General features: G+C 55.5%; 52 protein-coding genes, 1 pseudogene and 1 CRISPR repeat array (1 of these 54 running past the window's edge). Of the genes and pseudogenes, 11 read left to right on the top strand and 42 right to left on the bottom strand.

The window, feature by feature from the left end:
• From H7U37_RS02010 to H7U37_RS01990, 5 genes are all read right to left on the bottom strand, one after another.
• Positions 1-968: the 5' portion of a PTS sucrose transporter subunit IIABC gene (locus tag H7U37_RS02010; protein ID WP_204873184.1), read on the bottom strand. The gene continues 931 nt to the left of window position 1, outside the view; only the first 968 of its 1,899 coding nucleotides appear in the window; the start codon lies at positions 966-968; its stop codon lies beyond the left edge, outside the window.
• A 216-nt stretch (positions 969-1,184) separates the two neighbouring features.
• The gene (locus H7U37_RS02005) at positions 1,185-2,021 is read right to left on the bottom strand and encodes an MBL fold metallo-hydrolase (protein WP_204873183.1); all 837 of its coding nucleotides are present in this window, start codon (positions 2,019-2,021) and stop codon (positions 1,185-1,187) included.
• Between the two features lie 37 nt (positions 2,022-2,058).
• Complete coding sequence (locus H7U37_RS02000) at positions 2,059-3,039, bottom strand: LacI family DNA-binding transcriptional regulator (RefSeq protein WP_204873182.1); 981 nt, start codon at positions 3,037-3,039, stop codon at positions 2,059-2,061.
• Between the two features lie 2 nt (positions 3,040-3,041).
• Positions 3,042-4,913, bottom strand: coding sequence for an amylosucrase (locus H7U37_RS01995; RefSeq protein WP_243414199.1), 1,872 nt, complete (start codon positions 4,911-4,913; stop codon positions 3,042-3,044).
• Positions 4,914-4,927: 14 nt separating this feature from the next.
• Complete coding sequence (locus H7U37_RS01990) at positions 4,928-5,872, bottom strand: carbohydrate kinase family protein (protein ID WP_204873181.1); 945 nt, start codon at positions 5,870-5,872, stop codon at positions 4,928-4,930.
• A gap of 34 nt (positions 5,873-5,906) precedes the next feature.
• Between H7U37_RS01990 and H7U37_RS01985 the strand changes: the two genes are divergently transcribed.
• The 5 genes from H7U37_RS01985 to H7U37_RS01965 all read left to right on the top strand — a co-directional run bounded on the left by H7U37_RS01985 (position 5,907) and on the right by H7U37_RS01965 (position 8,736).
• Complete coding sequence (locus tag H7U37_RS01985; RefSeq protein ID WP_204873180.1) at positions 5,907-6,206, top strand: hypothetical protein; 300 nt, start codon at positions 5,907-5,909, stop codon at positions 6,204-6,206.
• A 187-nt stretch (positions 6,207-6,393) separates the two neighbouring features.
• Positions 6,394-6,684 carry a hypothetical protein gene (locus tag H7U37_RS01980; RefSeq protein WP_204873179.1) on the top strand — a complete coding sequence of 97 codons (291 nt, stop codon included), beginning with the start codon at positions 6,394-6,396 and terminating at the stop codon, positions 6,682-6,684.
• 67 nt (positions 6,685-6,751) lie between these two features.
• Complete coding sequence (locus H7U37_RS01975; RefSeq protein WP_204873177.1) at positions 6,752-7,657, top strand: C40 family peptidase; 906 nt, start codon at positions 6,752-6,754, stop codon at positions 7,655-7,657.
• A gap of 163 nt (positions 7,658-7,820) precedes the next feature.
• Positions 7,821-8,099, top strand: a complete 279-nt coding sequence (locus H7U37_RS01970; protein ID WP_204873175.1) for an autorepressor SdpR family transcription factor — start codon at positions 7,821-7,823, stop codon at positions 8,097-8,099.
• Positions 8,089-8,736 carry an SdpI family protein gene (locus H7U37_RS01965; protein ID WP_204873173.1) on the top strand — a complete coding sequence of 216 codons (648 nt, stop codon included), beginning with the start codon at positions 8,089-8,091 and terminating at the stop codon, positions 8,734-8,736. The genes H7U37_RS01970 and H7U37_RS01965 overlap by 11 nt, the downstream gene beginning before the upstream one ends.
• Before the next feature lie 201 nt (positions 8,737-8,937).
• Here the strand turns inward: H7U37_RS01965 and H7U37_RS01960 are convergent, their stop codons facing one another.
• The gene (locus H7U37_RS01960) at positions 8,938-9,309 is read right to left on the bottom strand and encodes a serine proteinase (protein ID WP_204873171.1); all 372 of its coding nucleotides are present in this window, start codon (positions 9,307-9,309) and stop codon (positions 8,938-8,940) included.
• Between the two features lie 18 nt (positions 9,310-9,327).
• Complete coding sequence (locus H7U37_RS01955) at positions 9,328-9,543, bottom strand: hypothetical protein (RefSeq protein WP_204873169.1); 216 nt, start codon at positions 9,541-9,543, stop codon at positions 9,328-9,330.
• Positions 9,544-9,586: 43 nt separating this feature from the next.
• Here H7U37_RS01955 and H7U37_RS01950 point away from each other — a divergent pair, with 43 nt between their 5' ends.
• A complete protein-coding gene (locus tag H7U37_RS01950) occupies positions 9,587-10,942 on the top strand; it encodes an alpha-amylase family glycosyl hydrolase (RefSeq protein WP_204873167.1) in 1,356 nt (451 codons plus the stop codon).
• Between the two features lie 71 nt (positions 10,943-11,013).
• Here the strand turns inward: H7U37_RS01950 and H7U37_RS01945 are convergent, their stop codons facing one another.
• The 5 genes from H7U37_RS01945 to murC form a co-directional block, all read right to left on the bottom strand.
• Positions 11,014-12,870, bottom strand: a complete 1,857-nt coding sequence (locus H7U37_RS01945) for an ABC transporter ATP-binding protein (protein WP_204873165.1) — start codon at positions 12,868-12,870, stop codon at positions 11,014-11,016.
• Positions 12,863-14,599 carry an ABC transporter ATP-binding protein gene (locus H7U37_RS01940; protein ID WP_204873163.1) on the bottom strand — a complete coding sequence of 579 codons (1,737 nt, stop codon included), beginning with the start codon at positions 14,597-14,599 and terminating at the stop codon, positions 12,863-12,865. Before H7U37_RS01940 ends, H7U37_RS01945 begins: the two co-directional genes overlap by 8 nt.
• Positions 14,600-14,615: 16 nt before the next feature.
• Positions 14,616-15,041, bottom strand: a complete 426-nt coding sequence (locus H7U37_RS01935; RefSeq protein ID WP_204873161.1) for a MarR family winged helix-turn-helix transcriptional regulator — start codon at positions 15,039-15,041, stop codon at positions 14,616-14,618.
• A 116-nt stretch (positions 15,042-15,157) separates the two neighbouring features.
• A complete protein-coding gene (locus H7U37_RS01930) occupies positions 15,158-15,484 on the bottom strand; it encodes a hypothetical protein (RefSeq protein WP_204873159.1) in 327 nt (108 codons plus the stop codon).
• A gap of 2 nt (positions 15,485-15,486) precedes the next feature.
• Entirely contained in the window at positions 15,487-16,890 is a 1,404-nt protein-coding gene (gene murC, locus H7U37_RS01925) for a UDP-N-acetylmuramate--L-alanine ligase (RefSeq protein ID WP_204873157.1), read from the bottom strand.
• Positions 16,891-17,076: 186 nt separating this feature from the next.
• Between murC and H7U37_RS01920 the strand changes: the two genes are divergently transcribed.
• Both H7U37_RS01920 and H7U37_RS01915 read left to right on the top strand, forming a co-directional pair.
• Positions 17,077-18,612: a glycosyl hydrolase family 18 protein gene (locus tag H7U37_RS01920; RefSeq protein ID WP_204873155.1), complete on the top strand. Its 1,536-nt coding sequence runs from the start codon at positions 17,077-17,079 to the stop codon at positions 18,610-18,612.
• A 167-nt stretch (positions 18,613-18,779) separates the two neighbouring features.
• Positions 18,780-20,675: a S41 family peptidase gene (locus H7U37_RS01915; RefSeq protein ID WP_204873153.1), complete on the top strand. Its 1,896-nt coding sequence runs from the start codon at positions 18,780-18,782 to the stop codon at positions 20,673-20,675.
• A gap of 69 nt (positions 20,676-20,744) precedes the next feature.
• On the opposite strand, the gene H7U37_RS01910 is transcribed toward H7U37_RS01915, so the two are convergent.
• The 5 genes and pseudogenes from H7U37_RS01910 to H7U37_RS01890 form a co-directional block, all read right to left on the bottom strand.
• A complete protein-coding gene (locus H7U37_RS01910) occupies positions 20,745-21,320 on the bottom strand; it encodes a chromate transporter (RefSeq protein WP_204873151.1) in 576 nt (191 codons plus the stop codon).
• On the bottom strand, positions 21,320-21,910 hold the full coding sequence (locus tag H7U37_RS01905) for a chromate transporter (RefSeq protein ID WP_204873149.1): 591 nt from the start codon (positions 21,908-21,910) through the stop codon (positions 21,320-21,322). The genes H7U37_RS01910 and H7U37_RS01905 overlap by 1 nt, the downstream gene beginning before the upstream one ends.
• Entirely contained in the window at positions 21,907-23,835 is a 1,929-nt protein-coding gene (locus H7U37_RS01900) for an NAD(+) synthase (protein WP_204873148.1), read from the bottom strand. Before H7U37_RS01900 ends, H7U37_RS01905 begins: the two co-directional genes overlap by 4 nt.
• A 710-nt stretch (positions 23,836-24,545) precedes the next feature.
• A complete protein-coding gene (thrS, locus tag H7U37_RS01895) occupies positions 24,546-26,312 on the bottom strand; it encodes a threonine--tRNA ligase (protein ID WP_204873146.1) in 1,767 nt (588 codons plus the stop codon).
• Positions 26,313-26,715: 403 nt separating this feature from the next.
• Positions 26,716-27,046 (bottom strand): annotated as a pseudogene (locus tag H7U37_RS01890) (low molecular weight phosphatase family protein).
• 154 nt (positions 27,047-27,200) lie between these two features.
• Between H7U37_RS01890 and H7U37_RS01885 the strand changes: the two are divergent.
• On the top strand, positions 27,201-27,611 hold the full coding sequence (locus H7U37_RS01885; protein ID WP_204873145.1) for a MarR family winged helix-turn-helix transcriptional regulator: 411 nt from the start codon (positions 27,201-27,203) through the stop codon (positions 27,609-27,611).
• Positions 27,612-27,794: 183 nt separating this feature from the next.
• On the opposite strand, the gene H7U37_RS01880 is transcribed toward H7U37_RS01885, so the two are convergent.
• The 8 genes from H7U37_RS01880 to cas3 all read right to left on the bottom strand — a co-directional run bounded on the left by H7U37_RS01880 (position 27,795) and on the right by cas3 (position 39,904).
• The gene (locus tag H7U37_RS01880; protein WP_204873144.1) at positions 27,795-28,325 is read right to left on the bottom strand and encodes a hypothetical protein; all 531 of its coding nucleotides are present in this window, start codon (positions 28,323-28,325) and stop codon (positions 27,795-27,797) included.
• A 56-nt stretch (positions 28,326-28,381) separates the two neighbouring features.
• Positions 28,382-32,066: direct repeats of the CRISPR family, unit length 33 nt; unit sequence ATTTCAATCCACGCTCCCCTTGCGGGGAGCGAC.
• Between the two features lie 173 nt (positions 32,067-32,239).
• A complete protein-coding gene (gene cas2, locus H7U37_RS01875; RefSeq protein WP_204873143.1) occupies positions 32,240-32,530 on the bottom strand; it encodes a CRISPR-associated endonuclease Cas2 in 291 nt (96 codons plus the stop codon).
• 6 nt (positions 32,531-32,536) lie between these two features.
• Positions 32,537-33,568: a type I-C CRISPR-associated endonuclease Cas1c gene (cas1c, locus tag H7U37_RS01870; RefSeq protein ID WP_204873142.1), complete on the bottom strand. Its 1,032-nt coding sequence runs from the start codon at positions 33,566-33,568 to the stop codon at positions 32,537-32,539.
• Complete coding sequence (gene cas4, locus H7U37_RS01865; protein ID WP_204873141.1) at positions 33,565-34,227, bottom strand: CRISPR-associated protein Cas4; 663 nt, start codon at positions 34,225-34,227, stop codon at positions 33,565-33,567. The genes cas1c and cas4 overlap by 4 nt, the downstream gene beginning before the upstream one ends.
• On the bottom strand, positions 34,224-35,120 hold the full coding sequence (gene cas7c, locus H7U37_RS01860) for a type I-C CRISPR-associated protein Cas7/Csd2 (RefSeq protein WP_204873140.1): 897 nt from the start codon (positions 35,118-35,120) through the stop codon (positions 34,224-34,226). Before cas7c ends, cas4 begins: the two co-directional genes overlap by 4 nt.
• Positions 35,121-36,854 carry a type I-C CRISPR-associated protein Cas8c/Csd1 gene (cas8c, locus tag H7U37_RS01855; RefSeq protein WP_204873139.1) on the bottom strand — a complete coding sequence of 578 codons (1,734 nt, stop codon included), beginning with the start codon at positions 36,852-36,854 and terminating at the stop codon, positions 35,121-35,123.
• Positions 36,851-37,516 (bottom strand): type I-C CRISPR-associated protein Cas5c, encoded by a 666-nt coding sequence (gene cas5c / locus H7U37_RS01850; protein ID WP_204873137.1) that lies wholly within the window; start codon positions 37,514-37,516, stop codon positions 36,851-36,853. Before cas5c ends, cas8c begins: the two co-directional genes overlap by 4 nt.
• Before the next feature lie 246 nt (positions 37,517-37,762).
• Complete coding sequence (cas3, locus tag H7U37_RS01845) at positions 37,763-39,904, bottom strand: CRISPR-associated helicase Cas3' (protein ID WP_204873135.1); 2,142 nt, start codon at positions 39,902-39,904, stop codon at positions 37,763-37,765.
• A 78-nt stretch (positions 39,905-39,982) separates the two neighbouring features.
• Here cas3 and H7U37_RS01840 point away from each other — a divergent pair, with 78 nt between their 5' ends.
• Positions 39,983-40,120, top strand: coding sequence for a hypothetical protein (locus H7U37_RS01840; RefSeq protein WP_243413492.1), 138 nt, complete (start codon positions 39,983-39,985; stop codon positions 40,118-40,120).
• Positions 40,121-40,537: 417 nt separating this feature from the next.
• Here H7U37_RS01840 and H7U37_RS01835 read toward each other — a convergent pair whose 3' ends face one another.
• From H7U37_RS01835 to H7U37_RS01760, 16 genes are all read right to left on the bottom strand, one after another.
• Positions 40,538-41,362, bottom strand: a complete 825-nt coding sequence (locus H7U37_RS01835) for a hypothetical protein (protein WP_243414197.1) — start codon at positions 41,360-41,362, stop codon at positions 40,538-40,540.
• Positions 41,363-41,390: 28 nt separating this feature from the next.
• Positions 41,391-42,116: a M48 family metallopeptidase gene (locus H7U37_RS01830; RefSeq protein WP_204873133.1), complete on the bottom strand. Its 726-nt coding sequence runs from the start codon at positions 42,114-42,116 to the stop codon at positions 41,391-41,393.
• A 5-nt stretch (positions 42,117-42,121) separates the two neighbouring features.
• Entirely contained in the window at positions 42,122-45,211 is a 3,090-nt protein-coding gene (locus H7U37_RS01825; protein WP_204873131.1) for a type I restriction endonuclease subunit R, read from the bottom strand.
• 75 nt (positions 45,212-45,286) lie between these two features.
• Positions 45,287-46,111, bottom strand: a complete 825-nt coding sequence (locus H7U37_RS01820; protein WP_204873129.1) for an HAD family hydrolase — start codon at positions 46,109-46,111, stop codon at positions 45,287-45,289.
• A gap of 10 nt (positions 46,112-46,121) precedes the next feature.
• Positions 46,122-47,369, bottom strand: a complete 1,248-nt coding sequence (locus H7U37_RS01815; protein WP_204873127.1) for a restriction endonuclease subunit S — start codon at positions 47,367-47,369, stop codon at positions 46,122-46,124.
• Positions 47,370-47,380: 11 nt separating this feature from the next.
• Positions 47,381-47,785 carry a hypothetical protein gene (locus tag H7U37_RS01810; protein ID WP_204873126.1) on the bottom strand — a complete coding sequence of 135 codons (405 nt, stop codon included), beginning with the start codon at positions 47,783-47,785 and terminating at the stop codon, positions 47,381-47,383.
• 149 nt (positions 47,786-47,934) lie between these two features.
• Positions 47,935-48,432 carry a hypothetical protein gene (locus H7U37_RS01805; protein ID WP_204873125.1) on the bottom strand — a complete coding sequence of 166 codons (498 nt, stop codon included), beginning with the start codon at positions 48,430-48,432 and terminating at the stop codon, positions 47,935-47,937.
• Complete coding sequence (locus H7U37_RS01800) at positions 48,432-49,274, bottom strand: ComEC/Rec2 family competence protein (RefSeq protein WP_087380780.1); 843 nt, start codon at positions 49,272-49,274, stop codon at positions 48,432-48,434. The genes H7U37_RS01805 and H7U37_RS01800 overlap by 1 nt, the downstream gene beginning before the upstream one ends.
• Positions 49,275-49,289: 15 nt before the next feature.
• Positions 49,290-50,825, bottom strand: coding sequence for a type I restriction-modification system subunit M (locus H7U37_RS01795; RefSeq protein ID WP_338049744.1), 1,536 nt, complete (start codon positions 50,823-50,825; stop codon positions 49,290-49,292).
• Positions 50,822-51,406, bottom strand: coding sequence for a restriction endonuclease subunit S (locus H7U37_RS01790; RefSeq protein ID WP_036629924.1), 585 nt, complete (start codon positions 51,404-51,406; stop codon positions 50,822-50,824). The genes H7U37_RS01795 and H7U37_RS01790 overlap by 4 nt, the downstream gene beginning before the upstream one ends.
• A 145-nt stretch (positions 51,407-51,551) precedes the next feature.
• Positions 51,552-51,797: a DUF6061 family protein gene (locus H7U37_RS01785; RefSeq protein ID WP_204873124.1), complete on the bottom strand. Its 246-nt coding sequence runs from the start codon at positions 51,795-51,797 to the stop codon at positions 51,552-51,554.
• 466 nt (positions 51,798-52,263) lie between these two features.
• Positions 52,264-52,503, bottom strand: coding sequence for a complexin-2 (locus H7U37_RS01780; RefSeq protein ID WP_207751923.1), 240 nt, complete (start codon positions 52,501-52,503; stop codon positions 52,264-52,266).
• A 78-nt stretch (positions 52,504-52,581) separates the two neighbouring features.
• Complete coding sequence (locus H7U37_RS01775) at positions 52,582-53,739, bottom strand: AAA family ATPase (protein WP_204873123.1); 1,158 nt, start codon at positions 53,737-53,739, stop codon at positions 52,582-52,584.
• Positions 53,729-54,064, bottom strand: coding sequence for a plasmid mobilization protein (locus H7U37_RS01770; RefSeq protein WP_204873122.1), 336 nt, complete (start codon positions 54,062-54,064; stop codon positions 53,729-53,731). The genes H7U37_RS01775 and H7U37_RS01770 overlap by 11 nt, the downstream gene beginning before the upstream one ends.
• A 4-nt stretch (positions 54,065-54,068) precedes the next feature.
• Positions 54,069-55,151, bottom strand: a complete 1,083-nt coding sequence (locus tag H7U37_RS01765) for a site-specific integrase (protein ID WP_204873121.1) — start codon at positions 55,149-55,151, stop codon at positions 54,069-54,071.
• 2 nt (positions 55,152-55,153) lie between these two features.
• Complete coding sequence (locus H7U37_RS01760) at positions 55,154-55,357, bottom strand: MerR family transcriptional regulator (RefSeq protein ID WP_087236778.1); 204 nt, start codon at positions 55,355-55,357, stop codon at positions 55,154-55,156.
• A gap of 303 nt (positions 55,358-55,660) precedes the next feature.
• Between H7U37_RS01760 and H7U37_RS01755 the strand changes: the two genes are divergently transcribed.
• Entirely contained in the window at positions 55,661-56,149 is a 489-nt protein-coding gene (locus tag H7U37_RS01755) for a helix-turn-helix domain-containing protein (protein WP_195416649.1), read from the top strand.
• A 459-nt stretch (positions 56,150-56,608) separates the two neighbouring features.
• Here the strand turns inward: H7U37_RS01755 and H7U37_RS01750 are convergent, their stop codons facing one another.
• Positions 56,609-57,550 carry a DUF3825 domain-containing protein gene (locus H7U37_RS01750; protein WP_204873119.1) on the bottom strand — a complete coding sequence of 314 codons (942 nt, stop codon included), beginning with the start codon at positions 57,548-57,550 and terminating at the stop codon, positions 56,609-56,611.
• Positions 57,551-57,671: the final 121 nt, after the last annotated feature.

The following is a 57,671-nucleotide window of genomic DNA, read 5'->3' as shown; positions in this document are numbered from 1 at the left end:
ATTACATTATACATGTGATGGATGCCGCATACCACCGTCAGGGGGTAAACAATGCCCATCAAAGCCGCGCCGATGCCGAAAGGAATGGTGATGAGGACCTGCACGCCGTTGAGCACCCAAGTCTCCAGGGTGGAAAAGATGGGGCCAAAGATGGTGAGGGTCAGGTAGCCGGTGACACACACGGTGGTCAGCGGGGTGACGAAGAGGTCGATCATCTCAGGCACGTGCTTGTGGAGCCATTTTTCAATCTGACACATGAGCCAGACCGCGATGATGACCGGAATCACGTGGCCCTGATAGCCGGTGAGCTGGATATCAAAGAGGCCGAACCACACATCAGCGGTGGGAATGGTCTGGCCGGCCGCGGTCATGGAGGCCACGTTCCAGGCGTTGACCAGATCGCTGTGGATCATAATCATGCCCATGACCGCGCCCAGGAAAATATTCCCGCCAAATACCCGGGCCGCCGATACAGCCACCAAAATGGGAAGAAAGACAAAGGCCGCGTTGGAAAACATGTGGAAAATGGTGTAGGTGCCCGACTCGGTCAGGCCGGGAATGGCGTTGGACAGGCCCTCCAGAATACCCATCAGCAGGCCGGAGGCCACGATGGCCGGCAGGATGGGAACGAACACGTCGCCCAGCGCCTTGACCATCCGCTGCAAGATGTTCTGCTTGGCCGCGGCAGCCGCCTTGACCTCATCCTTGGTGGCCGCCGTCATGCCGGAGATGCTGAGGAATTCATCGTAAACCTTGTTCACCGTGCCGGTGCCGATGATGAGCTGAAGCTGTCCATTGCTCTGAAAGACGCCCTTGACTCCTTCGGTGTCCTCCAGCCCCTTGAGATCAATTTTGCTGTTGTCCACCGTCACCAGCCGGAGCCGGGTGGCGCAGTGCGCCGCGCTGACCAAGTTCTCTCTCCCGCCCAGTTTATCATAGATGTCCTGGGCACATTTGCGGTAATCCATGATCTTTCCCCCTTGTACGAAATCAAGTTTTTGAAATCGTTTTCACTGTGCTTTCATTCTACGTTACATTTTGCCATTTGTCCAGACGGAATCTTTTACAATTTTTTTACAGGCTTTTTGAGCATAACGTCAAAAGGACCCGGCGCTCCGCCGGGTCCTTTCCGTAATATTCACCTCAGCCGTCCCACGACGGCTCCGGCGCGCCTTTCCAGGGACTCAGAAGGCCACTTCCATGCCGTCGTAAGCGGCCAGGATGCCGCGCTCCGCGCCCCAGCGCTCCAGGTCCTCCTGGGTCATGTTGCCGTTGTGGCTGAAATGGTTGATGACCTTGACGGTCTTGTCGTTCACACAGCCCAGCGCCTCCATTTTGGCCAAAAAGGGCTCGATATCCGGCAGACCCATATGGTAGCCCCCGATGGTCTTTTGCCCCATGGTGGCGTCCAGGCTGACCAGGTCGAACCGCTCCGCCGCCAGCAGCGCCCAGGCCGCCTCCGACAGATTGACGCCGGTGTCGTGGCCGTAAAAGACGGTCTTGCCGCCCTTTTTGCAAATATAGACCAGGCTCTCCTCCCGCTTGTCGTGGTCGGCGGGCACCGCGATGATCTCCCAGCCCCCCGCCGCCTGGATGCGGTCGCCGCCGTGGGTGTTGTGGAAATGGACCACGTCGTCAATGGGATGGGGCTTGAAACGGTCGATAAGGATATGCTCATAAAACGCCTTCTCCACCGCGCTGTTGCCATAAACGTCCAGCACCCCCACCGTGCCGCGGCCAAAGTGCTCGTGCCGGTGGATGAGGTCGGTGGGGAACCAGTGGTCCATATGGCTGTGGGTCACCAGCAGCGTCTGGATCTTCCCCAGATCCAGACCGTGGCGCAGAGCATGGCAGTAGGTGTCCGGCGGAAAATCCAGCAGGATCTCCCCGTCCAGCAGGGCCTGGGTACGGGTGCGCAGATTCCGGCCGCCGTTGGCCCGGGCATGGGCGCAGATCGGGCAGGAACAGAACAGGGCAGGCCAGCCTTCCGCGGCAGCAGTGCCCATATACAAGAGCTTCATGACAGTTTTTCTCCTTTTCGCCCAATTGGCGTCATTTTCAAATGGATTCCCGCTCGATCACGGTATAGCCCAGCATGGTCTGATGAATGGGGCCGGGCTCCCCCTTGTTCTCCACGATATCCAGCAGCAGCCGTGCGGCGGTCTCCCCGCTCTTTTCGTAGTAAAAATGGGCGGTGGTCAGATGGGGCGTAATATACTCCCCCGCCCAGCTGTCGCCCACACCGGCCACGCTCACGTCCTCCGGCAGGCTGCGGCCCGCCTGCCGGAGGGTCTCCATGGCGCCAAAGGCGATGAGATCGGTGGCGCAGATGACTCCGTCCACGTCCGGTGTGGTCTCCAGCAGCTTTTTCATGGCGGCGCGTCCGCCCGCCACGTTGAAGGGGCTGTTTACCACCGCCAGGGCCGACGGGTCCAGCCCGTGCTCCTTCATGGCGGCCTGGACGCCCCGCCGGCGGTTGAGACCGGCGGCCACGTCCTGCTCGATGACTCCGATATAGCCCAGTTTTTTTCGTCCGCGGGCAATGATGCGGTTGGTCAGTTCCTGCGCAGCGCCGAAGTCGTCATGGTAGACGCAGGGCACCTGCCGGAACTGCTGCCCCGCCACCACGATGGGAAAGGGGGCGTTTTGCAGCATCTCCTCATGGCGGGGCGTGAGGACGGTGGCCATCAGGATCACGCCCGCCACGGGACGGCTCTGAAAGAGACCCAGATAGGCCAGTTCCTTCTCCGGGTCGTTTTCCGTATTGGCCAAAAGACAGAGATACCCCTTTTCGGAGAGGACACGGGTGGCCCCGGCCGTAACCCGACTCACCGCGTCGGAGCTGATTTTCGGCACGATCAGCCCGATGTGGTCGGTGGTACCGGTGCGCAGCATCTGGGCCACCGTATCCGGCTGATACCCCGTCTCTTCAATGGCGGCCCGGATGCGTTCCCGTTTCTCCTGGCTCAGAGAGCCGCCGTTAAGATAGCGGCTCACCGCTGCGCTGGACACGTTGGCGATCCGTGCCAACTCCTTCATGGTCATTTTGCTTCTTCCTCCCGTCCTTTCTTCAGCCACAGGAAGCCGTAGGGCGGCAGATTTACGGCCCCCAGGTGTACCGGCTGGCCGGTCACCAGGTCCACAAAGCCGTCCTCTTCCCACATCCAGGCGGTGCGGGCCTCCTCGCAGAAGTTGAAGAGGGCCACGAAACGCTCGCCGCCCCACTCACGGCCCACGCCCAGAATCTGATCGCACCAGGTATCCAGGGTATACACCCCCGCGTCCGACCGGAATACCGTCTCGGCGGCCCGGATCTCCTCCAGCTTCCGCAGGGCGGCAAAGAGCCGGCCCTGCCGCGTCTCCGGGTCATCCCGCATCTCGGCCAGGTCCCACTGGAAATTTCCACGGTGGATGTAGCGGCTGTCGTCCCACTTTTCCGGGTTTTCATGATAGGTATAGTCGTTGAGCTGACCCACCTCGTCGCCGCTGTACAGCACGGGAATGCCGCTCTGGGTCAGCATCCAGGCGTGGAGCATCACGTCGCAGGAAATGGAACGGTCCAGCTTGTCCTCGTCCTGCTCGTAGACGGCGGCCTCGGTACCGCACAGAGAGGCGGTGGTACCGCACAGACGGGCGTCGCCCAGGCGGGGATCGTCGTTGTAGAGCTCCCCTCTGGACCAGCTGCCCGGCCATCTGCCGGTAAACCAGTCGTTGAGGTAACGCTTATGGGCCACTTCCTCCATGCCGAACTGCCGCAGCCAGGGATAATCCAGGCCCCAGCCGATGTCGTCGTGGCAGCGCAGATAGTTCAGGAACAGGTAGTCATGGGGCAGGGCGCACACCTGGTCCAGCTGGTGGCGGAGGAGGCGCACATCCCGGGTGGCCACGGTGTGCCAGGTGCTGGCCATGGTGGTGACGTTGTAGAGCATCTGACACTCCGGCTTTTCCACCGTGCCGAAGTAGGGGGCCACCTTGGCCGGCTCCATGACCACCTCGCCCAGCAGCAGCACCGCCGGACAGACGATCTCACAGGCCAGGCGCATCATACGCACCAGGGTGTGGACTTTTGGCAGGTTGCGGCAGTCGGTGCCCAGTTCCTTCCAAATGTAGGGTACGGCGTCCAGACGGATGACGTCAATGCCCCGGTTGGTGAGGTAGAGGAGATTCTCCGTCATGTCGTTGAACACCACGGGATTGGCGTAATTCAGGTCCCACTGGTAGGGATAGAAGGTGGTCATCACGAACTGACGGCAGTCCTCCAGCCAGGTGAAGTTGCCCGGCGCGGTGGTGGGAAACACCTGGGGGACGGTCCGCTCAAACTGGGCGGGAATGGACCAGTCGTCATAGAAGAAATAGCGCTTTTTGCACTCTATATCCCCCATTCTGGCTTTTCTGGCCCACTCATGGTCCTCGCTGGTATGGTTCATGACAAAGTCCAGGCAAAGGCTCATACCCTTCTCCCGGCACTGATCGGCCAGGGCCTCCAGGTCGTCCATGGTGCCCAGCTCCAGCTGGACGGTGCGGAAATTGGACACGGCATAGCCGCCGTCGCTCCGCCCTCTGGGGCTCTCCAGCAGAGGCATCAGGTGCAGGTAGTTGACGCCGCACTCCTCCAGATAGGGCAGCTTTTTCTGTACGCCCTTCAGGTCGCCGGCAAAGGCGGAGACGTAGAGCATCATGCCCAGGATCTGGTTGGAGCGGAACCAGCCGGGCTGATTGAGCCGCCGGCGGTCCAGGGCCTTCAGGTCGGGCTTGCGGGCGTCGTAGCTCCGGCGGAGCATGTCGCAAAAATAGCGGAAGGCGTCCATATCATTGTGGTAAAGCTCACAATACAGCCACTTCAGCTCATCATAGCGGGCCGAAAGACGCTCTTCAAAGGCGGTATCCACCATTTCTCTGGTCTCTTTCTTCATGTCGGTCCTCCCTCTCATTCACCCAGCTCTTCCAGGGTCGGCATGGCGGGGATGGCCCCGCTGCGGGAACAGGTCAGGGACGCGGCCCGGTTGGCAAAGGTGAGGATCTCCTCCATGGCCTTGCCGTTCAGTCCGTCCAGAGGCGCCTCGCCCCGGCGCACCAGGCGGCTGAGCACCGCACCCAGGAAGGTGTCGCCCGCGCCGTTGGTATCGGCCACCTTGGTGGCCACGCCGGGCACCATACCGGTCTCCTCCCCCACCCGGTAGTAAGCGCCTTCGCCGCCCAGGGTCACCAGCACCAGCGTGACCCCCTGCTCCACCAGCCGGTGGGTGCCCTCGGCCAGATCGGCGGTGCCGGTGAGCAGCGGCAGTTCCTCCTCCGACAGCTTCACCACGTCGCACAGCGCCACCGGCTCCTTCATCCAGGTCACGGCGGTGGCCTCGTCGCTCCAGAGATTGGCCCGGTAATTGGGGTCATAGCTCACCAGCGCGCCCATGGACTTGGCCTTTTTGGCGGCGGCCAGAGTCGCCGAGCGGGACGGGTCGGCCGTCAGGCTCACCGAGCCAAAGTGGAGGAATTTGGTCCCCTCGGTGAGGGCATCTTCCGCTTCCGCAGGTGTGAGGAGGATATCCGCGCCGGGAGAGCGGTAAAAGGTAAAGCTCCGGTCGCCGGAGGGGTCCACGCTCACCACCGCCAGCGTGGTGGGCGCCTGGTCGGTGCCATACATGCCGGACACGTCCACGCCGTTGTCCACCAGCACCTGGCGCAGGGTGTCCCCAAAGGCATCCTGCCCCACCTTTCCCACAAAGGCCGTCCGGGCCCCCAGACGGGCCGCCGCTACCGCCACGTTGGCCGGCGCACCGCCGGGATTGGCGGCATACTGACGTACCCCCGCCTCGTTCACACCGGTCTGGGTCAGGTCGATGAGCACCTCTCCCACTGCAATCAAATCTTTCATGAAAGAAATACCTCCCTTGCCTCGTTTCAAATAAATGATGAATTTCTTTGTAATCGAATTCATTAAAAATCATACCATATCCCAAACCGCCCCGCAAGGGGGTTTGGAAAAAAGTCGCATTTATTTGCGCGGCGTCCCTTTCCGCCCCGGCAATCCGTCTCTAAAAATACTTTTCCTCCTGTTTATTGCCTCAAAAACCGGTATATTATATATAAAAACAGAAAAAACGCCTTCTCTTTCCCGGAAAATTCGGACCGTTCCGCCGCCCCTTCCCACTCCCGCGCCGATCCCCGCGCCAAATGCCGTTCCTCTCCCCCGTTTCCCGCAATACTGAAAAATACCTTTCCGTCTTTTTCCCTCTGCCGGACAAAAATCGCCCTCTTTCCCCATGCTTCCTCCTCTTTCTGACAAATACGATTCCAATCCCCCGGATTTTTATGTCTACTTTATGATTGACAGCGCGGAAACAATGTGTTACAATTTGGTTACAAGTTTTTCAGAACGATAACAGGAGGCTGCCCATGGCAAACGAAAACATCCCTCTGACCTACAAGGGCCATCCGCTGCGCCGGAAAGATCATCTCATCTACTACGGCAGCATGGCTGATAAATACATTATCCTCCTCCAGATTATGGACACCAAAAAGGTTCAGGATCTGGACGTGGCCACCCGGGTGGCCATTCAGCTCCAGCTAACCGATCCCGAGCTCAAGAGCCGGGACAAGGTGGTCAAAAAGACCGAGAAGGACAGCCTGTACGCCGCCATTGACGTGGCTTCCGTATGGCTGGACCGGGCGTTGTCCGGCAAGTAATTCTATACCAAAGAACCATCCGGGCCGCCTTTGCCGCCCACCTATTTTGAACGGAGGAACGATACCAATGATACAGCCCGTCAAGGTCCTGCGCACTGTGTTTCTGACCGCTGTGGTCTCTGCCGCCTGCATCGTCAGCGCCGCCGCCGCCAGCGTCGGCGTGGGAACGGTCACCGCCGACGCCCTGCGTCTGCGGGAAAACGCCAGCACCGAGTCCACCATTCTGGCCACCGCCGCCAAGGGCGACAGCGTCATCATCCTGGCCGACGCCGGCAACAACTGGTACAAGGTGGATTACAGATCGGTTCAGGGCTATATGTCCGGCGAATATCTTACCGTCGCTACCACCGCTGACGCCGCCATCGGCTACGGCAAGGTCAGCGCCGGCGGCTCTTCCCTCAATCTGCGCAGCGGCGCGGGCACCTCTTACAGCATCGTCTCCTCCCTGCCCGACGGCACCATCGTGGAGATCGTGGGCATCGACAACGGCTGGTATAAGGTCCAGTACAGCGGCAAGACCGGTTATGTGAGCAGCGACTATATGGTCACCGTCAAGGACTCCGTGGGCTCCCGCAGCACCGCCGAGGCCGCCGCGTCCTCCGCCATCGGCGACCAGATCGTGGCCTACGCCAAGCAGTTCCTGGGCACTCCCTACGTCTACGGCGGCAACGGCCCCAATTCCTTTGACTGCTCCGGCTTTACTAAGTACGTCTATTCCCACTTCGGCGTCACCCTCAACCGTACCGCCACCGATCAGCTGGCCAACGGTACCGCCGTCTCCAAGAGCGAGCTCCAGCCCGGCGACCTGGTCTTTTTCCGGGCCAACACCACCAAGCCCGTCTCTCATGTGGGGATCTACATCGGCAACGGTCAGTTTATCCACGCCTCCACCAATACATATTCCGTCCAGATCGACACCCTGTCCTCCGGCTACTACTCCAGAGTGTACGTCTACGGTCGTCACATCCTGTAAGCTTTTCCCTTCCGTTCAAAATCGGAAGCACGGCGCAGTTTTTGCGCCGTGCTTTTTTTCTTTTATACATTTAGATGTTCTTCTAATTGTCTCTTGACATCCCCTCCGGACTGTGTTACTTTATATTTAGATAAAATTCTAAATGATAGGAGGGAACACAGCCATGGGATTTCAGGATACCTTTAAGGCCCTCAGCGACCCCACCCGGCGGGAGATCCTCCACCTCCTGCGGGACGGCGCCAAGACCGCCGGGGAGATCGGCAGTCACTTCCCCATCACCGGGGCCAGCATCTCCCACCACCTGTCGGTCCTGAAGGACGCCGGGCTGGTGAGCGACGACAAGCGGGGCAAATGGATCTACTACGAGTTGAATCTGTCGGTATTGGACGAGATCACCGGCTGGATCGCCGGTCTGAAAGGTGGGAAACAGGATGAAGCATAAATGGTGTGTGATCCTTCTGTGGGTCTTTGCGCTGGCGCCGCTGCTGGCGCTGGCCCTTCTGTACGGCACTCTGCCCGACCAGGTGCCCCTCCACTGGGGGCTGGACGGGACCGTGGACCGCTACGGCTCCAAGGCAGAGCTGTTTCTCCTGGGCGGCATCGCTCCCATAATGGCGCTGCTGCTCATGGGCCTGCCCAAGCTGGACCCGCGGAAGCAAAACTATGCAAAATTTCAGGGCTATTACGACTCCTTCGCCATTGCCATTGTGATTTTTCTCGGCCTGCTGATGGGACTCACCTTTGTAGAGAGCTTTCATCCGGGCACCTTGTCGGTGGGGCGGTTCGTGCTGGCTTTGATGGGGCTGCTCTTCGTTTTCCTGGGCAATATGCTGGGAAAGATCAAGCCCAACTTTTTCTTCGGCGTCCGCACCCCCTGGACCATCTCCGATCCGGATGTCTGGAACAAAACCCACCGGCTGGCCGGTATGCTGTGGTTTTGGTCGGGCCTCCTGTTTCTGGTGGGCGCGCTGCTCCTGCCGGAGGCGGTGATGTTCGTGCTGCTGATGGTCTGCATCCTGGCCACCAGTCTGATCATGGTGGTCATGAGTTATGTATGGTACCGGAAAAAGAACCCGTAACAACAAAAACCGGACCGATGGCTGTCATCGGTCCGGCTTTTTCTTTGCTTAAAATGCCGCATTGAGCAAGGGTCCGATCCCCACCAGCGCGGCCAGTACCACCGCGGCCACCATGACCGCGACCATGATTTTCCAAGTCATACCCTGTTCTCCCATACGTCACCCTCCTTTGGTGCGGAGGCTTCCGCATCGGGACGGCGCTCAGAACGTCTCGTCCTCCGGCGGGACCTCCGGGTCCACGCCGTCCGCCTGGGACGGCGCTGCCGTTTCCTCCTGCCCGGCGCCCTCTGTGGTTCCTTCGGCGCGGAGCTGGGCAATGCGTTCCTTGTTTTCCTCAATGGTGATGCGCGCGGCGGTGATCTTCTCACACAGGGCGCTGTACGCCGGCTCGGGCGCGTTGCCCCGCTCGGCATAGTAGATGCGTCCCAGTTCCTGATAGGCCTTGCGGATGGTGTCCTCCTCGCCGGCGTTCACCAGGTTCAGTCGGGCGATCTCCGCCAGCTGCTTGGACTTGGCCATACCTACCTGGGCCAGATCCGCCGCCTTTTCCTTGAAATCGTCAAAAAAAGCCATTTGTAAGCCCTCCTTTTCTTACGGCAGACGACCTGCCGTCTGGCTTGCTTCTTCTCTTCCATTGTAATCCATTTTCCCCCGCGGCGCAAGAGAGGGCTTTGTTATTTTAGACAATTTTAATTTTTTCTCTCCCCCTCTTTCCCAATATTTCGCCGACGCAAAATTTTCCTGTCCACCGGGGAAAAATTGTGGTACACTGTTACCAGCGGCGCCGGCAATTCGCGGCGCCGGCATTCTCGGACGCCGTTTTTTCGGCGTTCCGCTGGAGGTTAGAGCAATGAGTTGGATCCAAGACGCTGTATTTTATCACATCTACCCCCTGGGCTTTTGCGGCGCCCCCTTTCATAACGACGCCGCCGAGCCCATCTGCCGGCTGGACAAGCTCCATGCCTGGATTCCCCATCTGAAGGAATTGGGGGTCAACGCCGTTTATCTGGGGCCTGTCTTTCAGTCCTCCACCCACGGCTACGACACCAAGGACTACCGGCAGATCGACTGGCGTCTGGGTGACAACGACTCCTTCCGCGCCCTGTGCGACGCGCTCCATGAAAACGGCATCCGGGTGGTGCTGGACGGCGTGTTCAACCACGTGGGCCGGCAGTTCTGGGCCTTCCGGGACGTGCAGCAGAACGGCCCCTCCTCCCCCTACTGCTCCTGGTTCCAGAACCTGAACTTCGGCGGCGGCAGTCCCATGGGCGACCCCTTCTGGTATGAGAGCTGGCAGGGACACTATGAGCTGGTCAAGCTGAATCTCCGCAACCCCGAGGTGGTGGAGCATCTGTTGGGCGCGGTGACCATGTGGATGGACCAGTTCCACATCGACGGCCTCCGGCTGGACGCCGCCGACTGCATTGACTTCGATTTCTTCCGCACCCTCCGCCGCACCGTCCGGGAGAAGGACCCGGATTTCTGGCTCATGGGCGAGATCATCCACGGCGACTACGCCCGCTGGGCCAATCCCGAGATGCTGGACTCCACCACCAACTACGAGTGCTGGAAGGGCCTCTGGTCCTGCCACAACGACCAGAATTACTTTGAAATCGCCCACTCCCTCAACCGGCAGTTCGGGCCCGGCGGCATTTACCGCAATATCATCACCTACAATTTCGCCGATAACCACGACGTGGACCGGGTGGCCGGCAAGCTCAAGGACAAGGCGGACCTCAAGAACCTCTACACCATCCTTTACACCATGCCCGGCGTGCCCTCCATCTACTACGGCAGCGAGTGGGCCCTGGACGACTGCCGCACCCCCACCTCCGACGTGGCCCTGCGGCCCTGCCTGGAGCTGGAGGAGATGGCCGAAAAGGACCAGTCTCTGTGCGCCTTCCTCAAAAAGCTCTCCGACATCCGTCTGGCCTTCCCCGCCCTGCGGGAGGGTGGCTACGAAAATGTCTCCATCCAGTGCAAGCAGCTGGTTTACCTCCGCTCCACCCCCGCCCAGAAGGTCTATGTGGTCCTGAATCTGGACGACCAGGAGGTCCACGTGGAGTTCCGCCATCAGGAGCCGGTGCTCCAGGACGTGCTCAACGATAACCAGACCTTCAACAACGACGGCGGGCGCTCCTGGCTGCCCGTCCCCGCCAAGGGCGCCCGCATTCTGGTGGGCGCACCGGACAAGTTTGAATTTTAATTTCCCGTTTTCCGCCGAAAAAGCCCCGGACCGTGTAAAAACAGGTCCGGGGCCTTTGGCTGCCCGCCGGGTCAGGACAGCTCGAACATGCCGTGATAGAGCTGGTAATAGACGCCCTTCTGGTCCAGCAGATCCTGGTGGTCGCCCCGCTCTACCACCTGGCCCTGCTCCAGGACCAAAATGGCGTTGGCGTTGCGCACGGTGGACAGCCGGTGGGCAATGACAAAGACCGTCCGCCCCTCCATGAGCGCGTCCATGCCGGTCTCGATGAGGGACTCGGTGCGGGTGTCGATGGAGGAGGTGGCCTCGTCCAGGATGAGGACCGGCGGGTCGGCCACCGCCGCCCGGGCAATGGCCAAAAGCTGCCGCTGGCCCTGGGAGAGGTTGGCCCCGTCTCCGGTGACCATGGTGTCGTAGCCCTGAGGCAGACGGCGGATGAAGGAGTCGGCGTTGGCGATACGGGCCGCCGCCACCACCTCTTCCCGGGTGGCGTCCAGCTTGCCGAAGCGGATGTTCTCCTCGATGGTGCCGGTGAAGAGGTGGGTATCCTGGAGCACGATGCCCAGCGACCGGCGGAGGGCGTCCTTGCGGATCCTGCGCACGTCGATGCCGTCGTAGGTGATGGACCCGCTGGTCACGTCGTAAAACCGGTTGATGAGGTTGGTAATGGTGGTCTTGCCCGCGCCGGTGGAGCCTACAAAGGCGATCTTCTGGCCGGGTTTTGCGTACAGGCTCACATTGCGCAGGATGGTCTGTCCCTTCTCATACCCAAAGACCACATGGTCAAAGCGCACGTCTCCCCGCAGCGGCACCAGCGGCGCGTCTGTCCGGGCGGTGTCCTGCCAGGCCCATTGGCCGGTCTTTTCGGTACAGGGCGTCAGCGTCCCGTCCCCCTCCTTGCGGACGTTGACCAGGGTCACCGTCCCCTCGTCCACCTCCGGCTCCTCCTCCATGGCGGAGAAGATCCGCTCCGCGCCCGCCAGGGCCGCCAGCAGGAAGTTCCCCTGCTGGGTGAACTGGTTGATGGGCATGGCCGCCTGGCGGACGAAAACCAGGTAGCTGGCCAGGCTGCCCACGTCGGTCATGCCCTTCAGGGCCATCAGGCCGCCCAGCACCGCCACAATGGCGTAATTGATGTAGGAAATACTCACCACCGCCGGGATCATGGTGGCGGCGTAGGACTGGGCCGAGGTGCCCGCCTGGCGCAGGCGCTCGTTTTTGGCCTTGAATTCCTCCAGGTTGGCTTTTTCCCGGTTAAAAACCTTGACTACCTTCTGCCCAGCCGCCATCTCCTCGATAAAGCCGTCCAGCGCCCCCAGCTCAATCTGCTGGCGGTTGAAGTAAAACTTGCTCTTTTTGCCGCTGTACCGGATGTAGAGGAACATGACGATGTAACACACCAGGGCGATCATGGAGAGCTGCCAGTTGAGGAGAAAGAGCATGGTGAGGGTGCCCACGATCTGGACAAAGCTCTGGATGACCATGGCAAAGGAGTTATTGAGGGCGTCGGCGATGGTGTCCACATCGTTGGTAAAGAGGCTCATCACGTCGCCCTTCTGCCGGGTGTCAAAATAGCGGAGGGGTAAGGTCTGGATGTGGTCGAAGAGGTCCCGCCGGATGTCAAAAAGCACCTTTTGGGCCGCCTTCACCATGGTCTGGGTATAGCCGAAGGCGGAGAGCGCGCCGGCGGCGTAAATGAGGGCCGTCACCGTGACGCCAAAGACCAGTCCCTCCATGTCTCCCGGCACCACATAGTTATTGATGACGGGCTTGATCATGTAGGTGCCCAGGAGGTTGGCCAGGGCGCTGACCGTCACCAGCACCGCCACCACCAGCAGAAGGAATTTATGCCGGCCCATATAGGACAGCAGCGCCCCCACCGTCTTTTTCAGGTCCTGGGGCCGTTTTCCGCTGAACGATCTAGCCAACGTCCTCACCGCCTTTCTGCTGGGAGTAGTAGAGCTCCTGATAAATGGGGCTGCGGGCCAGAAGCTCCCTGTGGGTGCCGGCGTCATGGATGCGCCCGTCCTCCAGAATGACGATGAGGTCGGCGTCCATCACCGAGGTGATGCGCTGGGCAATGATGATTTTGGTCACCTTCCGCAGCTTTTTCAATGTGGCGCGGATCTTGGCGTCGGTGGCGGTATCCACGGCGGAAGTGGAGTCGTCCAGAATGAGGATCTTGGGCCGCTTGAGCAGGGTACGGGCGATGCACAGCCGCTGCTTTTGGCCGCCGGACACGTTGACGCCCCCCTGCCCCAACTCGGTATCCAGACCGTTGGGCATCCGCTCCAAAAACTCGTCGGCACAAGCCGCCCGGCAGGCTGCCCACAGGGTCTCGTCGTCCGCCTCCGGGGCCCCCCACCGGAGATTGTCCCGGATGGTGCCGGAAAAGAGCACGTTCTTCTGGAGCACAATGCCCACCGCGTCCCGCAGCGCTTCCAGGTCATAAGAGCGCACATCCCTGCCCCCTACCCGCACCGCGCCGCCGCTCACATCGTAGAGCCGCGGGATGAGCTGCACCAGGGAGGTCTTGGCCGAACCGGTGCCGCCGATAAGTCCAACCGTCTGTCCCGCCCGGATCTTCAGGTTGATATGGGAGAGCACGTCCTCCTGGGCGCCAGCGGAATAGCGGAAGGACACATCGTCAAATTCCACGCTGCCGTCGGTGACCTGGGGCACCGGCGCCGGCGGATCGGCCAGGTCGGGGCGCTGGTCCAGCACCTCGGAAATGCGCCGGGCGCTGGCCAGGGAACGGCTCAGCATCAAAAATACGTTGGAAATGAGCATCAGAGAGTTCATCACCTGAAGCACATAGCTCAGAAATCCGGTGAGGTCTCCCACCTCCAGGTCGCCGGTCTGGATCATCTGGCCGCCAAACCAGAAAATCAACACCACCGAGGCGTACATAGTGGCCTGAAAGGCGGGCAGATTGAGCACCGCGAAATGGAAGGTCCGCTGGCTGGTCTCCATCAGCTGGGTGTTGACCCCGTCGAACTTCTCCGCCTCGTACTCGCCCCGCACAAAGGCCTTGACCGCCCGGATGGCCGTCAGCGCCTCCTGGACAATGGCGTTCATCCGGTCCATCACCACCTGGAGGCGGTTATACATGGGTGCCACTTTGCACACCACGAAGATCAGCACCAGCGCCAGAATGGGGGCGCACACCACAAACACCAGCGCCAGCCGGGCGTTCATGTAAAAAGAAAGGCCCAGTCCGAAAATCAGCATGGCCGGGCTGCGGATCAGCGGCCGCAGTCCGGTGGACACGGCGTTTTGCATCACCGTCACGTCGGTGGTCATGCGGGTCACCAGAGAGGCGGTGTCAAAATGGTCCAGATTGGCAAAATCATAGTGCTGCACGGCGGTAAATTCCGCCTCCCGCAGGGACGCGCCGAAGCCGCAGGCCGCCCGGGCCGCGTAACGGGCATAGAGCAGGCCGGTAATCAGGGCCAGCAGGGCGCAGAGGCCCATCTGTACACCCTTGGCCAGGATATAGTGGACATCCTGATGTTTCACCCCCACATCGATGATGTCGGCCATCAGCAGCGGAATGAACAGCTCAAAGCCGGTCTCAATAAAAACCAGGGCCATGGCCGCCGCCAGCTCCCGCCGGTAAGGACCGATGTGGGCAAAGATCCGTTTGAGGTCCCGCAAGCCTCCTCTCCCCCTTTCAGCTCTCCTGTTTTCCTCTCAAATTTCGGTAGGCCCGGGCCAAATAATCGGCAAATTGAGCCTGCTCCTCCGGACGAAAACCGTCCAGCATGACCTTCTCCATGGCCTGACAGCGCCGCTTCCAGCGCCGGTAGGTCTCCTCCCCCGCCTCGGTGAGAGAGACCGGCCCGCTGCGCCGTCCGCCGCTGCCGGCCGAGCTCACCAGCCCCTCCCGCTCCAAGGAGTCCAGCATACGGCACACCGCCGCCGGATCGATTTCGCACTGATCGGCCAGTTCCCGCTGGGTACAGCTCCCCAGCCGGTGGAGCACCGTTAACAGCTTGGGCTGGCCGGGCGTGAGCCCAATGGCGCTGATCTGGGGCCGGAGATAATTGCGCTGGGCATGGAAGGCCCGAAAGAGCAGGGCATGGAAAGAGTACTCCATTCCTTCCCCCTCCTTTCAAACATTGATATATCAATTATGCCCCCCTTGTCCCCTCCTGTCAAGGCGCAAAGGACGCGATTGCCCGCCGCCCAGCAAAGGGCGGCGGGCAAAAAAGCTTATGAATCGGCCTGCTCCTTCCGGCTTTGGAGCGCGGCCTCCCGCATGGCAAGGGTCTCCTCCAGCGAGCGGGGCGGACGGCGGTTGATCTCCTCGCTCCAGCGGCGGCACCACGCCTCCAGCTGCGTCAGTCCCTCCTCGCTCAGCGGAAACGACGCCTCTTCCTCTATATGGCTGAAGGCGTGGCCCCAGGGGCCCTCCCATACCTGCGCCTCCAGCCGCTCCCCCTCCTTGGGGGTCACCAGATAGCGCATCCGGCGGTCGCTGGCAGTCCAGAAATTGTCATTTTGAAAGTGTGAGAGCACCGGCAGGAAAAAGGTCCCCATCCTCACTCCTCCCGAGCGGCCAGAGCCTCGCCCACCGTGTAGATGTCTCCCGCGCCCACGGTGAGGATGAGATCCCCGGGCTGGGCCAGCAGGGCCAGCGTGTCGGTCACCTCTTCCAGGGTGGCGCAGTAGCGGCTGTTGGGGATACACCGGGCCAGATCCTGGGAGGAGATGCCGATGTCGTTGGTCTCCCGGGCGGCAAAAATTTCGGCCAGGACGGTAATGTCCGGCGCGGCCAGCGCCTGGACAAAGTCGTCAAAAAGAGCCTGGGTGCGGCTGTACGTGTGGGGCTGGAAGGCGCAGATCACCCGCCGGTAGCCCAGCGCGCCCACCGCCGAGAAGAGGGCCCGCAGCTCGCCGGGGTGATGGGCGTAATCGTCATAAATCTCCGCCCCGTGGTAGGTCCCCTTGTGCTCAAACCGGCGTCCGGCGCCCAAAAAGGCCCCCAGACCCTGGGAGACCGCCTGGGCGTGGAAGCCCAGAGCGATGGACGCGGCGGCGGCGGCCAGGGCGTTTTTGACGTTGTGGACGCCGGGCACCTGGAGGGCCACATGGGTGAACACCGCGCCGTCATGCACCACATCAAAGGAGGCCAGTCCGTTGGTCCAGGTCAGGTTGGCGGCGTGGACGTCCCCCCGCTCCAGGCCAAAGGTCATCATGGGCCGGTCCAGCCCCGCCAGGGTGTCCATGGTGTTGGCGTCGTCGGCGTTGGCGATGACCACCCCGTTCTCCGGCACCCGCAGGGCAAAGGCACGGAAGGACCGCTCCACATCGGCCAGGTCCTGGAAAAAGTCCAGGTGGTCGGCCTCAATATTCAGAATCACCGCCACGGTGGGGAAAAAGGACAGAAAGGAGTTGCAATACTCGCAGCTCTCCAGAATGATGGTCTCCCCCTTGCCCACCCGGTAGCCCGAGCCCAGCAGAGGCAGCACGCCGCCGATCATCACCGTGGGGTCTGCCGCGGCCGCCATGGCGATGTGGGTACACATGGAGGTGGTGGTGGTCTTGCCGTGGGTGCCGGCAATGCACAGGGCGTTTCGGTAGTCCTGCATGATGCGTCCCCACGCCTGGGCCCGCTCAAAGACCGGGATGCCCGCCTGCCGGGCGGCGGCGATCTCCGGGTTTTCATCGTGGGCGGCGGCGGTGCGGATCACCAGCTCCGCCTGGCCCAGGTTTTCCGCCCGATGGCCGATGGCCACCTGGATGCCAAGGGACCGCAGATGCTCCACCGCGGGGCTCTCCTTCATGTCCGAGCCGGTGACCACCATACCGAAGCGGTGGAGCACCTCGGCCAGGGGGGACATGGATACGCCGCCGATGCCGATGAGATGGGCCCGGCGGCCAGGGGCGATATAAGCGCTGATGTCCCGGTTTTCCCGGGTATCATGAACGTGAAAATCCGTCATGGGGCAAGACACCCTTTCTTTGAATCTTTGAAGCTTTTTTCTCCAGCGGATATTATATACCGCCCGTCAGGGTGATACAAGAGAAAAAGCGACAAAAGGAGGAGAAATTTCCATGGTTTTTCCCTCTCTTTTCTGCTACAATGGGCCCTGGTTTTCACGATTTTGACAGAAAGGCAGGACCTCCTCATGGACCGAATCAAACGGCCGGCCCTTACGCTGGCCCTGTGCGCATTTCTCCTGGCTCTTTTCGCCGCCGCCGCGCCCGCCACCGACGCCCACGCGCCGAATGGACAAGTCAAGGTAACGGCCTATTATCCCTCCTGGCGGACCGGGCGGGATACCCTTCAGTATGATAAGCTTACCCACATCTATTACGCCTTTGCCATCCCCACCCCCGAGGGCGGACTCCGTCCCCTGGAAAACGCCGCCAACGCCAGGGCCCTCATCCGGGAGGCCCACGCCCACGGCGTCAAGGTCCTGCTGGCGGTGGGCGGCTGGAGCTACCAGAACGTCCCGCTGGAGGACACCTTTGCCGCCGCCACCGCTACCCCGGAAAAACGGGCCGCCCTGACCGAGGCCATCCTCTCCATGTGCGCCCAATACGGCTTTGACGGGGTGGATATGGACTGGGAATACCCCAGGACCAGTGGTACATACCGGCAGTATGAGGACCTGATGCTCCGCCTGCGCGCCGGACTCCAGGGAAAACTCCTCACCACCGCCGTGCCGGGCGGCGTCTCCCCCGACACCGGAACGCCCTACGCCTCCTCCATGGCCTTTACCGACGCCGTTTTGGAGGCGGTGGACTGGGTCAACGTCATGGCCTATGACGCCAACAACGCCCAGCACGCCTCCTATGACTACGCCGTCCACGCCGGGAACTACTGGCACGAAACCCGGGGCTTACCCGCCGAAAAGGTGGTGCTGGGCCTTCCCTTCTACGCCCGTCCCGGCTCCGTCTCCTATGGCGCGCTGGTCCGCGCCGACCCCGCCGCCGCCCGGCGGGATACCTCGGTCTACAACGGCCAGACCGTCTGGTACAACGGCATTCCCACCATCCAGGCCAAAACCCGCTACGCCCTGGAACAGCTGGGCGGCGTGATGATCTGGGAGATCTCTCAGGACGCCGCCGACAGCAACCTCAGCCTCCTTACCGCCATCCATCAGGTGGTGGAAGCCCTCGCCCCCTTTGACGATGTGTCCCCCTCCGCCTGGTATGCCCCCAGCGTCCGGGCCGCCTGGCATCTGGGTCTCATGCGGGGCACCGGCGGGAACCTCTTCTCCCCCGCCGGCACCGTCACCGCCGCCGAGGCCGTCAGCCTCAGTGCCCGCATCCATGTCATCTATGAAAAGGGGACCGACCCCTTGGTCCAGGGCGTGCCCTGGTATCAGGTCTATCTGGACTATGCCCTGCAAACCGGCATCCTCTCCGCTTCCCTCACCACCCAGACCCTGGCCGCCCCCATCACCCGGCTTCAGTGCGCCATACTGCTCCGCCGCTCCCTTCCCCAGGAGGCCCTTGCCCCCATTCGGACGGTGGATACGATTCCCGACCTCTCCCCCCAGCGGGAAGGGTATGCGGACGTGCTCACCCTGTACCGCGCCGGTATCCTCACCGGCACCGACGCCAACGGCGCCTTCCGGCCCGACGCCGTCCTCACCCGGGCGGAGGCCGCCGCTCTGGCCGTCCGGCTCCTGGACCCAGACCAGCGCGCCGCCTGACCGGACATATGACAGATCCTGAAGTTTTTTCTTCATCGTTCGACCGTTTTCCCCTATTCCCCTCATCCAAAAATGACAAATGGTTTCAAAACGCCGCTTTGACTTGTATGACGCATCCGTTTGCGATAAAATGGGCGGGTAAAATTTGAACGCAAGGGGGTCCTTCCATGTCTCACACCTTCCGCCGCCGGTTTGCGGCGCTCGTTCTGGCACTTTCCCTGCTGACGCTGCCCGCCCGTGCCCTCACGGCCCAGGAGGCCGGCCAGCTTTTGCAGGATTATTATATTGACGACGTCTCCCAGGAGGTCCTGGCACAGCCCACCATCGACGCGATGCTCTCCGCCCTGGGCGACCACTACACAACCTACTTTACCGCCGACGAATACGCCGCCTTCCTGGCCTCCATGGAGGATGTACAGCTCACCGGAATCGGCGTCAAGATGCAGGCCAGTGAAAACGGGCCGGTGGTGGTGGAGGTGCTGGCCGGCTCCCCGGCGTTGGAGGCTGGACTGCAGGCCGGCGACCTTATCACCGCCGTGGACGGTGTCTCCACCGCCGGATTGGAGATGGGCGCCGTCAGCGCTCTCATTCAGGGGCAGGAGGGCACCCAGGTGACCATTACTTACCTGCGGGACGGCGTCTCCGCCGCCTGCACCCTTACCCGCTCCTCCATTCTCGTGGCCGCCACCTCCGCCCAGCTGCTGGAGGACCATGTGGGCCTCCTGACCTGCACCACCTTTGGGCATGACACCTACGCCCACTTTACCGAGGCTCTGGACCAATTTCCCCAGGCCGACCGCTGGATCGTGGACCTGCGGGACAACGGTGGTGGCCTGACCCAGGCCGCCCTGGATACCCTCTCCGTCTTTACCGGCGGCGGCATCAAGTGTTACTTTATGGACGGCAGCGCACAGCTGTCCGCCCTGGAGGCCAAGCGGGAGCAGATTTCCAGCGCCCCGCTGATCGTGCTGACCGACGGGGGTACCGCCAGCGCCTCCGAGATCTTTTCCGCCGGCATCCGGGACCTCAAGGCCGGGCTGGTCATCGGCGGACGCACCTACGGCAAGGGTGTGGCCCAGAGCGTGCTTGACCAGTATACCAACCCAGAGCTCTTTGACGGCGACGCCATGAAGATCACCACCGTCCGCTTCTACACCGCCAGCGGCTCCACCACCGACACTGTGGGCGTCATCCCCCACCTTTTGGTTAGCCCTGATCTGGCCCAGGAGGTGGCTCTCCTCCTCTCCGCCGCTCCGCCCAGCGGCGGGACCGCGGGATATTACCGGCTGGACCTGAACGGCAGCTGGTACATCTCCCAAAAAGCGGCGCTGGCACAGCCGGAGGTCTTTGCCCAATTGCTGGCCGCCATCCCTCCCACCGCCGCCCTCTGGCAGGGCAGCGGCGACGGCTGGAACTCTGTCCAGCCTCAGCAGGCGGCGGCTGACCACTCCATTCCCTTCCAAAGCCGCCTCTTTTCCGACGTTGAGGGCAGCCCCTACGCCCAGTCCATCCAGCGCCTGGCCGTCTACGGCGTGGTTCTGGGGAACGGCCAGGGCTCCTACTTCCCCAAAAGCTCCCTGACCCGGGCACAGCTGGCCGCGCTGCTGGCCCAGGCCCTCAACTGCACCGTCCCCACCGGCGAGAGCCTTTTCTCCGACGTCTCCATGGATGACTCCTACGGTCTGGCCATCAACGCCATCGCCAAAATGGGTCTGGTGGAGGGAGTGGGCAACGGCCTCTTCCGCCCGGATGACACAGTCACCCATGAGCAGTTCTTTACCATTATGGGCCGCCTGGCCCAGCGCGTCAGCCTTACCTTCCAGATTTCCCGTCAGGGCGCGACGCAGGAGGATCTGGACAGCGACCGCCTGAGCCGCTTTGCTCCCTGGTCCCGTCTGTCGGTTTGGCTCCTCTCCTCCAGTCAGTTGGACGAGCTGGACCAGCCCGTCTCCCTGCTGTGGGACGACGTGACCCGGATTGATCCCACGGCCCCCATTTCCCGGGAGGAGGCCGCCGACCTGCTGTGCGCCGTCCTGGAGCGGACCGGTATTCTGCCCGCGTAACAGCAAACACACAACACGGCCGCATACTTCCGAAAAGGAGGTATGCGGCCGTTTGCGGTTTTACCCTTGTCAGAATTGGAAGAGAATGCCCACCACCGCCGAGGCGGCAATGAACAAAATGGGATGCAGACCCTTTACCTTGGGCACATGGAGCAGGGCGAATACCACCAAAAACAGCACCACGGCCTTCCAGTGGAAGAGCTCGGTCACCGCCTGGGTCACGCCCAGCTTATCCAGGGCCAGCAGACTGCTTTTCACCACCGACAGAAAACCGGCGGAGGCGATGAGCGCTGTGGACGCCGGGCGCAGACCGTAGAATACGCCGTCCACCGTCCGGCTGGTGCGGAATTTTTGCAAAAAGCGGGCAATGATGAGAATTACAATGATGGACGGGGCCACCAGGCCCAGCGTGGCCACCATGCAGCCCACCGGTCCGGCGGTCTCAAAGCCCACATAGCTGGCCATATTGACGCCCATGGGGCCGGGGGTGGACTCGGACACGGCGATCATATTGGCCAGCTCCGCCTGGGTAAACCATGCTGTCCGGTTGCCCAGATCGGTCAAAAAGGGAATGGTGGCCAGTCCGCCGCCCACGGAGAAAAGGCCCACCCGGAAAAATTCCAGGAAAAGCTGGATCAGTACCATCACTTCCACCCCCTTACGCGGCGGATCACATAGCCCGCCAGACCCGCCAGGATGACCAGCACCACCGGCGAGGTAAAGAAGTTGAATACCGCGCCCAGCAGCGTCCCGGTCTCCAGCGTCACGAAGATGGACACCGCCGACAGCAGAAACACCACCAGGAAAATCCCAAAGGTCGCGCCGTCCACCACCGTGGTCTTGCGCAGCTTGAGCACGCTGGACAGAATCAGCGCGCATACACAGGCCCGGACCCCCGCAAAGGCGTGGATCACATACTGGTTTTCCGCGAAATTGGACAAAAAGGCGGCGATAATGCCGATGATGAGGATACAGGGCGCCACCAGACCCAGTGTGGCCACGATCCCGCCCAGGTTGCCCTTCTGATCGAAGCCCACGAAGGTGGCGGTATTCACCGCGATGATGCCGGGGGTGCATTGACCCACGGCGTAGTAGTCGGCCAGCGCCTCCTCGGTGGTCCATTTCTTTTTGTCCACCAGCTCCCGCTGAAGAATGGGCAGCATGGCGTACCCGCCGCCAAAGGTGCATACCCCAATCTTTGCAAAGGTCACAAACAGATCAACATACACATTCATGCCCGGTCCAGCTCCTCCAACTCCTCCAGCCACAGCGCCGCCACAGCGTCAGAGGGCATCCGCCAGTCGCCCCGGGGGCTGAGCGCCACCGATCCCACCTTGGGACCGTCGGGCAGACAGGATCGCTTGAACTGCTGGGAGAAGAAGCGGCGATAGAAGTTCTTCAGCCACTTGAGGATCACAGCCCGGTCATACCGCCGTCCCAGGGCCTGCTCGGCCAGACGGAATACCTTGCGGGGCGGGAAGCCCCAGCGAATGGCATAGTAGAGGAAGAAATCGTGGAGCTCATAGGGGCCCACCAGATCCTCTGTTTTCTGGGCGATCTTGCCCTCGATGGCCGGGAGCAGCTCGGGAGAGACCGGCGTATCCAGAATGTCGTCCAGCACGGCGGAGAGGCGGGGGTCCTCCTCCCCCTTGTCGTCCGAGATGAAGCTCACCAGATGGCGCACCAAGGTCTTGGGGATAGAGGCGTTCACCGCATAGTTGCTCATATGGTCGCCGTTGTAGGTACACCAGCCCAACGCCAGCTCCGAGAGGTCGCCGGTGCCGATGACCATGCCGCCGGTCTGGTTGGCGATGTCCATCAGCACCTGGGTCCGCTCTCTGGCCTGGCCGTTCTCAAAGGTCACGTCGTGGTTTTCCATGGACTGGCCGATGTCCTTGAAGTGGACCTTCACCGCCTCGCCGATGTCAATGCGCTGGAGGGTGGCTCCCAGCCGCTCGGCCAGCTCCACGGCGTTGTCCCGGGTGCGGTCGGTGGTGCCGAAGCAGGGCATGGTCACGGCGATGATGTCGCTGGCCGGACGGTCCAGCAGCTTCATGGCCACGGCGGTGATGAGGATAGCCAGGGTAGAGTCCAGGCCGCCGGACAGGCCCACCACCGCCGTTCTGGCGTGGGTATGCTCCAGCCGCTTTTTAAGACCCAGGGCGGCGATTTTCAAAATCTCATTGCACCGCTCGGCCCGGTCGGCCTCGTTTTCCGGCACAAAGGGCATGGGCGAGACGTACCGGGTGAGGTGGGTGTCCCCCAGCTCCATATCAAAGGTAACCCGCCAGATCTCTTTCTCCTTCTGGGGGCCATAGGTGTTCATCCGCTGCCGCTCATAGGCCAGGCGGTCCACGTCGATCTCGCTGATGGTAAGGCCGGTGGCAAAGCGCCGCTCGGTGAGCAGGCTGCCGTTTTCGGCGATCATATTGTGGCCGGCGAACACCAGATCGGTGGTGGACTCCCCCTCTCCGGCGTCGGCGTACACATAGCCGCACACCAGCCGTCCCGACTGGCCGGTCACCAGGGAGCGGCGGTAATTGGCCTTGCCCACCGTCTCATTGGAGGCGGACAGGTTGAGAACGATGGTAGCGCCGCCCCGGGCCAGCGCGGCGGAGGGCGGCTCCGCCGCCCACAGATCCTCGCAGATCTCCACACCGATGACCAGATTGGGCATGGTGGTACAGGCAAAGACACCGCTGTTCCCCAGATTCATCTGCTGGCCGCACAGCTCGATACAGTGGTCCAGACCGGCGCCGGAAGCGAACCACCGCTGCTCGTAGAATTCCCCGTAGTTGGGCAGGTAGGTCTTGGGCACCACGCCCAGGATCTCCCCCTTGTGGATGACGGCGGCGCAGTTATAAAGCTTGCCGTCCCACTTGTTTCGCACCGGCAGACCAATGGCGGCGACCATGTCCAGATTCTTGGTGGCCTCCAAAATGGTGGCCAGGCCCTCTTCCGCGCCCCGGAGCAACGTGGGCTGGAGGAACAGGTCTCCGCAGGTGTAGCCCGTCAGGCACAACTCGGGCAGACACAGCACCTTCACGCCCTGCTTGTCCGCCTCCCGCATGAGGGTGAAGATCTGCTCGGCGTTATAACGGCAGTCCGCTACCTTGATATGCGGCGTGCCGGCGGCTACTTTGACAAAACCATCTCGCATCGTTACGATACCTCCTGTTTGCGCTTCTTTGTTATCCTAAACATCATAGCCCAATTCCAAGATAATTGCAAGAAAAAGCCCAAAAAGCCCGGCCTTTTCAGGCCGGGCTCTCTGGGTGTGTGTTGTGTGTTTGCAAAGGGGGTTGGAGAGGGATTGGATCGGTGTGTCTGTTTTGGATTTCAGGTCTGCTCCTTCCTGAATCCATCGTTATCATACCCAATAATTGCGGATATTTCATGACGGAATTGTGAATAGTTTGTGAACCTTCTTTCGAGAAAGAAAGAAGGCAAAGAAAGCTTCCGTCTGCCCCCGGACATCAGTCCGGGGCCCCTTTTTCCCTCACCATCTGCAAGAAAGAAACAAAGCACGGAAAGCTTCCGTCTGCCCCCGGACCATCAGTCCGGGGGCTCCTTTTTCCCTCACCATCTGCAAGAAAGAAACGAAGCACGGAAAGCTTCCGTCTGCCCCCGGACCATCAGTCCGGGGGCTCAGGCTGTCGAAAAAGTGGAACGTGTTGCAGGAAACGTCAAAATGCCTGCATGGATGCGGGCGACCACAAGGGTCGCCCCTACGAGGTGGGAGGATATCCGATTACCCCGCCGGGGGCGGCGGGGCCCACAGGAAAGGCGGGGCGGACAGTGTCCGCCCCCTACGCAGCGCAGAAGGAGCCGTGAACGCGCCTGGTGCTACCCGCGCAGGGCCAAATACAATCAGTCCTGCGTGAGAGCCTTGCTGTCCACTTCCGCATGGAGCTTGGCCGCGAAGCCGTCGAAGGACATGACAGTCTGCTCGCCGTGACGGTTCCGCACCGCCACATCGCCGCTCTCGGCCTCCTTGTCGCCCACCACCAGCATATAGGGCACCTTCTCCAGCTGGGTGTCACGGATCTTCTTGCCGATCTTCTCGTTCCGGCCGTCCACTTCCACCCGGAAACCTTGGGCGTTGAGCTGATCCGCCACCTGATGGGCATACTCCGCGGCCCGGTCGGTGATGGGCAGGACCTTAACCTGCACGGGCGCCAGCCAGGTGGGGAAGGCGCCGGCAAAATGCTCGGTGATGACGCCGATGAACCGCTCGATGGAGCCCAGTACCACGCGGTGGAGCATCACGGGGCGGTGCTTCTGGCCGTCCTCGCCGGTGTACTCCAGCTCGAAGCGCTCCGGCAGCTGAGAGTCCAGCTGGACGGTGCCGCACTGCCAGGTACGGCCCAGAGAGTCGGCCAGATGGAAGTCCAGCTTGGGGCCGTAGAACGCGCCGTCTCCCTCGTTGATGACGAAATCCTTCCCCATCTCGGTAATGGCTTCCTTCAGGATGTCCTGGTTGTGCTCCCACTGCTCCACGGTGCCGATGTGGTCCTCGGGCATGGTGGACAGCTCGATCTGATAGGGCAGGCCGAACACCGAATAGACCTCGTCAAAGAGCTTGACCACGTTCTTGATCTCGTCCTTGAGCTGCTCGGGGGCCATAAAGATGTGGGCGTCGTCCTGGGTGAAGCAGCGCACCCGGAACAGGCCGTGGAGCGCGCCGGACAGCTCGTGGCGGTGGACCAGACCCAGCTCGCCCACCCGCAGGGGCAGATCCCGGTAGGAGTGAGGCTCGCTGGCGTAGACCAGCATACCGCCGGGGCAGTTCATGGGCTTGACGGCAAAGTCCACATCGTCGATAACGGTGGTGTACATATTGTTCTTATAGTGATCCCAGTGGCCGGAGCGCTCCCACAGCTGACGGTTGAGCATCATGGGGGTGGAGATCTCCACATAGCCGTAGCGCTTGTGAACCTGACGCCAGTAGTCGATCAGAGTGTTGCGCAGCACCATGCCCTTGGGCAGGAAGAAGGGGAAGCCGGGGCCCTCATCCCGCAGCATGAAGAGACCCAGCTCCTTGCCCAGCTTGCGGTGGTCCCGCTTCTTGGCCTCCTCGATGCGCTGCAGGTAGGCGTCCAGCTCGTCCTTCTTGGGGAAGGCGATGCCGTAGATGCGCTGGAGGGTCTCCCGGTTGGAGTCGCCTCGCCAGTAGGCCGCGTTGCAGGCGGTGAGCTTGATGGCGTTGCCCTTCACCCGACCGGTGGAGTCCAGGTGGGGACCGGCGCACAGGTCGGTAAACTCGCCCTGCTTATAAAAGGAGATGTGGGCGTCGGCGGGCAGGTCGTTGATCAGCTCCACCTTGTAGGGCTCGCCCTTTTCCTCCATAAACTTGAGGGCCTCTTCCCGGGGCAGCTCAAACCGCTCCAGCTTCAGCTTCTCCTTGCAGATCTTGCGCATCTCCGCCTCGATCTTCTCCATGATCTCGGGGGTAAAGGGGAAGGGGGAGTCCATATCATAGTAAAAACCCTCGTCGATGGAGGGGCCGATGGCCAGCTTCACCTCGGGATAGAGGCGCTTGACGGCCTGGGCCAGGATATGGGAGCAGGTGTGCCAATAGGTCTTGCGGTATTCGGGATTCTCAAAGCTGAATTCGTTCTTGACTTCTTCGGACATGAATAAAACCTCCTTTACAATATCGGGGTAAGAAAAAACGCCTCACCCCTGAGAACATATCAGGGGTGAGGCGATATACGCTCCACGGTTCCACCCTGCTTACGGCACAATGCCGTCGCTCGTGACCTCAATAACGGGAGGACCCGTCCCAGCCTACTGTCCTTTGGGGTTCGGTGGGAAGCTCTGGAGTGGTCATGCCGTCTGCCCTCCGTAGGACCCTTTCAGCCAAAACAGGTCCCTCTCTGTCCGGGGCGGGGCGGTTTCGTCTCCGTCAGCGCCGTTTGAATGATGACAATATATCACCATTCCACCGCCCTGTCAAGGGACCAGTTTTCCACAGCCATACGCCTTTTTTCACCCAAAACGCCGGATGAGGCCGCCGGAAAGACGGCGGTAACTAAAATCAGTTCACGCTCCTTTTTATGAATACTAAAACAGCTAAAAAGCGATGCTCCTCCTTGCCGGTGGGAGCCTCCAGGCCACAATCTTCCCGATATTGGCAAGAAAGCGACGGACAGGATACGCTGCACCCCATGGTTATCGCAATATCAACAGGAGGAATCTCAGACAACCGTTTGCTGCGCTGCGTCCTGGTTGATCCTCGGCTCGCTTTCCGTCCCTGCGGAATAGCTGGCAAACACATCGGCGGCCAGCAGCTTATCCAAGGCTTCTGCGATCTGACCGCGGCAGGAATTGTGGACAAATACAAAGGCTACTCCGGGTTTTTGGTCCATGGATTCCCCCAAAATCTTCTGGATCAGTTACTTTTATTCACAGGTCTGCCTCCCTCTTGACTTCTGATATAATTTTATATATAATTTTTTCGTTCCTTAGATTATTAGAAATCTAGCTTTTGAAGGTGTGATTTTTTTGGATGCCCGCACTCTAATGGAGCTTTTTACCAGCGATTATCACAAAATATACCGATACCTTGAACATCTCTTTTCTGATATGCCTGTGGGCAGCACCCAGATGCTTCTGCTCCTTTATCTGGAAAAAAAATCGGAACAGAGAGATGTTTTTCCCAAAGAACTGGCGCAGTTCTTCCAGATTCGCAGTTCTTCCATCACACATCTTTTAAATAATTTAGAAGAAACAGGATACCTCCGGCGCTTACAATTAAAAAAAGACCGCCGTCTCAAGCGTCTTGTCCTCACCCCAAAGGGAAAGGCACTGGCGCAAGAGGGTCAGTCTGTTGTGGAAATCTTCCTGGCCCACACCCTCCGCGGGACCACTCCCGAACAGTTGAAAATAGTGGAACAAGTCCTGTTGCAGATTGATAAAAATATCAATTTTTGATTTTAAACGTTGCTTCTTTTATATAAACTGCTTTTTCAGCGAAGCGACGTTTTTTATCCTCTAAAAGCTAGATATCTAGCTTTTAGAGGATTGGAAAGGAGGCACTTCTATTCGGGATTTATCGCTCCACGCATCAAGGATCTCTATTCGAAAGGAGTTCTACTCATGAAACAATCCGCTCATTCAGGCAAGCCCAGGACATTGCTCTGGTCTATTCTGACCGCCGTATGCGCCATTCTGCTCATCGCCGCCCTCATCGCCAGCTATGTCGCCTTTGGCGCTGCTCAGGCGATCAACATCGCCCTTCACATCGATACATATAAAGTCGAAAACAAAAACGAGGACGCAGTCTACTTTGAATGTGACTTTGCTTCCGTTGAAGCGTTGGAGGCCCATGATAAAGAGGTGGCCGAACAGCTCACCGGCGAAGGCGCCGTGCTGCTGAGAAACGACAACAACGCCCTGCCGCTCAAAAACGGCGCCGCTGTCAGCCTGTTCAGCCGCTCCAGTGCTGACATCGCCACCTGCGGCACCGGATCGGCCAATATCGACACCAGCAAAGCCCCCTCTCTCAAAGAGGCGCTGGAGGAGGCCGGCCTTTCCGTTAACCCTATTTTGTGGGATTTTTACACGGTCGGAGACGGTTCCTCCTATGTGCGCACTCCGGTTAAGGGCATGAACGGCCTGGAAGACAATGACAGGAGCAATTATCACATCAACGAAGTTCCTGTATCTGCCTATACCGCTGATGTTATCCTCCGCCCAGGCCGATTTCAATCCACGCTCCCCTTGCGGGGAGCGACTAGCGTACTACTATATGGAGCATCGTTTCACGATATATTTCAATCCACGCTCCCCTTGCGGGGAGCGACCTCCTCATTTCCCCGCGCCTTTTTGGAGGTATGGATTTCAATCCACGCTCCCCTTGCGGGGAGCGACCCTTATGGCCGTTTGGATGGGCATGAGACGGTCCATTTCAATCCACGCTCCCCTTGCGGGGAGCGACGGTATTCACGTTTCCCCACGTCCTCCATTTTCCCATTTCAATCCACGCTCCCCTTGCGGGGAGCGACACCCAGAAGTCGCACACGCTAAGGCCCTGGCACTATTTCAATCCACGCTCCCCTTGCGGGGAGCGACGGTGGGCGTCGGAGTCGGGAGCGTTAAATACTGATTTCAATCCACGCTCCCCTTGCGGGGAGCGACTGCAGGCGATAGGGTATAAAGCTAACTTTTTCAATTTCAATCCACGCTCCCCTTGCGGGGAGCGACTCAGGCGTGCAGTTTTATATACACCGGATGCACAATTTCAATCCACGCTCCCCTTGCGGGGAGCGACCGAAAGTAATGTTTATGAGCTTAACAGATTGTGCAATTTCAATCCACGCTCCCCTTGCGGGGAGCGACTGTCCGGCGTATCGGTTACTCAAATACAAGCCGTTATTTCAATCCACGCTCCCCTTGCGGGGAGCGACTTCAAATCCGTTTGTTCACACAACGGAAGATGCACGATTTCAATCCACGCTCCCCTTGCGGGGAGCGACCTTCCACCGCTTTTTTCATCACGCTGTCAATGCCATTTCAATCCACGCTCCCCTTGCGGGGAGCGACGAAGCTGTCAAAGTACGGCGCATACTTTGGGATATTTCAATCCACGCTCCCCTTGCGGGGAGCGACGTTGTCCAGGTAGTCCGCCAGCTGGCCCGGCGTCGATTTCAATCCACGCTCCCCTTGCGGGGAGCGACAAGAAAAGAGCATGATAAATAAGCAATTGGCGGCAGATTTCAATCCACGCTCCCCTTGCGGGGAGCGACGCGATGCCCGCCGCCACGATTGCCTCGTGGACGGTGCTTTTTCAATCCACGCTCCCCTTGCGGGGAGCGACTGGACCTTGCGGCTGGCCGTGATGGTGTCCCCGTTTTTTCAATCCACGCTCCCCTTGCGGGGAGCGACCATCGTCACGGCGGCCAAATGGGGCGCGGGACTGGTTTTTCAATCCACGCTCCCCTTGCGGGGAGCGACGCAAAAGGTCAGCAGCTTGCCGATGAAATCACCATTTCAATCCACGCTCCCCTTGCGGGGAGCGACCGTCAACCTGGAATTTCAGGCCACGGTCATAGTTATTTCAATCCACGCTCCCCTTGCGGGGAGCGACGTAATCGGAGGACTTTGGGACGCGGGACACATAGATTTCAATCCACGCTCCCCTTGCGGGGAGCGACTGGACGGGTGCATTGCATTCATCGACATCAATGCACAATTTCAATCCACGCTCCCCTTGCGGGGAGCGACGGCCGGGGCCTATAAGAGGATGTATTTTTGTGTGGATTTCAATCCACGCTCCCCTTGCGGGGAGCGACCTTTAACCAGCTCTTTGAGTTGCAACTAGTGGGCAATATTTCAATCCACGCTCCCCTTGCGGGGAGCGACGCTTCTTCCGGTCCTTTGGTGTTGGGCTGCTGGTATTTCAATCCACGCTCCCCTTGCGGGGAGCGACAGCGGGGGCTTTTCGTCGCCGCGGACTTATCCAATTTCAATCCACGCTCCCCTTGCGGGGAGCGACTTTAGCCCTTGATGTGTGGTACCGTTGGCAACTTATTTCAATCCACGCTCCCCTTGCGGGGAGCGACGCGACAGCTTGGACCGTGAGGAGGTTCTTTATGCACTCATTTCAATCCACGCTCCCCTTGCGGGGAGCGACGGGTACGTTCTCATGGAGATCAAGACTCGTTGCAATATTTCAATCCACGCTCCCCTTGCGGGGAGCGACTCGTTGCCCTCTTGCTGCTAGCTGGGATTCTTTCGATTTCAATCCACGCTCCCCTTGCGGGGAGCGACACGCGCTGGCGGTGGAGGAGACGCCCACGCCGGAGATTTCAATCCACGCTCCCCTTGCGGGGAGCGACCCTGGGTAGTCGCGGCGCTGGATGCCGCAGCAGCTATTTCAATCCACGCTCCCCTTGCGGGGAGCGACTCCGGGCCATTTTCAGGCTCAGGGTTAGGCTCAATTTCAATCCACGCTCCCCTTGCGGGGAGCGACCGTCTCCCACCGTCCATCATCAGAGGTGGGAGTATTTCAATCCACGCTCCCCTTGCGGGGAGCGACCCCTTTGCCTCTTCGGAGCCATTCGTGGAGCCGATTTCAATCCACGCTCCCCTTGCGGGGAGCGACACAGCGTGCCCAGGGCCTTGAAGTTGCCCACATATTTCAATCCACGCTCCCCTTGCGGGGAGCGACCCCTGGTGGAGGAGGGCCACATAGTTGTCATATGATTTCAATCCACGCTCCCCTTGCGGGGAGCGACGGTGCCGTCGGCGCTGTTGGCCTTGGTATCCGACAGATTTCAATCCACGCTCCCCTTGCGGGGAGCGACGATGCTAGTCGCCATTGGCTTCCTCCTTGTTTACAATTTCAATCCACGCTCCCCTTGCGGGGAGCGACTGTTGTCTCCTAACATGGGTAAGGACATTGATTTCAATTTCAATCCACGCTCCCCTTGCGGGGAGCGACTTGCCGGGGTCAGATTTTCCGGTTTCTACGGTTTATTTCAATCCACGCTCCCCTTGCGGGGAGCGACAGGTACATCCCAGAGTCCACAACTTTCAAAGCAATTTCAATCCACGCTCCCCTTGCGGGGAGCGACGGCCATAGCGCCGGTGGAAGATAAAAACAAGACCGATTTCAATCCACGCTCCCCTTGCGGGGAGCGACATCTGGCACAGGTCCTTCATGGTCTCCATGGCGGAATTTCAATCCACGCTCCCCTTGCGGGGAGCGACTGAACAATTTTTTGGAAATCCTCCATAAAAGTAGGAATTTCAATCCACGCTCCCCTTGCGGGGAGCGACTGCTCAGCAGGCTGCTGAGCAGCGTAGGTGGCAGATTTCAATCCACGCTCCCCTTGCGGGGAGCGACACCGTCGTTGATGGTGTCGAGCTGATCGCATTTATTTCAATCCACGCTCCCCTTGCGGGGAGCGACGGGACACGTTCGAGGGGCAGGTGTTCGTCGAGTGGCAATTTCAATCCACGCTCCCCTTGCGGGGAGCGACGCGGAACTGGACGGGCCAAGAGCCAACGGCCAGCATTTCAATCCACGCTCCCCTTGCGGGGAGCGACCCCTCAACGCGCTGTTAAGTACGCCCGAGAAAAATTTCAATCCACGCTCCCCTTGCGGGGAGCGACGGATAAAGTTTATCCGGCCGATTAAAATTAGGGACATTTCAATCCACGCTCCCCTTGCGGGGAGCGACAGGAGGGCGGATTTTTTTTCCACCATCAGGGGTGATTTCAATCCACGCTCCCCTTGCGGGGAGCGACCGCCGCCATTGCAGCAGCCGCCCATGGCATTGAATTTCAATCCACGCTCCCCTTGCGGGGAGCGACGTTAATCAGATCGTCGGTCTCCTGTGCACCCTCCGGATTTCAATCCACGCTCCCCTTGCGGGGAGCGACAGCAGATATATACAAAACTATACCTGCAAATTTGTATTGTTTAGATAAACTTTAGCATATTTGCAGCGCTTTTTCAATGCTATGGATAATATCAGTTCATTTAAGTTGCGAAAAACAGCTTTATTTCGGTGCGAACCGCCCACACCATCTATGGCCGCTGCCACATCGCACCTCTAGAGAACCAACGGTGCCTCCGGCAGATAGGACGATTTACAGCCAAAGTGTTCCACCTTGTTTTCATATCGTTTTCCGAGATAATAAAAGCGCAGGCTGTCCTTTTCCGGATCCATAATGGACAGCAGCTTTGCCTGAAGCAGTTTACATTGGGCCGTGTCCAGCAAACATTCAAACACAGAGCACTGAACCCTCTGTCCATAGTTGACACACTGCCTGGCAATCTGGCGCAGCCGCCTGCGGCCTGCCGCGTCCTCCGTATTGACATCGTATGTAATCAGTACCAGCATACATGCTCACTTCCATAAAAAGGGCGGATAGTCTTTCAAATCCCCTCTCAGATACCGGGCCAAAAGCAGCGCCTGTATATAAGGCACCAGGCCCCATGGCACTTTCTCCCCCAGAAAAGGATGGGTCAGGCTGTCTTTTTTGCGTGCCTGCCACCGTTGAAGAAAGGTACGCCTTCCTCCCTCACTGAGCAGCACACCGCCGTTTTCCCGACAGATAAAATCCGATTCCTGAAAGATTCGGTTATTGATGCAGGTCAATACAAACCGATCTGCCATACAGGGTCGGAATTCCTCCATCAGATCCAGCGCCAGGGAGCTGCGGCCCGGCCGGTCCCGATGGAGAAAACCAACATAGGAATCCAGGCCCACACTTTCCAGCGCCCAGGCACAGTCGTGGGACAGCAGACTGTACGCAAAGGAAAGCAGGGCGTTCACCGGGTCCAGCGGCGGCCGCCGGCTGCGGGTCCCAAACCGAAACAGAGATCGATCCCCCAAAATCAGCTGATCGAATACCCCAAAGTAGGCTGTGGCTCCCGCCCCCTCCAGCCCGCGCAGACGCTCCAGATCCGTCTCCCCGAGCAGTTGCGGCAGCAGTGCTTTCAGCTGGCCGGATACTTCCCCCAGCCGCCGGTCATCCACCCGAAGGCCGTGATCCCGGCGGGTGCGCTCAATGCTCCATCGGGCATTATGGATCTTGCCGAATACCATGGAGCGGGCAATGTTACAGCTCTGTATCGGGTCATCCGCCGCTCGATATTGGGTGCGGCGCAGCAGTACATTCCCGTTGGCCTCGCCGGTGACCCGGGCCAAAAACTTTCCCCTGGGCGTACAGAAGGACAAGGAAATGCCCCGCTGCGCACAGGCCCCCATCAGCGCCGGAGATGCCCCCGGATAGGCAAAGGTGAGGACGGCGGACAGCGTATGGAGCGGATAGCGGGCCACCGCTGTTTTGTCCCGGCTGGCCACCACATTTTCCCCATCCAGAGAGAGATAGATATCCTCCGAGGTCACAAATAACGTGTTGAGCAACTGTCTCATGGCGTTTCCTCCATGGCCTGACGCAGATAGGCGTCCACATCGCTTCCTTTCATCAGCGCAGGAAGGCAGAGCTCCTGCAAGGAGCAGGCATTGCAGGATTTGGACCGCCGGACTTTTGGCGTATGCCCCCGGCGGTAGAGCTGGTGCATTTCCTCCAGCAGCTCTTTCACCCGGCTCCGCAGTTCCACGGAAAATGATACTGCCGTACGCCGCCGGGTCTCACCGTAAAAAAGGGCTCCCTCCGGAATGGTGCAGCAGAGCATTTCCTCCAGACACATGGCCTGGGCGCACAGCTGCAGCTCGTCGGCCTGGTGCGCCTTGGGCGCGCCCCGCTTATACTCCACGGGAAAAGGCGTCCAAAGCCCTTCTTCCCCATGAAGCGAAACGCCGTTTGGGTCCGCATGAAACTCCACCACATCACATTTCCCGGAAATCCCCAAGGTGGGCGAGGACACAGAAATCCCCCTCAGAATCAGGGTGTTTCCCCGGCGCTCCCGGCTCTGCCCGTCATGGGCCCGATGGTGGAAGAGATCGCCCTCTACGGTACGGAGATTTTCCTTCCACTGCTGCTCGATGTGGATCAGCGCCCACTGACGGCGGCAGAAGGCAAAGTGCTGCAAACCGGACAACTGGAGGAAGTCCTCCTCAGCATAGATCACCCCATGCGCTGACAGGTAACGCCGGCGGGCAATGCCGCCTCATTCACGGAGACGATATAGTCCTGATAGGAACGGGCGGGGGCGGCCTCGTCCGGATTTTTCCGGGTAACCGTCACCGTGTCAAAAAGCTTCCAGGCGGGCGCACAGCCCAGCTCACTGTCGTGTTTGAATACGATGAGCTCCCGCACCGCCATCTTGCCGCGGGCGGCGGAGCGGTCGTGCTCAAACAGATTGAGGATGGCCTCCCACAGCAGGGACAGGTCCTCTTCGGAGAAACCGGTGGTCTTGCGGGCCAGATTGGCGGAGATATAGCCCTCGCAGCGATAGAGACCATAGGGAACGATGTACTTCCGGCCCATTTCGGTGCCCTTCTTTTCGGCGTCGGCCTCGGTGGTGATGGCTACCCGGGTGATGGTCACCTCCTGGGGCACCACCGGCTCCACGCTGCGGGCAAAGCCCAGCTGTACCGGGCCCCGCACCTGGCCGCAGTTGAGGGCCGCCTTGACAAAAGTGGTCATTACCGCGCCGAAGGTGCGGATATCATAAAAATTCGCGCACATCCAGTCCCGGATCTTCCGGTCCAGATCGGGGTCGGATTTTTTCTTTTCCTTTACGTTCTTTTCCGTGACTTCCAGCTCCGCGTAAGCCTCAGCATCGCTGCGGTTCAACGGCACGCCGTCCTTGACATAGATGCGGTAGCCGGCGGCGTCCTCCTTCACCGTCTCCACATAGTTGCGGATCTTCCGCTTGAGGCATACGTCGGTCACGATACCCAGACCGGTCTCCGGGTCCACCCGGGGCATGTTGCCGGCGTCGGGATCGCCGTTGGGGTTGCCGTTTTCCACGTCGAAGAGAATGACGAATTCATAGCGGTTCTTAATAGGCTCAGACATTTACTTTTCCTCCTTTTTCTCAAAACGGCTCTGGGTCTGGTGGTAGTAGCCCAGCTGGAAGCAGCCCTGTTGGGGCAGGTTCATACGCGGGGGATAACTCTCGCCCAGCTTGGAAAGCAGAGTGGTGATTTGTTTATCATAGTGGGTACGCAGGCCGCCATCCAGCTTTTTCAGGTGTTTCTGGGCCAGATTGACCAGGACCGGAAACACAATGGCGGGGGTCGCCGACGCCGAACTGAAATACTTATCCTTGATGGTGGCGTTGATCCCGGGATTGGCGGCGGACTGGACGGCTTCCAGCACGGAAAAGAGCCGTCCCAGGTTGTAGGGGACGTTGGTGCTGTCGGGATTGAGGGACACGGTCAAAACCTCCTTTGGTACGTCAGGATGTGTATTTTTCAGATAGTAGGCCTTGAGAATGGCGGCCCGGCCACGGGTCATACTGTGTTCCGCCCGGATGCGCAGGGCCACGCCGTTCAACAGAGTGGCTGGGTAGCGGGTATCAGTGAGGACAGCCCGCAGCACCTCGCCGGCCATATTGGGCAAAGGCGTTTTATCCCGGCTGTTTTGATTTACCGTTTCATCCAGCAGTTTCCAGATGGGGATCGTATCAAATTTGTCATAGACCGGTTTGACGATCTCCAGCCGCTGCTGATGGGCCTGGGCATTGCGGAGGAAGGCTCCGAAGGTGTTGTGGAGGAAAAAGCGCACCGAGAGCCGGGCGGAATTGGGAGAGAGTCCCAGGATGTAAAAGTCCATGTGGGGGTCCAGCCGCTCCTCGTCCAAATCCACTGCGTTCCCCATGCACAAGTTTTTCAATGCTCCCTGTAAATCGGTCAGCGTATAGGACGGCTCAGCCCCAAAAAAGGCCCAGCCCATCAGATTCTGATAGGCATCTCCGCCGCATCTGGCCCAGCAGACCACGGTGGCGTCCCCCATCCGGTAGACGTGCTCCCGGTCGGCCAGCAGGTGGTTGAGGGCCGTGGTGTAGGCAAAGGCGGCGTATTTGCCGGTGGGGGCGTTATAATTTTGCTCCTTGCCGTAGGAACAAAATGCGGGTGCATTGAAGGACACCAGCGCCGCGCCGCTGGACTGGGCGCCCTGTACATTTTTAATGGAGGGATGGATGCTCTCCACTGTTCCGCGCTCCCCGGTGACCAGACACACCATCTGGGGCCCATCCTCTGCTGTCCCATAGCGGCTGTCCCAGACTTGCCGGACCAAAGGGTCCTCATGAACAAATCTTCCCTCATACCGAAAGACCAGATTGCCGCCGGATAGAATCGCATCCCAGCAGGGCAACAACGCCGGGTGACTGGCCGCCTGCTCCGGCTGCCATGTCCGGAAAAAAGCCAGCACAGCTTGGGCCACAGGACTGTCCACCCCTTCCAGCAGCTCCTCGTGAAGGGCTTTGCACGCTTGAAAACACTCCAATGTCCGCTGAGGTTTTCCTTTGTTGTCCGCTCCCAGGAAATAGCCGGAATTGTCACAGAGAAAATTGGGCGCGATCCCCACCGTACGTTTCACCGGAGCCGGAAGCATCATGGGGCGGGGCGCCAGCACCGTCTTTTTCCCCTTGGTCTGTTCTGTCTGGACAGATACCACCTGCTCTAGCGTCCCGTCTGCTCCTATGCACAGGGCATGGGAGACTTTGACCTCTCCCCAGCCGGGCGGAGAGATTTCGCCTTTTTCTTCCAAAGTACGGTAGTAATCCGTCAGTGCCTGCAGGATCATCGCCGCACCTCCTCACTGTCCCAGGACGGAACCTCCAGCACCCCGTCCCGGAGAATGCCGCGGAAAAAGAGGGGAGTGATGTTTTCCGGGTCGGTATAGTCCATGTCGTAGAGCATCCAGCCCAGGTCCCGCTCCCCTTTCAGCTCCTCCGGACAGGGCGGGAGTTCCTGACACAGGCGAAACTGAGCGGGAAACTCCCGGCAGCCGAAGCAGGGCTGATGATAAAACTGCCCTTTCTGGATGCGCCGTTTTACAATGTCCTGAAATTTCCCCGAATTGTCCCCCGGCGCGGCCTTTTCTTTCACCACATCAAAATGAGCCTCGATCACATAGCGGACCTCCCGCAGCAGCAGGGCGGCCCGCTGCTGGATGTCCTCCGAGGTGCTGAGATACAGCGCCCCCTTCCCCCGTTCCATGACCGTACGGGCGGTCCTGGCGGAGATCGTGGATTTGACCTCGTTGCGCCGCAGGTTGGTGAAGTGGATGGGAGCACAGACATGGATGCGGTCAATACACCACCGCATACCCGGATGCCAGTAGATGGCCTCAATCAGTCCCCGGGCTGCCGAGGGGGTCATCACATCATAGCTCACTCGTTCCACCTTCATCTCCGGGCGTGTAAAGAGGGCGTAATCTCCCCATACCTCCAGTTTGATGGACATAGGCGTCACTCCTTTCCATTCACTTGTTTTTGCGCATTTTTTGTCATGAGTCAAATATATCACATCTCAAAATACAATTCAATATTTATCTTTTCTAACTCAATAAAATTTTAATTGAGTTTGCCAAGAGGCGCGCCTATGTGTTATACTAGCTCTGTCGCCGCAATGCGTGGATTGAAATATTGAGTTAGAGAAGATCCTGTCAGGGGTAGTGGGGAAGCGTTTCGCTTCCCCACTACCTTTTCCTCAGATAAACAATCCCTTTCCGCTGTCAGCCTCCAGGGAAAGGCCGGTTTCAGCGGCATAAAGGGCCGGATTGCGCAGGATGGCCGCGCCGTTTTCCAGCACCTCCAAATCTCCCGCCGCTTCCAGGGCGGCAAAATGCTGTTCGTAAACGGACACGCCATACTGCCCCAGCTGTCGGAAAAGGATCCGTCCTCCCCCGCCGGCGTACAGCTGCTCGATCAGGCCCGCTCCCTCTCCCCACGGGACATAGACCGTCCGGGTGGGGGTGTCGATGAGGTGGAAGCGCTCCGCCACCGTGCGGAACGGAAAGAACGCCGACTGCTGGAGGGACAGAATCTTTTCCTTATCCTGGGCCTCTTTTCCCTTCAAATCCAACAGCTCTGAAAAATAGCGGTGGACGGCCTCCCGGGAGGTGAGATCAGTATAGCGGGACATGACCGTTTTTCCCGCTCCAATGGCATCGGAAAAGAGTGGAGGCGCCGGTGCTTCTCCTTCAAAAATGTAGACGATGCTCTCCGCCGCCGGGCGTTTTCCCTCCCGGTTGCACCGTCCGGCGGCCTGCAAAATGGAATCCAAACCGGCTGTTTCCCGGAATACCGTCGGGAAGTCCACATCCACGCCGGCCTCAATAAGGGAGGTGGACACCACCCGGCAGGGCAGCCCTTCCTTCAGGCGGCGGCGCATCTCCCGCAGCTGTTCCTTCCGGTGGCTGGGGCACATGAGGGTAGACAGGTGAAAACTGCCTGTGTTATCCAGACGTCCATATACCTCCTGGGCCGCCTTTCTGGTGTTGACGATACACAAAACCTGGCTGTGGGCGTTGAGCTGTGCGGCCAGTGCATCCCAGGTCATCCCGCCGGCCTGCCGGAAGGAGACCCGGCGGAACACCTCCCACCGGCAGATATCGGGCGGGCACAGCTCCCGCATGGAAATATTGGGAAGAAATTCACGAAAAATCGGCTCCAGGGCAGGCTGCGTGGCGGTACAGAGGACAGCGGAAACGTTGTAATGGGCCACCAGTTGGGAAATGGCCCAGACGCAGGGCCGCAGATAGGGCAGGGGGAGCATCTGGGCCTCGTCAAAAATCACCACACTGCCCGCAATGTTGTGGAGCTTGCGGCACTGGGAGGAGCGGCAGGCATATAGCGACTCGAAAAACTGTACCGCTGTGGTCACCACCACCGGCATATCCCAGTTTTCGGTGGCTTTGGCCAGCCGGATGGTGTGGGGCCGGGCCTCTCTCTCCAAATCATAGAGCAGATTGGAGTGGTGCTCCAATACGTTTTCCCTGCCCAGTATTTCCCGGAATACCTCCGCGTTCTGTTCAATGATGGAGGTATAGGGGATCACATAGATCACCCGCCGCAGGCCGTGCTTTTTGGCATGGGCCAGGGCAAAGGCAAGGGAGGCAACGGTCTTTCCCCCGCCGGTGGGCACGGTGAGGGAAAAAAGTCCCGGCGTCCGCCCTTCTCCCTCCTGTATGCACCGCTCCAGAATCTGACAGCGCCGGCGGTTCAGCTCCCCCTTTGGCGGGAACCAGCCGGATATGTAACTTTGCAGCCTGTCCCACAGCGCTTCCATGGAAGTCTCATTACGCTCCCGGCTCCTGCCATCCATAAACGCCTCTGTGTCCAGAAAATCGGCGTCCACCAGGCAGGAGTAGAGCATCCGGGTAAAAAATATCCATTCCGGTCCGGATGGCTTCATAAGAAAGGGGGGAACGCCTGCCTGGGGCAAGGTTATCTCCTGCTCCCAGTCCCCATAGGGTTCCAGGCTCTCTTTCCGTTTGAGACGCCCCCACAGCGTGGCCTGATCCGGCCTGTCTGTCTGACTGCCGCCGTCCGGCAGACCGCCGTGGTGACCTGCCACCGCAAACGCTGCGAAAAGCTGTCTGCGCTCCCAGCACTCCACCGCGCCGGCTGTGGAATGGTCTGCCTGAATCGGGCAGCCACGCAAACGCTTTTGAAATGCGTCGGAGTATTTTCCGATATCATGGGCCAATCCGGCCAGTTCTGCCTGCGCTTCTCCGCCAAAAGGCATCGCAAATCTTTTGGCCAGACCGGCAGTACCTTGTAGATGCGAAAGAATGGTTTGTGACCGCCCGTCATCGGCGACATGGGCCAAACAGGTGAAACCTTCCATAGCAGGTACTCCTTTCAACTCCTATTTCATTCATAGTATAACATAGAACGTGTACCATAAACCGGACCATTCCATGTGATGTACGCGATCAAGATTGCGTCCCTTCTTTCAGCGGGCGAAATCTCCAAAGAGGACTACGACCAGTGGCGCTACCGCTACCCGGAGTTTGACAAGGCCCAGACCTATGTGAAGGCGCCGCCCCAGGACCTCTTTTGACCTGCTCACTTGTAGGCCACGGGAGAGGCCGTTTGTTGCACAGAGTAATAATAAAAAGAAAAAGAGAGCTAACTGACTAATCAAAATCAGTTAGCTCTCTTTTTATGAATAATGAAAAAGTGTTGCCAAATCGTTGCCACGAATGGCCTTAACCCTTCAAAAACCCAGTAAAATCAGGCTTTTCCGGGCCTCTGAAATCATTCCCACTCGCCGAGTTAAATCCATTTCTAAACTTTTTTGTATAGAGGATTTAATTCGTCGTGGTTTTATTTGACGCAGATTATCCTTATCCTAAGGTCTATTCGGACTTTTGCTATCAAAAATCTATCCGGGCCATCCTATCAAGGGTTTTGCTTGAGATAGCTGGTTGGATGGTTTAAGTGTATTATAACATGTATATTGTTTGTTTTCTAGACGCTATTCTAACTTTGACACACCTTCTTCAGGTACTTGAATATTTATTTGAGAAAACAATCTGCTTATCAGCACCTGAGCGTGATATCCACCATCCTTTCCAGTTCCTTCAGTCAATCTATAGTTTTTATTTAAAATATCAAAAATGTTAGTCATTTGAAAACAGGCATGCTTCGGAAAGTTCATTAGATCAAAGATAAACTTATCATCAGACATTTCATAAACAACACCTTCATCAAATACTATTTTGCCGGTTCCGATATCTGGCAGCCCCATAAGATCTGATCGCTTATCACGTTTTACAAAGTAGAGCTTCCATGTTCCATTATAGCTGGTTTCATCTTCATTTCTAATAAAATCTAAAAAGTCAAATTCTTCATCTTGCGTCTCCGGGAGTGATATAAACTTGGCATAAATAGCTTTAATTATCTGATATTTTGTCTGTCTCTGAAAGCCCTTTATGGCCTTTGGATTGCCATCCAAATCAAAAAAACGCAAATACGATTTATCATATTTCCCCAAAAACGTATTACATTTTCGACATAGTGTCCTAGCAGTTCTCCCTTTTGGATATAAAGATTTTGTTAACTGTGTGTCCAAGATATTCCCAGTAATATCTTCAAGTTTTTCACCGACAGCTAACCTTTTTTCGATTTCAGAATGTACTTTTGAGGACCGAAGTGATTCAAACATTTTGATAATATCGAGTGCAACAATATCATCATTACCAGTACTCCGGGCGGGATAATGCTCTTCGCTCATATCACTATCTTTGAATAAAGCGCCACAAAGTTTACACCGGCATTTTTTCTCTTGCAAATCATCCATTGAAACATTTCCCCTTTTGCTTAATTGCTCATAGCCAAAATGTTGCGCTGCGATCTAAAACTGTCTTGCGTTCTTTCCAATCGGGCATAAGCATGGCCAAGAAACTATAAAAATGCTTTGAATGATTTGGGTGGATAAAATGACAGAACTCATGCATTACGACATATTCGATACAGTTTCGGGGGGCTTCCAATAAACGCTTGTTGAGTGTAATAGCCCTCTTTTTTGCCAAGCAAGAGCCCCACCGTGTCTCCATATCACGAATCCGCAATGTTGGCATCGGTACTCCATATTTTTGAAATACAGGATAGATTTCCAGAATGATCTCACTAAAAACAGTTCGACACTGCTCATCCAGGTAACGGGTCACCATCTTTTGCTTTTTTGCAAAGGCTTCCGTGTCTTTCACGCAAAGATGCAGATAAATCCCATCAGAGGAAATTGTGTCTCGCACATTTTCCTCCACTTTCAGGCGGACTCCTCTGCCCAGCAGATAGAAAGTCTCTCCGCTGACATATTGCTTGGGTTGAGGGGCATACTGTGCCATCTCCCGAAACTTTCTTTGTGCTGAGCGGATATAGGCCCCTTTGCTCACTACAAAATCGTCAACCTTCTCAGCTGGGACATCTGGATTAGCTGAAACATAAACCATGCAATCCTTATGAATCCGCAGATTGAGATTTTTTACCGGCTTCTGTTCCAGCAGATAGCGAATCTCATTATTTTCATATAAGACGGTTCTTTCCTGTGCCATTGTTGTCAAAACCTCCGAAGTGCTACTGTTTTGACATTTTCAATGATTTTATCAATGGTGTCAAAAGACAGTTTTAATCCCCGTTCTTTCTCATAGTCATAAAAAAGGTCATCAATATCCTGCGAAATCCGGTCGTGGATTGTTTTGTTGTTAGTCCAGTCCACCTGACTGTGGTTAGCTACAATCTTTGTAATGTCTTCCGCAATCTCTGCAGCAAAATCAGGAGAAACTTCCGCTTCCTTCGCTTCGTCGAATACCGCTGACAGAACACCATAAAACGCCTGGGCATGGACATTATTCTTAATGGATTCCGGATATGTCACGGTGCTTTTTCCGGCATGATAGTCTTCCATGATGGTACGCATCTTTGCCAGATATTCGGCCTCAGAGATCACTTTTTCCTTGTATTGCTCCAATGCGTCCTTGATTCGCTTAGAGAAACTGTCGTAATAGGCAGGATTCTCCTGATACTTTTCGCTGATGCTGCGGGTCAATTTGCTGGTAATAGCATCTGCCTTTGCACGGAGCGAACCTAATTCCTCTAATTCCCGTTCAAAGTCATCTTTGTTCAGAATATCGATGGGGCTGGTGATCTGTTTTAGACCAGCTACGGAGAGGTGTGTATCCAAAAGATTTTGCATCAGCGGCTCATATTCCCGGTTATCAATGGCATCGCAGTAACGGATTTTCACGCTACGGCGTACCTTGGAGAAAAAGATAAAAGTGTTTTGATACTGCTTCAATTCATCTTTCGGAATGGCTGCATACGCCTGTTCCGCATTCAGCACCATATTCAACGCTTTGCCAAAAGCACAGAGGAGATTATAAAAGTTCTCTCGCTTCTTATCGTCAGCAAGAAACACTTCCACTTCTTCGGTGTCGCGTGGATTTTTCAAGTCTGCAAACAATTCTGTCAACCGAGTATAGGCTTCCCGCAGGCCAGCCACAGAGGACATGACATCCACCACGACACCCTTCAGGTCTCCACCGTCAAAGTTCTCCAGCCCGGCACCGCTGTACAGATCCATAGCGGTATCCAGCTTTTCAATCAGTCCTCGGTAATCCACAATCAGGCCGTAGTCTTTGCCTTCATACAGACGATTGGTGCGGGCAATAGCCTGGAGCAGACCGTGTTCTTTCAACTCTTTGTCGATGTAGAGCACCTGGCAGATGGGGGCATCAAAACCGGTAAGCAGCTTACTGCACACAATAAGAATATCGATGTCCCCTGCGCAGAACTGGTTCTTCATTGCCTCTTCGTAGGCATCTGCGTCACCGTAGCGGTTCATCATTTTATTCCAGTAGGTAATGACCTTATCGTCGGCACCCTCGTCTATATCGTCTACACTTTCCCGCAGATCAGGCGGTGAGATCACCACGGCACAGTTCAAATCCCCAAATTGCTCAAAACACTCCAGATACCGAATTGCATCCCGCTTGTAGTTAGTGGCCAGCATAGCCTTAAAGCCGGTATCTTTGTACCCATCAATGAAGTGCTCATTGATATCCAGAGCGATCCGCTTGATACGGGCATCGGTGGAAGTCAGGCGGCGAATACTGCTCCATTTCCGGGAAAGGTCATCCCGCTGCGCTTCCGTGAGCCGTTTGGTGTTCTGTTTGAACCAGAGATCAATATTTGCCTCGTCCACATTCTGTTCCACAAAGCGGCCTTCGTAAATGAGAGGAACAATGGCTCCGTCATCCACACCGTCCTTGATGGTATATTTATGGATCAGCTTTCCGAACTTGGCCATGGTGTTCTTCTCTTTTTTCATCAAAGGCGTTCCGGTAAAGCCGATGTAGCAGGCATTGGGGAATACCGCTCTCATTTTCGTCGCCAGCAGGCCATAGTTGGAGCGATGGCTCTCATCCACCAGCAAGAACACGTCCCGTGAAAAGTTCTTGTGCTCCATTTTCTCAGCGGTGTTGAACTTATTGATAATAGTAGTGACCACATCCGCCTTGCCGCTATTCAGCAGCTCTACCAGATTCCGTCCACTGGTAGCTCTGGCCGGATTGAGGCGGGTGTGAGCAAAGGTGGCGGCAATCTGACGATCCAGTTCCTTGCGGTCAGTGACAACGACTACTTTCGGGTTGCAGTCGGCCAGTTCCATTAAGATATACTTTGCCAGCATAACCATAGTCAGACTTTTTCCGCTGCCCTGGGTGTGCCAGATGACGCCACTTTGACGGTTGCCCTTTTCGTCCGACTGCTGAATGGTCTTGATAATCTTTTTGATGGCGAAATACTGCTGATACCGGCAAATCTTCTTTACATTGGTGTCAAAGAGGACAAAGTACCGGATCAGTTCCATGACCCGTTCTTTGCTGAACAGAGAAATCAAATTCCGATCCTGCTCAGTTGGGGTGCGGTCAGTCACATGCTGGGCCAGTGCCTCTTCCAGGAAAGCGGCATCCTGCTCCTTCCACACATTCCAGAATTTTTTAGGCGTGCCGGTGGTGGCATACTTCACAGCGTTTTTATTGGTCGCCATCACGATCTGAGCAAACTTGTAGAGCTGTGGAATATACTCCTTTTGTTGGTTGCGGATGTTCTGCGCCACAGCCTGTTCTACGCTGATCTGGGGCGTTTTACACTCAATGACAGCGAAGGGAATACCGTTGATAAACAGCACGATATCCGGCCGGGCATTGTGAAGCTTGTCCCGGCTGTCTACTGCAAACTCCTCGGTAACATGGAACAGGTTGTTCTCCGGATGTTCCCAATCAATATACTTCAGATTGAAACTGAGGGTTTTACCCTCACCGACAGTCTCTGGATAGCTTTTGCCCAGCAACAGGGCATCATAGATTTTTTCACTGGAGCGGATCAGGCCGTCAGTTAAAGGCTCGTCCAAATCTTCTATAGCCCGCTCGATGTTGGCGGCGGAGAACTCGTTTTCCGCACCGGCGAAGGCATAGCGGTTGAGCCGCCGCAACTGGCCCCGGAGGATGTCTTTCAGCAGCACATGGTATCGGCTGCCTCTCTGCGCCTCGCAGTCCTCCGGGGATATGTAGGTATAGCCCATGGACCGCAGCAGATCAATGGCCGGCTGCTGGCTGATATTCTTTTCTAAGTACAGAGATTTGTCCATGGTTGGTCTCCTTTCGGAACTATCAGTAAAAGCAGGAATAGCGGGACGGGAAATCCCGCCTCGCTGTATTCTCCATCAGTAAGATTGCATTTCTTCTACAGCTTGAATTTTTTTTAGAATTGCTTGGACAATGATCTCCATGTCACTCCCTGGTCCATAATCCGCTGCTGTAATGAAATTAACTCTCTCAGCTTTTTTCAAAGCTTCAGCAGCATCTTTCCCTTTTTCTTGGTCAAACACAGCAATAGACTGTCCACCATTCGATTTTACGAGTTTCATACAGGGGACATCGGTCAGACCATCTCCGATATAAATCATATTGCGGAAGGGCACACGGCGCTCATTTTCAGGTGTAAAACGATTCAATTTGTCTGCACTTTTACTGTCAATCGTAAGTACTCCTTTATTGATTCGGAACAGGAATTGAGTTTTTGCAGTGTAATTTACGGCAAACTTAGGCCACTGAATGGAACCAGTATAATCATACATAAATTCACACGCATAGATCTTTTTGAAAAAATGTGCAATTTCGGTTCCTTCAATAATTTCTTTGATACCAGAGGAAACGATGTAATGCTCTACTCGTACACCTATCTTTTCTGCATAAGCGTTGATTCGTTCGAACCATGTTTTTACGCCGTCAAAGTATTCAACTTTACTTCCCATTTCCCGAAAAGTATCTCGTGTAATAGTAACTTTCTTTTCCTTTGCTTTTTCAACCATTTTATACATATAGGCTAAGATGTTATCCATTTCCTCAGAGTCAGTCATCGCGTTAACTTCACCCCAAAACATAGAGGAGCTCATACCTAACGCGGGGATGAAAGCATATTCCTGCATGTCTTTTGTACAAAGCGTTTTATCAAAATCATACATAATGGCAACGATAGGCTGTTTCATAGTTACCTCCTTAAACCCTCACAATACCCGTCAGCAAAAGCTGCATCAGGGCTTTTTTCTTTTGTTTTTCCTGTTCAATATCCTGTCGGAGCAGTTCAATTTCCCGGTCAGCGGCAGAAAGGACTTCGGCAATGGCGGTTTGTTCTTTCATATCCGGTGGATAGCAAACCTTGATTTTCTTAAAATTCTCATATTTCAGGTTGCGAGTGTCGTCTACTAAGCCCTGAGAGAAACGATAAAACATGAAAACAATCTCTGGCATTTTGAAAAGATATGCAAAGTATTTTGTATTAATTGATAAACTTGGCTTCAAAATTGTATAGGCCGGACTAACAATACCTTCATAGTTGGAATATGCTGAAACCCCCTGCCACATCCGCATTGTGTTATATCCAATATCCCCAACGCAAACTCTCAAATATTTTGATTTGTCCTCGCTGGAATTGTCTTTCAAATCTAACTCTTTTCTTGGAATGATACCTTGGGTTCCTGTAATGGCCAGCATCTGTAAGCCTTCACAGTTTGTTTCTTTGCGTTCAAGAAACAACTTACCCAAACGATCCGCCTTCCACGCTCCATTAAACCCCGGCAGACGCTTTTTGCCTGTCAAAAGCTGCTGCATGAGATACTTTTTCTGTCGCTGCTTCTCGGCAAGGCGCTTTTCTTTCAGTTCAATCACTCTGTCTTGGGTGGTGAGGATAGCAGCAATTTTTTGTTGGTCTTCAATGGGAGGCAGTACGATTTTACTTTTCAAAAAGCGATCTTGTCCCAGTGTTTTGTTTCGACCTGCTCCTCCAGGAGATGCTGCCTCCAGAATATCGGTTCCCCGCTTTGTCAAAAAATAAGAAATGAGGTAATCGATATCAACTCTATCGTTTACAGGGCGGTACATCGGAAAACGGTGAGATCCAATCATTCCTACTTCAGATTGTGTGGTCTTTCCGATTGCCTGTTCCCATGCGAAAACAATATTCACTATAAAGCAGTCCGGCTCAATCCAAAAGACCGCCTTGTTTCCCAGCGCTGCACCTGTAACGGGTTCTTTATAGAAGAGGCCTTTTCCATGGGAACGGATACCGATTTGCGTGTACAATTCGTTAGGCTTAACCTCCACCGGTCTCTCCACACGGCTGAGGCAATCTCCAAGCATATACACATCCCAATCGCTAGGGAGAATACCTGCTTTTGTTTTTTTATATGCCTCAGGAATTTCACTCTGGTGGATTTGCTCGATACGCTGTTTAATTTCCGGTTTCATACCATCCCCCCTTACTGCGGATTACTTACAAGAATGGTCACGATAGGGCTGGCAATAGCAGCCAGCATTGCTATAACGGCAATGACCATCATCCAGCGATTAAAAATCCTACTACTTTTTAAATCCTCTCTACTTTCTTGATAAGCGCGTTCCTGTGCATCGTACATATCTTTTAGTTTGTTGTAATTATCTGACAACAATTGATTTTGCTGAACCAAGACCTCGATTTGTTTTGCTGCCAGCTCATTTTGTTCCTGGATCTTATGTTTGATATCCCCCATAATGGTATCTTCTGGATCAATCGTCTCCATATGAGGAATCTTATAACCGAGGGACGGAGGATCGATTGGGGGCAAATTGGGCATGTCCAATTTCGGTATTTTGCCCGCCAAATCACTCAAGTTAATATAATCCATTTTTATTGACCACACCTCGTTCTTTCGGCCGCATCATATCTGTGGCCAACTCATCCATGTACTTCTGTTGTCTCCATCAACAAAATTTGTCTACAACCTGCTTCAAATTCCCAAATTTTCTAAAGCCTTCAATAGTTGAACCACAGCAATCACCCATTCTGCATAAGTTCAACTATTTTCCCGGCATGTTTTCTGCAGGACAGGAAGTAAATCCCTGTTATGACAGCACATATAGCCACCAAAGAGCACTTTCCTTCAACCGCAGACAAGATAAGCAGTGACAGAAAAAGGACAACCCCTGTACGGGATAGGGCATATTCTCTGGACAAGGTGTTCATAATGGGATATTCCTTTTTCTTCTGGTTAAATAATGTGTAGTTATCATTAAACGGAATCAGTTTAGTCCTTTTAAGCAAAGGCTCAAGAACAACTGATCCAGTGCGGTTGATAATCAATCCAACTTCGTATGCAACCGCAAATGTACAAATAGTGACTACAATTTCGGGCCCCGCTCCAAGGTTTTCGATTATGTCGCTGTTGAATAATGCAACGGCAGTATCCGGAAAGATGATTAAACATCCGCCGATAAATACCAGACCAGTCAAAAACATATTCAAAATGTTATAGAACGGCACTTTAACTTCCATTAGTACCCTCCTTGATTAAAAGACACAATGCAACTTCCTTTATCTACATCAAAAGAAATCGTACCATCGTTTCGGGTAGTCAATACATACCTATCCTGTCCGTATAAGTGTGCGCCCCGCCCCTTATAAAGTTTAGATGTGTCCCCCTGTGTTCCATGCATAATCGACTTATCTGATACAACTGTCAATTGTGGGTTAACGCAACCAAAAAACTCGGGACAAAACTCGTTAGAGCGTCCGTGATGCGGTGCTAATAGAACTGTGGCGTCTCTTATTTTTTCACAAATATTTTGATAGTTGGTAGTCACCATATCATAAAGAATATTAGCTGGATTGTCTCCAGTAAGTACAAACTTATAGCCGTTATATGACAGAACAATAATGCACGAGAAAGTATTTATATCCTTTTTCGTACACCATCTTTCATCTGGTTCAATAATGTCGAAATGGACTCCACCATTAGTAAAATCATTAGTAGGCACATGCTCTTCAGAAACAGGTTGATTGTACGATCGGTTCATTTGATTTGCACAATCCGCAATTTGTCTGTGGATTGCAGAATCTAACGCAGGCACAATATCAAATGCCGCTTTTGGACGATATAACACTCTGGGTGGAAGTGTTCTGTAAAGTTTAGGCAAATCATAAATGTGATCTTCGTGGGGATGAGTAATAATTAGCTCATCAATGTAGCCACCGTATCCGAAATAATATTTACGGTTAATATAGTCAACAATACTGGAGTCGGACTTAGACCCGACATCAATCAGAATATGTTTACCGTTGGGAGTAATAATATGGCAACAACTCCCATGTTCCACATCATAAAAAATGATTTTCATATAATTTTCTTCCCCTTATAGTCCTAATTCTTCCAAGTACTTTGCCATCTGCGCCTGTACTTCAGCCAGTTCTGCCTCAATATTAGCAATGTTCCGCTGTACCTCTTCAATATCCACCAGTTCTTCTTCCTCAAAGGTATCCACATACCGGGGGATATTCAAGTTGAAGTCGTTCTCCTTGATCTCGTCGAAGGAGGCCACATAGCTATACTTATCCTCGTTCTGTCGTGCTTGATAGGCGTTGACAATGCGGGTGATGTCGCTGTCCCGTAGAATGTTCTGGTTCTTACTCTTTTCGAAGTTCCCGTCCCCAGAGGCGTCGATGAATAGTACATCCCGGCAGGTGCGGTTCTTCTTGAATACCAGGATACAAGCCGGAATACCGGTGCCGTAAAACAGGTTGGCAGGGAGGCCAATGACTGCATCCAGCAGATTCATCTCTACCAGCTGACGGCGAATTTTTCCCTCGCTGGCTCCACGAAACAGAACACCATGAGGCAGCACCACCGCCATGCGGCCGTTTTCCGCATCCAGGCTGGAAAGCATGTGCAACACAAAGGCGTAGTCGCCTTTGGAAGTGGGAGGAACACCCCAATTAAAACGGTGATAAGGGTCCAGTTCAGCGGACATTTTCTTCTTGCCTTTGCTGTCCGCTTCGGCCTCCGAGAGGAATCCGCTGTCCCACTTGTCCAGACTGAACGGCGGATTTGCCACCACCACCTGGAAGCTCATCAAATCATCATCCTCAACATTCTGAGGATTGGAGAGGGTATCGCCCTGCCAAATTCTGGCGTCATCCACACCGTGCAGGAACATATTCATAGTGCAGAGAGCCCAGGTCTGAGCGTTGAGCTCCTGGCCATAGATAGCCACCTTGCCACTGGGTACTTTTTTATAGGCTTTCAGCAACAAACCGCCGCTGCCGCAGGTGGGGTCGTAGATTCGATCGTTCTCCTTGGGCTGCACCAGAGAGGCCACCAGCTCAGAAACCTGGCTTGGCGTGAAAAACTCCCCGCCCTTCTTTCCGGCATCAGAGGCGAACATGGCAATCATGTATTCATAGGCATCTCCGATGATATCGGCGGAACCCAACTGACTGGGCCGCAGATCCAGGCCATTGAAATCCTCCAGCAAGTTGCGCAGGGTAGAGTTCTTCTCTTTGGGTTCACCAAAATCCACTTGGGAGTTGAAATCGATGGCCCGGAATACATTTCGCAGCTTTCCGCTGTTGTGTTCTTCGATGTGGTTCAGTGCCACATTGATTTTCTGGCCGATTTCAGCGTCGTTCCGGTTGGCATAGAGATAGTCGAAGGTGGACTGCTCGTCTATTGCAAAGCGTTCCCGGCTCATGGCCCGTTCCACCCGGCGCATATCCCCGTCATACTGTTTGATATACCATTCGCGTCTCTCTTTGGAAACATCGCTGAGGTACTTTACGAACAACATGGAGAGGATATAGTCTTTATAGCGGGAACTGTCGATCTTGCCGCGGAAACTATCACAGGCGTTCCACAGGACCTGTTCAATATCTTTTCTGGTTGTCATCTTCATTTCCCTTTCTTTGCTCTTTTGTACGCCTGATTCAGTACACCGGCATAATACTTTTCTTTTTCATCTGCCAACATCCTAAGTAATTGGCGCTCTCTTTTGGCCAGCAGATTGAACTGGGCGATTTTACGTTGATCCTCCACGGAAAGAAGGGCCAATTCAAAGTCAGCTAAAAATCTTGCGTTAACTGCGCCAAGCATATTACTGGTTGCATTCTCATAAATTTTTCGTTTTATCTTTTCTGTATTCAGCAACCAAAAAAGATACTCTGGCAACAGGCTCTTATCTTCAACTCGAATCACTACAAAGTTTGAGGAAACCACCATTCCAGATGTAGTTTCATCAATCAGAACTGCTGTATAGGGAGCTGTAAGGCGGACAATGATATCTCCGCTTTGCGAGAGGTATTCTTCTTTCAGCGGTTCTTTTGCTTCATAGATATCGGCCTCTTTCAATTGAATTGTCCCTTCCTGCTGAATACACCGTAGATTAATCAAGGGATATCTATACTCACTTGGCTCTTTGGCCTGTTTCCTCGACAAGACCAAGCCGCTGCGAACACTCGCAAGGTCCTGCAATTTCATCCTTTCACCTCTTTTGTCATGGCCGATAAATAACAGACGCATTCTAAAAAATTTGTTTTTGAACTATTCCCATTATATGCCAGCCAGTCGGATTTGTCAACAATAAAAATTGTCATGGTTCAAAAATAACTTATGCCTAGTGGGATTAACTTTTATCGTTCATATAACTGACGCTTTTTAGGTAGTTGGCGATGTTACCGTTCAAAATCAGCTCGGCATAGGCCAGTGGATCATTGTAGATCAGCCAGTCCAACTCCGACCGCTGGTACATACTGTTCGCTACCTCATTTTCCACGGCGGTGCAGTCGATGGAGAGTAGCGTTCCGTCCTCCAAACACAGCTCCACGCAGGCGGTGTCCATGTTAAACTCACAGGATACAATCTTTCTCATAGTCGTTACCTCCTGATATTTGAATTGTAGACGATTTTGTGCAGCGATACAAGCAGCATTACGACTGTTTTAGTTTCCGGCAAGCAATGCTTGTGGCTATCCATTTGCCACAAACTGCTTGTTGAGGGCAGCGTCCCCAAGCCCCCATTGAACACAGAATTTTATTCTGTGGCTACGCGTTCTGCGAGCGCTTTTTTGTCTACCCCTTTTGCTAATATGATATACCCTAAAATAAAGCTTTCCTTGGAAAATGAGGTGGCAAAATACCACCCCATCCGAAATACCTTTCAGCAAGGAAAATCCTCTATAATAGGCTTTTCAAAGCGGGAATTCCTTGTCCGAAACAGTAGCCACCTATTTCCCTCTGCCAGCAAAAACAGGAGCGTGACACGCTCCTGTCCCTGCCGACAAGGAAAAACTTTTGTGCTAATCGCAACGGTAAAATTAGTCCGAACGGAAACCTATCTCACCACCGAAAATCCGGGAACACTCCACGCTTGTCCAGGTATTCCTTCCGGGCCTGTTCCCGTTCTTCTGCGGTGGGCGCAGTCTTATATTTTGCATACAGCTCATGCCGCACCAGTGCATCCAATTTCTGTTCCAGACCCTGGCGGATTTCTTCGACACAGTCATCATCGTAGGCCAGATGGTACTCCACCAAAGCCACAAAAAGCTCATAGGGAATTTGTACACTTTTTATATCCATTTTCCTCCTGTGACGGTCGTGACGATGGTGACGGTGCTTTACACACCATCAAAATCACCGTCACGACCGTCACCATCGTCACGCTTTTTCCGAAACAGGAGTCAGTTTAATCCTTCGCCCTGCATGGATACGAGAGTTCGTATACTGGATATTATACTCCAACAGCAGACGTCCCGAATTGACATTCAGGTGTTTGGTCAGGGTGTTCGGCAGCATATCGATTTGCAGGAAAGAAACCAGCTCTGTGGGGCTGCCGCTCCAGGGTTCCTTTACCAACTTTGCGATCGCTTCCAGTACCGGGTCCGGCGGCTCTTTATACAGCTCGTTTTCCATGTGTTCCAGGTTCCAGATCTGGGTTTGAGGGTCCTTCTTCAAGTAGAGGATCTGGTCCGGCTGATCTCGTCCCACCACCTTGATGGTAGCGTCCAGTTCCGTGCGTTTTTTCTTCTGCATCAGCAGGGAACCGTCCGCACAGCCCAGCAGCCCGGTGGTGCCGGAAATCGTCTCAAAGGAATCGTCTGCCTGCTGCTTCCGAGTGTGGTGGACAGTCAGCACACAAATACCGTGCTGATCGGCAAACTGTTTGATCCTGCCAATGATCTCGTAGTCACTGGCGTAGCTGTATGCTTCACCACTAACTTCCCGGATCTTCTGCATGGTGTCGATAATAATGAGTTTGGTGTCCGGGTACTCCTGCATGAAGTTTTCCAGCTGTTCGTCCAGCCCGTTCCCAATTTTTCCGGCCGTGGTGGCAAAGTGGAGATTGGGAGTGTCATTCACGCCATACATCATAAACATCCGGCTCTGGATGCGCTGAAAATCATCTTCCAGTGCGAGGTAGAGCACTGTTCCCTGGTGGACTTTATAGCCCCACAAGTCCTGCCCGGTGCTGATATGGTAGGCGATCTGAGCCACCAGAAAGGACTTGCCGATTTTGGGCGCTCCGGCAAGGATATATGCCCCTGCGTAAAGCAGCCCTTCCGCCACCGGCGGCCTGCTCATATAGGCGGTCTGGAATAGCTCCGTCATGGTGAGCGTATGCAGGTATCGAGGGTCTGCCATACGCTGCATCCTTCGGTACACTTCTTCCAGGCTTTCCGGGGAATTTACAATTTCATCGTTGATTTCTTCCCCGGAAGTGGGTATACTATTTTCATAAGATTTGGAGATTGACTGCCCATCATCTGCGCCAACAGATGAGCCTTGGGCGGTCATTTTCTTTTTTTCATCGATCATAGGCGAAATCCTCTTGCATTCCGTTCATAATGGTGGCAATCATACGGATGGTGTCCAGCAGATCGTCGCTCACGTCCTGTCCAGCCTCGATCCGGCGTAGCTCGTCCAGCACAGCGGCCAGCTGGTCCCGCAGGGCCTTGTAGACCCTGGGGTTGCCCTGGACCACCACATCCCGTTCCAGCAGCCGCCGGATGATGTAGTCCTGCTTGGTCAGGCCGGTGAGCTTCACCAGGGTTTCCAGCTGAAGATCTTCCTCCGCCGACACCCGGAAGGCCACCGCCTTGTTTCTCCAGCGGTTGTGGTTGTCATAGTTCTTCTTGGACATTTTCTTATACTCCTTTCTCATTCTTCAGTGAATCCAGCTTGTCGGCCATTTCTACCTGTCGGGTGGGGAACAGATGAGCGTAACGGTAGGTGATGTCGATGCTCTCATGCCCCACACGCTCCGCGATGGCCAGGGCGGTAAAGCCCATGTCGATCAACAAACTGATGTGGCTATGTCTCAAATCGTGTATGCGAATCCTTTTCACCCCTGTTTGCTTACAGCCACGGTCCATTTCCCGGTGAAGATAGCTTTTGCTGATGGGGAACATCCGGCTGTCCGGCTCCACGCCATAGAGCTGCTTAAGGTAGTCCTGAAGCTCGTCACAGAGAAACTGGGGCATCTGAATCACCCGGTTGCTCTTTGGTGTCTTGGGGGTGGTAATGACATCCTGCTTGTTGAGCCGCTGATAGGACTTATTGATGGTGAGGGTGCGCTTCTCAAAATCGAAGTCCGCCGGGGTCAGGGCCAGCAGCTCACCCTCCCGGATACCGCACCAGTAAAGCACCTCAAAGGCGTAGAAGGACAACGGCTTATCCATCATGGCCTCGGAAAACTTAGTGTACTCCTCCCGGGTCCAGAACAGCATTTCCTTCCGCTCCTCCGCCCCCATGTTGCCCGCCTGCCGGGCCGGGTTGATATTCAGACCGTAAAACCGGGCAGCGTGGTTGAAAATGGCGCTGAGCTGATTGTGAACCGTTTTCAGGTAGGTTTTGGACAGAGGTTTGCCGTGACAGTCCCGCATTTCCCGGATCTCATTCTGCCAGCGCATAATGTCCTTGGCCGTGATCTCCGACAGCTTCCGCTTGGCAAAATAGGGTAGGATCTTCTTTTTCATGATGCTCTCCTTGGTAAGCCAGGTATTGAGCTTCAGCTTGGGCTTAATATCCCTCTCATAGAGAGCAACGAAGCTCTCGAAGGTCATGTTCACATCGGCCTGTTTCTCCATCAGGAACTCCCGTTCCCATTCCAGCGCCTCTCGCTTGGTGGCAAACCCCCTTTTGAGCTTCTGCTGGCGCTCACCCTTCCAGTCGGTGTAGCGGAACTGCACATACCAGGTGCCGTTGTCCTTGTTCTTGAACGCTGCCATAATTACTCCCCCTTTCTCGCCGTCTCGGTTCTGGTTCCGTAAAACTTCTCGTGGAAGAACTTGCGGTCGATCCGCCCGGAAATCGTGATGCAGCCGGTTTTCGCCAGTTCTTCGTTCATCTGCCGGATGAGCTTGTAGGCGTAGGGCACGGATACCCCCAGCTCCTCGGCCACTTCATTGACGCGCATAAAAATCTGGTTTGCCATAATAAATACCTTCCTTTCCTTGTTGTTGGTGACTGCTGCTTGCGGATGTTGTGTCTCATAAATGCCTCCTTACTTATGTCCGCCACTTTTTCTCCGTTTCGCAACCAAAAATCTGGCGGGCCATTTGATGGGCTATATTATCTAAGCTTATCCGCTTAGTATCCTTATAATACTATACATATAAGCTTAGTTCAAGCCTTTTAGAAGAAAAATTATTAAATAAATTTGCTTAGATTGTCTTGACAATCCTAAACAAATATGCTATGTTGCATATAAGAACAACCATAGATGGGAGCTGGATGTATGGCGATTGGCGAACGGATTCACTTTTTCCGTCTCCTGCGGGGGATGACACAGAAATATCTCGGTATGGCGCTGGGCTTCCCGGAGAAGTCCGCAGATGTGCGCCTGGCACAGTACGAAACAGGATCAAGAACCCCTAAGGCAGACTTGACTGCTGCCCTGGCGCAGGTACTGGATGTCTCGCCCCATGCACTCTCCGTCCCGGATATAGACTCCTATGTGGGGCTCATGCACACCCTGTTTACCCTGGAGGACAACTACGGTTTGAAGATCACGGAGCAAGATGGTGAGCTTGCCTTGCAGGTAGATTTCCGTAAAAACAAAGATGCTGCCCGGCTGCACGAGATGCTCTGGGCCTGGCGGGAACAGGCCGCCAAGCTGGAGACCGGAGAGATTTCCCAGGAGGACTATGACCGCTGGCGTTACCACTACCCGGAGCACGACAGCAGCCAGATCCACGCCAAGGTGCCGCCGGAGGGGCTGATCTGACCCTCTCACTTGTAGGCCACGGGAGAGGCCGTTTGTTGCGCAAAATCAGAAAATTCAGATAAATGAGAGCAAAATAAAAAAGGTCTAACTGATCAGCAAAAATCAGTTAGACCTTTTCTCTTAGAACAAAAATCCTGCGTATTCGCAAGCCACCCAAAATTCCAAAACAAATCGGTTTTTGATGGGTGCTATCAATCTGCTATCAAATGGGGAATCTGAAAATCAAAAACCCAGTGTTTATGCGGGTTTGCGGACCCTCATATCCACTTTTTGCTTATTCCCACTCGCTCCTGTCAGAAATTTTCTAAACAGATTTGCTTATGGGATTTAGTTCAGGGTATTGGCGTTATTTTCATTATTCAGATAGTAGGGGCTATCTGATTTTTTGTTGCCATGGTGTTGCCAGAAAAAATATGCTTTCTATGTATATAGTTAATATATGCGCCTTTATATAATGAATCATTCATCGCAATTTTCGTCTATATCTTCATTTTGTACAATGTCTGTTTTCAGCCAATCGCTATCAGGGCGTGTCACCAGTCTACTATTATTATATGCAAGATCGAGCGGCAAAATGGTTTGACCTTGGTATGCTCCAGATGTCTGCCGTTCTACCACTAGCGCCAAATCCACATGATCTTCATCTACCAAGGATAGGGGGAGAAGCAAAGAGCCGGTGTTTTTTGTTGGGTAATACATCGGGATAGCCGTTTTATAATTCCACTCCACTCTTTTTAATGCCAAATCTACTGCATCCGAAATGCGATTTTTCAAGCGATTAAGAACTCTTGGTGTGCACTTAATTTTGAAACCTAAAGACACAAAATATGCCTTTCTTGCAGGGTTTTTCACTCCTGTATAATATATATCGTCAATGTTGACACCATCAACACATAAAAAGTCCTCGGAACAATTTTCCCTAAGGAATTCCAAAGGTAACCGTTCAGTGCGTTCAGTTATAATGTGAGTATAGTCACATGACAAATCACCTGTAGTGGTATCGTACAGCATATTTTGTATTTTATTTTCAAAATAATTTGCCCTTTCTGGCAGAGGATTAAACACCTTTATCAGAGTTTTTCCAATATCTTCACCTGCTACAACAAAATCAAGTAGATACCAATAGTATTTTGTATTTTGAGAATTTTTCTTGAACAAGGCATAGATATATTCATATTTTTTATCCACAAGGCCAGTGTTAAAGGCTGCATACTCTTCATTGCGTTCTGTATCCATTCCAATCACAATTTTGTTTTCATAACACAACCGTTTGAAAGTATATGCCAAGTAATTCCTCAAAATTGGAAGGTCATTAGATTCATTCGAAGTTCTTTCTCCATAATACCATTTTTCCTCAAGAGCTAACTTTGATAATTCTTCAATTTTACTTGACGGTATCATGGCCCATTTAAATGAGCCTGTCGAAAAAGTCCAGCGAAAGCTGGGCTTTTTCGTTTAAGAGAGTTAAAATAGGAGTAGGTGGTGAGAGAGATGCTGGAGCGCGGGAAAATGGACCGCAATG

Origin of the sequence: Pseudoflavonifractor phocaeensis (genome assembly GCF_016901735.1) — a bacterium.
Taxonomy (GTDB): Bacteria; Bacillota; Clostridia; order Oscillospirales; family Oscillospiraceae; genus Pseudoflavonifractor_A.
This window is presented reverse-complemented; position numbering and strand designations above follow the sequence as displayed.

Excerpts from the sequence above, each read along its gene's own strand:
- H7U37_RS01885 (WP_204873145.1), top strand. The coding sequence starts at position 27,201 with ATGGAGCTTTTTACCAGCGATTATCACAAAATATACCGATACCTTGAA.
- H7U37_RS01805 (WP_204873125.1), bottom strand. The coding sequence starts at position 48,432 with ATGGAAGTTAAAGTGCCGTTCTATAACATTTTGAATATGTTTTTGACT.
- H7U37_RS01955 (WP_204873169.1), bottom strand. The coding sequence starts at position 9,543 with ATGCCGGCGCCGCGAATTGCCGGCGCCGCTGGTAACAGTGTACCACAA.
- H7U37_RS01985 (WP_204873180.1), top strand. The coding sequence starts at position 5,907 with ATGATGAATTTCTTTGTAATCGAATTCATTAAAAATCATACCATATCC.
- thrS (WP_204873146.1), bottom strand. The coding sequence starts at position 26,312 with ATGTCCGAAGAAGTCAAGAACGAATTCAGCTTTGAGAATCCCGAATAC.
- H7U37_RS02005 (WP_204873183.1), bottom strand. The coding sequence starts at position 2,021 with ATGAAGCTCTTGTATATGGGCACTGCTGCCGCGGAAGGCTGGCCTGCC.
- H7U37_RS01915 (WP_204873153.1), top strand. The coding sequence starts at position 18,780 with ATGTCTCACACCTTCCGCCGCCGGTTTGCGGCGCTCGTTCTGGCACTT.
- H7U37_RS01775 (WP_204873123.1), bottom strand. The coding sequence starts at position 53,739 with ATGATCGATGAAAAAAAGAAAATGACCGCCCAAGGCTCATCTGTTGGC.
- cas2 (WP_204873143.1), bottom strand. The coding sequence starts at position 32,530 with ATGCTGGTACTGATTACATACGATGTCAATACGGAGGACGCGGCAGGC.
- H7U37_RS01750 (WP_204873119.1), bottom strand. The coding sequence starts at position 57,550 with ATGATACCGTCAAGTAAAATTGAAGAATTATCAAAGTTAGCTCTTGAG.
- H7U37_RS01820 (WP_204873129.1), bottom strand. The coding sequence starts at position 46,111 with ATGAAACAGCCTATCGTTGCCATTATGTATGATTTTGATAAAACGCTT.
- cas8c (WP_204873139.1), bottom strand. The coding sequence starts at position 36,854 with ATGATCCTGCAGGCACTGACGGATTACTACCGTACTTTGGAAGAAAAA.
- cas7c (WP_204873140.1), bottom strand. The coding sequence starts at position 35,120 with ATGTCTGAGCCTATTAAGAACCGCTATGAATTCGTCATTCTCTTCGAC.
- H7U37_RS01975 (WP_204873177.1), top strand. The coding sequence starts at position 6,752 with ATGATACAGCCCGTCAAGGTCCTGCGCACTGTGTTTCTGACCGCTGTG.
- H7U37_RS01770 (WP_204873122.1), bottom strand. The coding sequence starts at position 54,064 with ATGTCCAAGAAGAACTATGACAACCACAACCGCTGGAGAAACAAGGCG.
- H7U37_RS01830 (WP_204873133.1), bottom strand. The coding sequence starts at position 42,116 with ATGGCACAGGAAAGAACCGTCTTATATGAAAATAATGAGATTCGCTAT.
- H7U37_RS01930 (WP_204873159.1), bottom strand. The coding sequence starts at position 15,484 with ATGGGGACCTTTTTCCTGCCGGTGCTCTCACACTTTCAAAATGACAAT.
- cas1c (WP_204873142.1), bottom strand. The coding sequence starts at position 33,568 with ATGAGACAGTTGCTCAACACGTTATTTGTGACCTCGGAGGATATCTAT.
- H7U37_RS01780 (WP_207751923.1), bottom strand. The coding sequence starts at position 52,503 with ATGGATATAAAAAGTGTACAAATTCCCTATGAGCTTTTTGTGGCTTTG.
- H7U37_RS02000 (WP_204873182.1), bottom strand. The coding sequence starts at position 3,039 with ATGAAGGAGTTGGCACGGATCGCCAACGTGTCCAGCGCAGCGGTGAGC.
- H7U37_RS01995 (WP_243414199.1), bottom strand. The coding sequence starts at position 4,913 with ATGAAGAAAGAGACCAGAGAAATGGTGGATACCGCCTTTGAAGAGCGT.
- H7U37_RS01905 (WP_204873149.1), bottom strand. The coding sequence starts at position 21,910 with ATGAATGTGTATGTTGATCTGTTTGTGACCTTTGCAAAGATTGGGGTA.
- H7U37_RS01920 (WP_204873155.1), top strand. The coding sequence starts at position 17,077 with ATGGACCGAATCAAACGGCCGGCCCTTACGCTGGCCCTGTGCGCATTT.
- H7U37_RS01765 (WP_204873121.1), bottom strand. The coding sequence starts at position 55,151 with ATGGCAGCGTTCAAGAACAAGGACAACGGCACCTGGTATGTGCAGTTC.
- H7U37_RS01790 (WP_036629924.1), bottom strand. The coding sequence starts at position 51,406 with ATGAAATTGCAGGACCTTGCGAGTGTTCGCAGCGGCTTGGTCTTGTCG.
- H7U37_RS01960 (WP_204873171.1), bottom strand. The coding sequence starts at position 9,309 with ATGGCTTTTTTTGACGATTTCAAGGAAAAGGCGGCGGATCTGGCCCAG.
- cas3 (WP_204873135.1), bottom strand. The coding sequence starts at position 39,904 with ATGGAAGGTTTCACCTGTTTGGCCCATGTCGCCGATGACGGGCGGTCA.
- H7U37_RS01980 (WP_204873179.1), top strand. The coding sequence starts at position 6,394 with ATGGCAAACGAAAACATCCCTCTGACCTACAAGGGCCATCCGCTGCGC.
- H7U37_RS01935 (WP_204873161.1), bottom strand. The coding sequence starts at position 15,041 with ATGGAGTACTCTTTCCATGCCCTGCTCTTTCGGGCCTTCCATGCCCAG.
- H7U37_RS01800 (WP_087380780.1), bottom strand. The coding sequence starts at position 49,274 with ATGAAAATCATTTTTTATGATGTGGAACATGGGAGTTGTTGCCATATT.
- H7U37_RS01910 (WP_204873151.1), bottom strand. The coding sequence starts at position 21,320 with ATGGTACTGATCCAGCTTTTCCTGGAATTTTTCCGGGTGGGCCTTTTC.
- H7U37_RS01990 (WP_204873181.1), bottom strand. The coding sequence starts at position 5,872 with ATGAAAGATTTGATTGCAGTGGGAGAGGTGCTCATCGACCTGACCCAG.
- H7U37_RS01835 (WP_243414197.1), bottom strand. The coding sequence starts at position 41,362 with ATGGATGATTTGCAAGAGAAAAAATGCCGGTGTAAACTTTGTGGCGCT.
- H7U37_RS01810 (WP_204873126.1), bottom strand. The coding sequence starts at position 47,785 with ATGGATTATATTAACTTGAGTGATTTGGCGGGCAAAATACCGAAATTG.
- H7U37_RS01760 (WP_087236778.1), bottom strand. The coding sequence starts at position 55,357 with ATGGCAAACCAGATTTTTATGCGCGTCAATGAAGTGGCCGAGGAGCTG.
- H7U37_RS01755 (WP_195416649.1), top strand. The coding sequence starts at position 55,661 with ATGGCGATTGGCGAACGGATTCACTTTTTCCGTCTCCTGCGGGGGATG.
- H7U37_RS01785 (WP_204873124.1), bottom strand. The coding sequence starts at position 51,797 with ATGAGAAAGATTGTATCCTGTGAGTTTAACATGGACACCGCCTGCGTG.
- H7U37_RS01840 (WP_243413492.1), top strand. The coding sequence starts at position 39,983 with ATGTACGCGATCAAGATTGCGTCCCTTCTTTCAGCGGGCGAAATCTCC.
- H7U37_RS01900 (WP_204873148.1), bottom strand. The coding sequence starts at position 23,835 with ATGCGAGATGGTTTTGTCAAAGTAGCCGCCGGCACGCCGCATATCAAG.
- H7U37_RS01950 (WP_204873167.1), top strand. The coding sequence starts at position 9,587 with ATGAGTTGGATCCAAGACGCTGTATTTTATCACATCTACCCCCTGGGC.
- H7U37_RS01825 (WP_204873131.1), bottom strand. The coding sequence starts at position 45,211 with ATGGACAAATCTCTGTACTTAGAAAAGAATATCAGCCAGCAGCCGGCC.
- H7U37_RS01965 (WP_204873173.1), top strand. The coding sequence starts at position 8,089 with ATGAAGCATAAATGGTGTGTGATCCTTCTGTGGGTCTTTGCGCTGGCG.
- cas5c (WP_204873137.1), bottom strand. The coding sequence starts at position 37,516 with ATGTCCATCAAACTGGAGGTATGGGGAGATTACGCCCTCTTTACACGC.
- murC (WP_204873157.1), bottom strand. The coding sequence starts at position 16,890 with ATGACGGATTTTCACGTTCATGATACCCGGGAAAACCGGGACATCAGC.
- H7U37_RS01815 (WP_204873127.1), bottom strand. The coding sequence starts at position 47,369 with ATGAAACCGGAAATTAAACAGCGTATCGAGCAAATCCACCAGAGTGAA.
- H7U37_RS01970 (WP_204873175.1), top strand. The coding sequence starts at position 7,821 with ATGGGATTTCAGGATACCTTTAAGGCCCTCAGCGACCCCACCCGGCGG.
- H7U37_RS01795 (WP_338049744.1), bottom strand. The coding sequence starts at position 50,825 with ATGAAGATGACAACCAGAAAAGATATTGAACAGGTCCTGTGGAACGCC.